This window comes from Jatrophihabitans sp. (genome assembly GCF_036388195.1).
GTDB lineage: Bacteria > Actinomycetota > Actinomycetes > Mycobacteriales > Jatrophihabitantaceae > Jatrophihabitans_A.
In genome coordinates this window covers 1-53,599 of record NZ_DASVSG010000051.1, presented here as the reverse complement: position 1 = coordinate 53,599, position 53,599 = coordinate 1, and the positions used below count along the sequence as shown (strand labels likewise).

At 70.2% G+C, this 53,599-nt stretch carries 47 protein-coding genes and 1 pseudogene; 33 read left to right on the top strand and 15 right to left on the bottom strand.

What is annotated here, in order from left to right; translation table 11 throughout:
- Positions 1-274: 274 nt before the first annotated feature.
- From VF612_RS04960 to VF612_RS04950, 3 genes are all read right to left on the bottom strand, one after another.
- Positions 275-1,564 carry an HNH endonuclease signature motif containing protein gene (locus tag VF612_RS04960; RefSeq protein WP_408658741.1) on the bottom strand — a complete coding sequence of 430 codons (1,290 nt, stop codon included), beginning with the start codon at positions 1,562-1,564 and terminating at the stop codon, positions 275-277.
- Positions 1,565-1,709: 145 nt separating this feature from the next.
- Entirely contained in the window at positions 1,710-2,042 is a 333-nt protein-coding gene (locus tag VF612_RS04955; RefSeq protein WP_408658740.1) for a type II toxin-antitoxin system PemK/MazF family toxin, read from the bottom strand.
- The gene (locus tag VF612_RS04950; RefSeq protein ID WP_408658739.1) at positions 2,039-2,251 is read right to left on the bottom strand and encodes an antitoxin MazE family protein; all 213 of its coding nucleotides are present in this window, start codon (positions 2,249-2,251) and stop codon (positions 2,039-2,041) included. Before VF612_RS04950 ends, VF612_RS04955 begins: the two co-directional genes overlap by 4 nt.
- Positions 2,252-2,385: 134 nt before the next feature.
- Between VF612_RS04950 and VF612_RS04945 the strand changes: the two genes are divergently transcribed.
- Both VF612_RS04945 and VF612_RS04940 read left to right on the top strand, forming a co-directional pair.
- Positions 2,386-2,937 carry a matrixin family metalloprotease gene (locus VF612_RS04945; protein ID WP_408658738.1) on the top strand — a complete coding sequence of 184 codons (552 nt, stop codon included), beginning with the start codon at positions 2,386-2,388 and terminating at the stop codon, positions 2,935-2,937.
- Complete coding sequence (locus VF612_RS04940; protein ID WP_408658737.1) at positions 2,924-3,508, top strand: hypothetical protein; 585 nt, start codon at positions 2,924-2,926, stop codon at positions 3,506-3,508. Before VF612_RS04945 ends, VF612_RS04940 begins: the two co-directional genes overlap by 14 nt.
- A 64-nt stretch (positions 3,509-3,572) precedes the next feature.
- Here the strand turns inward: VF612_RS04940 and VF612_RS04935 are convergent, their stop codons facing one another.
- On the bottom strand, positions 3,573-4,895 hold the full coding sequence (locus VF612_RS04935) for a UDP-glucose dehydrogenase family protein (protein ID WP_408658736.1): 1,323 nt from the start codon (positions 4,893-4,895) through the stop codon (positions 3,573-3,575).
- A gap of 212 nt (positions 4,896-5,107) precedes the next feature.
- On the opposite strand from VF612_RS04935, the gene VF612_RS04930 reads away from it, so the two are divergent.
- The 3 genes from VF612_RS04930 to VF612_RS04920 all read left to right on the top strand — a co-directional run bounded on the left by VF612_RS04930 (position 5,108) and on the right by VF612_RS04920 (position 7,991).
- Positions 5,108-6,268, top strand: a complete 1,161-nt coding sequence (locus VF612_RS04930) for an acyl-CoA dehydrogenase (protein ID WP_408658735.1) — start codon at positions 5,108-5,110, stop codon at positions 6,266-6,268.
- A gap of 143 nt (positions 6,269-6,411) precedes the next feature.
- The gene (locus VF612_RS04925; protein WP_408658734.1) at positions 6,412-6,753 is read left to right on the top strand and encodes a hypothetical protein; all 342 of its coding nucleotides are present in this window, start codon (positions 6,412-6,414) and stop codon (positions 6,751-6,753) included.
- Between the two features lie 29 nt (positions 6,754-6,782).
- Complete coding sequence (locus VF612_RS04920) at positions 6,783-7,991, top strand: hypothetical protein (protein WP_408658733.1); 1,209 nt, start codon at positions 6,783-6,785, stop codon at positions 7,989-7,991.
- A 33-nt stretch (positions 7,992-8,024) separates the two neighbouring features.
- Here VF612_RS04920 and VF612_RS04915 read toward each other — a convergent pair whose 3' ends face one another.
- Entirely contained in the window at positions 8,025-9,287 is a 1,263-nt protein-coding gene (locus VF612_RS04915) for a PspC domain-containing protein (RefSeq protein ID WP_408658732.1), read from the bottom strand.
- 136 nt (positions 9,288-9,423) lie between these two features.
- On the opposite strand from VF612_RS04915, the gene VF612_RS04910 reads away from it, so the two are divergent.
- Both VF612_RS04910 and VF612_RS04905 read left to right on the top strand, forming a co-directional pair.
- Positions 9,424-10,632: a PspC domain-containing protein gene (locus tag VF612_RS04910; RefSeq protein ID WP_408658731.1), complete on the top strand. Its 1,209-nt coding sequence runs from the start codon at positions 9,424-9,426 to the stop codon at positions 10,630-10,632.
- The gene (locus VF612_RS04905; RefSeq protein WP_408658730.1) at positions 10,629-11,318 is read left to right on the top strand and encodes a LuxR C-terminal-related transcriptional regulator; all 690 of its coding nucleotides are present in this window, start codon (positions 10,629-10,631) and stop codon (positions 11,316-11,318) included. Before VF612_RS04910 ends, VF612_RS04905 begins: the two co-directional genes overlap by 4 nt.
- Before the next feature lies 1 nt (position 11,319).
- On the opposite strand, the gene VF612_RS04900 is transcribed toward VF612_RS04905, so the two are convergent.
- Positions 11,320-11,619: a chorismate mutase gene (locus VF612_RS04900; protein WP_408658729.1), complete on the bottom strand. Its 300-nt coding sequence runs from the start codon at positions 11,617-11,619 to the stop codon at positions 11,320-11,322.
- Positions 11,620-11,936: 317 nt separating this feature from the next.
- On the opposite strand from VF612_RS04900, the gene pcrA reads away from it, so the two are divergent.
- Positions 11,937-14,399, top strand: a complete 2,463-nt coding sequence (gene pcrA, locus VF612_RS04895; protein ID WP_408658728.1) for a DNA helicase PcrA — start codon at positions 11,937-11,939, stop codon at positions 14,397-14,399.
- A gap of 15 nt (positions 14,400-14,414) precedes the next feature.
- On the opposite strand, the gene VF612_RS04890 is transcribed toward pcrA, so the two are convergent.
- The 4 genes from VF612_RS04890 to VF612_RS04875 all read right to left on the bottom strand — a co-directional run bounded on the left by VF612_RS04890 (position 14,415) and on the right by VF612_RS04875 (position 19,583).
- Positions 14,415-15,887 carry a DUF2079 domain-containing protein gene (locus VF612_RS04890; RefSeq protein ID WP_408658727.1) on the bottom strand — a complete coding sequence of 491 codons (1,473 nt, stop codon included), beginning with the start codon at positions 15,885-15,887 and terminating at the stop codon, positions 14,415-14,417.
- On the bottom strand, positions 15,884-17,152 hold the full coding sequence (locus VF612_RS04885; RefSeq protein ID WP_408658726.1) for a glycosyltransferase 87 family protein: 1,269 nt from the start codon (positions 17,150-17,152) through the stop codon (positions 15,884-15,886). Before VF612_RS04885 ends, VF612_RS04890 begins: the two co-directional genes overlap by 4 nt.
- Positions 17,153-17,290: 138 nt before the next feature.
- Positions 17,291-18,256: a M23 family metallopeptidase gene (locus VF612_RS04880; protein WP_408658725.1), complete on the bottom strand. Its 966-nt coding sequence runs from the start codon at positions 18,254-18,256 to the stop codon at positions 17,291-17,293.
- Between the two features lie 448 nt (positions 18,257-18,704).
- A complete protein-coding gene (locus VF612_RS04875; RefSeq protein WP_408658724.1) occupies positions 18,705-19,583 on the bottom strand; it encodes an esterase/lipase family protein in 879 nt (292 codons plus the stop codon).
- Between the two features lie 191 nt (positions 19,584-19,774).
- On the opposite strand from VF612_RS04875, the gene VF612_RS04870 reads away from it, so the two are divergent.
- The 18 genes and pseudogenes from VF612_RS04870 to VF612_RS04785 all read left to right on the top strand — a co-directional run bounded on the left by VF612_RS04870 (position 19,775) and on the right by VF612_RS04785 (position 37,538).
- Entirely contained in the window at positions 19,775-20,179 is a 405-nt protein-coding gene (locus tag VF612_RS04870) for a cobalamin B12-binding domain-containing protein (RefSeq protein ID WP_408658723.1), read from the top strand.
- A 217-nt stretch (positions 20,180-20,396) separates the two neighbouring features.
- On the top strand, positions 20,397-21,566 hold the full coding sequence (sucC, locus tag VF612_RS04865) for an ADP-forming succinate--CoA ligase subunit beta (RefSeq protein ID WP_408658722.1): 1,170 nt from the start codon (positions 20,397-20,399) through the stop codon (positions 21,564-21,566).
- Positions 21,567-21,577: 11 nt separating this feature from the next.
- Positions 21,578-22,462 (top strand): succinate--CoA ligase subunit alpha, encoded by an 885-nt coding sequence (gene sucD / locus VF612_RS04860; protein WP_408658721.1) that lies wholly within the window; start codon positions 21,578-21,580, stop codon positions 22,460-22,462.
- A 332-nt stretch (positions 22,463-22,794) separates the two neighbouring features.
- The gene (locus VF612_RS04855; protein WP_408658720.1) at positions 22,795-23,406 is read left to right on the top strand and encodes a hypothetical protein; all 612 of its coding nucleotides are present in this window, start codon (positions 22,795-22,797) and stop codon (positions 23,404-23,406) included.
- Between the two features lie 103 nt (positions 23,407-23,509).
- Complete coding sequence (locus tag VF612_RS04850) at positions 23,510-24,580, top strand: hypothetical protein (protein ID WP_408658719.1); 1,071 nt, start codon at positions 23,510-23,512, stop codon at positions 24,578-24,580.
- Positions 24,581-24,683: 103 nt separating this feature from the next.
- Positions 24,684-25,934, top strand: coding sequence for a DUF6350 family protein (locus VF612_RS04845; RefSeq protein ID WP_408658718.1), 1,251 nt, complete (start codon positions 24,684-24,686; stop codon positions 25,932-25,934).
- A 53-nt stretch (positions 25,935-25,987) separates the two neighbouring features.
- The gene (purN, locus tag VF612_RS04840) at positions 25,988-26,563 is read left to right on the top strand and encodes a phosphoribosylglycinamide formyltransferase (protein WP_408658717.1); all 576 of its coding nucleotides are present in this window, start codon (positions 25,988-25,990) and stop codon (positions 26,561-26,563) included.
- A 74-nt stretch (positions 26,564-26,637) separates the two neighbouring features.
- Complete coding sequence (gene purH, locus VF612_RS04835) at positions 26,638-28,227, top strand: bifunctional phosphoribosylaminoimidazolecarboxamide formyltransferase/IMP cyclohydrolase (RefSeq protein ID WP_408658742.1); 1,590 nt, start codon at positions 26,638-26,640, stop codon at positions 28,225-28,227.
- Between the two features lie 82 nt (positions 28,228-28,309).
- Positions 28,310-28,981: a pentapeptide repeat-containing protein gene (locus VF612_RS04830; RefSeq protein ID WP_408658716.1), complete on the top strand. Its 672-nt coding sequence runs from the start codon at positions 28,310-28,312 to the stop codon at positions 28,979-28,981.
- A gap of 446 nt (positions 28,982-29,427) precedes the next feature.
- Positions 29,428-29,621: pseudogene (locus VF612_RS04825) on the top strand (IS3 family transposase); the annotation flags it as partial.
- A 122-nt stretch (positions 29,622-29,743) separates the two neighbouring features.
- On the top strand, positions 29,744-30,166 hold the full coding sequence (locus tag VF612_RS04820; RefSeq protein ID WP_408658715.1) for a hypothetical protein: 423 nt from the start codon (positions 29,744-29,746) through the stop codon (positions 30,164-30,166).
- Between the two features lie 53 nt (positions 30,167-30,219).
- A complete protein-coding gene (locus tag VF612_RS04815) occupies positions 30,220-31,155 on the top strand; it encodes a hypothetical protein (protein WP_408658714.1) in 936 nt (311 codons plus the stop codon).
- Positions 31,156-31,272: 117 nt separating this feature from the next.
- Positions 31,273-34,332 carry an AfsR/SARP family transcriptional regulator gene (locus VF612_RS04810; protein WP_408658713.1) on the top strand — a complete coding sequence of 1,020 codons (3,060 nt, stop codon included), beginning with the start codon at positions 31,273-31,275 and terminating at the stop codon, positions 34,330-34,332.
- Positions 34,333-34,514: 182 nt separating this feature from the next.
- Positions 34,515-35,363, top strand: coding sequence for a bifunctional methylenetetrahydrofolate dehydrogenase/methenyltetrahydrofolate cyclohydrolase (locus VF612_RS04805; RefSeq protein ID WP_408658712.1), 849 nt, complete (start codon positions 34,515-34,517; stop codon positions 35,361-35,363).
- Positions 35,364-35,373: 10 nt separating this feature from the next.
- Positions 35,374-35,655, top strand: coding sequence for a DUF3017 domain-containing protein (locus VF612_RS04800; RefSeq protein ID WP_408658711.1), 282 nt, complete (start codon positions 35,374-35,376; stop codon positions 35,653-35,655).
- A gap of 37 nt (positions 35,656-35,692) precedes the next feature.
- Positions 35,693-36,223, top strand: coding sequence for a hypothetical protein (locus tag VF612_RS04795; protein WP_408658710.1), 531 nt, complete (start codon positions 35,693-35,695; stop codon positions 36,221-36,223).
- A gap of 72 nt (positions 36,224-36,295) precedes the next feature.
- Positions 36,296-36,499, top strand: coding sequence for a hypothetical protein (locus VF612_RS04790; RefSeq protein WP_408658709.1), 204 nt, complete (start codon positions 36,296-36,298; stop codon positions 36,497-36,499).
- Positions 36,500-36,548: 49 nt separating this feature from the next.
- A complete protein-coding gene (locus VF612_RS04785) occupies positions 36,549-37,538 on the top strand; it encodes a malate dehydrogenase (protein WP_408658708.1) in 990 nt (329 codons plus the stop codon).
- A gap of 37 nt (positions 37,539-37,575) precedes the next feature.
- Here the strand turns inward: VF612_RS04785 and VF612_RS04780 are convergent, their stop codons facing one another.
- Positions 37,576-39,291, bottom strand: coding sequence for a DUF885 domain-containing protein (locus tag VF612_RS04780; protein WP_408658707.1), 1,716 nt, complete (start codon positions 39,289-39,291; stop codon positions 37,576-37,578).
- A gap of 261 nt (positions 39,292-39,552) precedes the next feature.
- Between VF612_RS04780 and VF612_RS04775 the strand changes: the two genes are divergently transcribed.
- Positions 39,553-40,767, top strand: a complete 1,215-nt coding sequence (locus VF612_RS04775) for an NADP-dependent isocitrate dehydrogenase (protein WP_408658706.1) — start codon at positions 39,553-39,555, stop codon at positions 40,765-40,767.
- Positions 40,768-40,784: 17 nt separating this feature from the next.
- Positions 40,785-41,579 (top strand): enoyl-CoA hydratase/isomerase family protein, encoded by a 795-nt coding sequence (locus tag VF612_RS04770; RefSeq protein ID WP_408658705.1) that lies wholly within the window; start codon positions 40,785-40,787, stop codon positions 41,577-41,579.
- Positions 41,580-41,685: 106 nt separating this feature from the next.
- On the opposite strand, the gene VF612_RS04765 is transcribed toward VF612_RS04770, so the two are convergent.
- The 4 genes from VF612_RS04765 to galE all read right to left on the bottom strand — a co-directional run bounded on the left by VF612_RS04765 (position 41,686) and on the right by galE (position 48,115).
- On the bottom strand, positions 41,686-44,685 hold the full coding sequence (locus VF612_RS04765) for an AAA family ATPase (protein WP_408658704.1): 3,000 nt from the start codon (positions 44,683-44,685) through the stop codon (positions 41,686-41,688).
- The gene (locus VF612_RS04760) at positions 44,685-45,863 is read right to left on the bottom strand and encodes an exonuclease SbcCD subunit D (RefSeq protein ID WP_408658703.1); all 1,179 of its coding nucleotides are present in this window, start codon (positions 45,861-45,863) and stop codon (positions 44,685-44,687) included. The genes VF612_RS04765 and VF612_RS04760 overlap by 1 nt, the downstream gene beginning before the upstream one ends.
- A gap of 94 nt (positions 45,864-45,957) precedes the next feature.
- Positions 45,958-47,094 carry a galactokinase gene (gene galK, locus VF612_RS04755; RefSeq protein WP_408658702.1) on the bottom strand — a complete coding sequence of 379 codons (1,137 nt, stop codon included), beginning with the start codon at positions 47,092-47,094 and terminating at the stop codon, positions 45,958-45,960.
- Positions 47,087-48,115 (bottom strand): UDP-glucose 4-epimerase GalE, encoded by a 1,029-nt coding sequence (gene galE / locus VF612_RS04750; RefSeq protein WP_408658701.1) that lies wholly within the window; start codon positions 48,113-48,115, stop codon positions 47,087-47,089. Before galE ends, galK begins: the two co-directional genes overlap by 8 nt.
- A 103-nt stretch (positions 48,116-48,218) precedes the next feature.
- Between galE and VF612_RS04745 the strand changes: the two genes are divergently transcribed.
- The 5 genes from VF612_RS04745 to VF612_RS04725 form a co-directional block, all read left to right on the top strand.
- Positions 48,219-49,538, top strand: a complete 1,320-nt coding sequence (locus VF612_RS04745; protein WP_408658700.1) for a hemolysin family protein — start codon at positions 48,219-48,221, stop codon at positions 49,536-49,538.
- Between the two features lie 299 nt (positions 49,539-49,837).
- The gene (locus tag VF612_RS04740; RefSeq protein ID WP_408658699.1) at positions 49,838-51,124 is read left to right on the top strand and encodes a lytic transglycosylase domain-containing protein; all 1,287 of its coding nucleotides are present in this window, start codon (positions 49,838-49,840) and stop codon (positions 51,122-51,124) included.
- 55 nt (positions 51,125-51,179) lie between these two features.
- Positions 51,180-52,193 carry a tryptophan--tRNA ligase gene (gene trpS, locus VF612_RS04735; RefSeq protein ID WP_408658698.1) on the top strand — a complete coding sequence of 338 codons (1,014 nt, stop codon included), beginning with the start codon at positions 51,180-51,182 and terminating at the stop codon, positions 52,191-52,193.
- 5 nt (positions 52,194-52,198) lie between these two features.
- On the top strand, positions 52,199-52,723 hold the full coding sequence (locus tag VF612_RS04730) for a 2'-5' RNA ligase family protein (RefSeq protein WP_408658697.1): 525 nt from the start codon (positions 52,199-52,201) through the stop codon (positions 52,721-52,723).
- Positions 52,724-52,727: 4 nt separating this feature from the next.
- Positions 52,728-53,599, top strand: an 872-nt coding sequence (locus VF612_RS04725) for a YhjD/YihY/BrkB family envelope integrity protein (RefSeq protein WP_408658696.1), incomplete at its 3' end; no start/stop codon positions are given.

Sequence of the window (53,599 nt, the reverse complement as noted above, 5' to 3'; positions counted from 1 at the left end):
CCGCGTGGTGCTGCCGACCCACTTCCAGTACTCGTGGCTGGATGCCCTCACCCCGGTGATCAGCTGGGACGACATGATCCGCGGCTGCGCGCTGTCGGTGATCTACAGCGCCGTGTTCTTCACCCTGGCCTGGACCAGGTTCGCCCGCAAGGACATCACCAGCTGACCCGAGCGTCACCCAACCGGCGTGTGAGCGTCGCTCCGGGCAGCTCAACGCCCGGTGGGTTGCGCTTCGGGCAGCTCAACGCCCGGTGGGTTGCGCTTCGGTCGCCTCTCATGCCCGGATGTTCCTGCGGGGCTCCTGCTCCGGGTCGACCCAGGCCGGTGGCACGAACCACGGCACGCCGTCGAGCATGGTGATGGTCCAGCCGCCGGTGTCGATGCGGTCGTGGTGGAAGTCGCACAGGAGGCAGAGATTGTCGAGATCGGTGGCGCCGCCGTGCCGCCAGGCTTTGATGTGGTGTTTCTCGGTCCACTCCGGCGGGTCGGCACAGCCTGGGAAGGCGCAACCCTGGTCGCGGGCGATCAGGGCCAGGGTTTGTTTATCGGTGGCGGTGCGTCGGGTGGTGCCGTAGTTGAGGATGCCGCCCGTGCTGTTGTGCACGATCCAGCCGATCGCTGCCTGGTCGGCCATCCGCAAGGCTTGGTCGACGCTGAGCTTCTGCCCGTAGCTCGTCTGCGCCAGGCCGGCGCCGGTCTCGAACTGGTCGGCGGTCATGGTGATCAGCACGGTCGCCGGAATTCCACTGCTGGTGGGCAGTTCCCCGGCACGCAGGGCCAGCTTCAGCACCGATCCGAAGGCGTCGTGCAGCCGCTGCCGGGCGCTGCGCTCATCCCGATCACCTGCGGTGGACGGTTTCGGGGCGGCCAGTGCGTGCAGCACGGTCATCGCCAGCGCGGCGGTCTCGGGATCGAGGTCGGCGGTCAGCCGGTGCATCCCGTCACCGGTCGGCACGCAGGTCAGGAACCGGCGGCGTTGCTGGCTTTGCTCGTCGGCGAGCCGGCCGTTCGGGTCCAGGGTGTCGATCAACTGCCGGGCAATGCCGGCCAGGATGGCGGCGTTGAAGTTCTGTGCCTGTTCGACGAGGAATGCCTCCGCGTCGGCTTGGTCCGGCACCGGCAGTTGCGCGGCCCGCAGCCGGTTCATCGTCCGGATGATGACCTCGGCGTGCTTGGCGGTGATGGCTCCCGCCACACGTGCGGCGGCGGTGACCGGCAGCAGGGGTGGCAGCCAGTCTCCGGTCAGGGTGCTGCGGGGTCCCAGTTCGTGGGCCTGTCTCACGCGGGCTGAGCTCTCGGCCGGGGACAGGTTCAACAGTCCGGACAGCAACTGGGCAGGCCCGCGCAACACCAACCGGCCGGGCAGATTCCGAGCTTCCAGTTCCGCGATCAGTGTTGCGTCCAGGGCTTCCAGTTGCCGCCGGGCCCGCTCGGTAACCCGGATCACCTCCAGCAGTTCGTCATCAGCCAACGTCGACAACGAGCACTCGGCAAGCTCGGCAACGGCGGCCGGCAACCCGGAAGCAGCAAGCACCGCCGCACCCGCATCCACCGCCGTCGTCATACATCAGACACTACGACAGAGGTCTGACAGAACTGGTTCCACATACAGGACAAGGTCATTACGCAATCGCTGTTGGCCGACTCAGAGCACCAGCAGGCCGACCAGGGTGAGGTAGTCGAAGCGGGTGTGCGAATAGTCGGCGGCCCTACGATGTGCCGGCGATTCCGAGGAACACCATGATGCCGCGGTTGACGCGCAGCAGGTCGGCATCGGAGAGAACGCCGAGCTTGCTGCCCAGCCTGCGGCGATGGACTGTCGTGATCTTGTCGAGCATCAGACGGCTCGTGGAATCCAGCCCGTTCGTGGGCGAAGGCGCTATCTCCAACCGGAACAGCGGGGCATCGGTGGGGTCGGAGGTGAACAGGCAGACCGTAATCGAGTCGGTGTCGAAGTGATCGTCCTGCAGGATGAGCGCCGGCCGCGGCTTGCTGGCGTAGTCACCCCCGCCGGCAACGGTCCAGATCTCGCCTCGCCTCAATCCTCAGACCATTCCGATACCGAGTCGACGAACGCCTGATCCGCTTCCGCGCCCTGACTCGCCGAGACAGCACGGGACTGCCTGTGCGCCTCCTCGGCGAACCCCGGGGCGGCCATGTCAGGAACCCAGATCTGTATCGGACGCAGACCTTGCGCTCGCAGTCGAGCGCGATAGGCCCGCACCCGGGAGCGAGTCGTTGTGCTTGCCACCAGCTCACCTCCGCTTGTTACATGTAACGGTAGCAGTCGTTCGCGTAACAGCACATGATGGTCGGTGACTGCAGAGCAATTACCCGACGTAAACACCTCTTGCCGATCTTTGTCACGATCGCTACTCTCCGTGCATGAAAAGACGATTTGTCCGGGTTATCTCCTCTGCGGTGGCGGCCTTGTCGGTCGTCGCGGTCGCTAATGCGCCACAGGCGGCGGCGTACAACACGCTGGGCTGCAAGTGGTCGCACAGCGGCATCAGCTTCTACGTGCCCTCGCCCTACATCTCCTATCCGTACTGGAGCAACGCCGCGGCGTCCTGGGGCGGTCTGGACGGGCGGATCCTCTGGAACACCCGGCCCGCCGACTTCACCGGCCTGAACGAGAGCCGCGGCAACACGGTGTCCTGGACCGGCGTCACCCGCGCCCTCGGCACCGTCCAGAGCTTCCCGCCGTGCTCCGGTGGGCACTGGGTGTCCGGCCAGATGGAGGTCGTGCTCAACTGGACGCTGGTCTCCGGCTACAGCTCCTCCAAGATCCAGGGGGTGGCGGCCCACGAGATCGGGCACGCCTTCGGCCTGGCCCACAACACCGCCTCGACCGGAATCCTGATGTACCCCTACGACAGCCGCACGGTCAGCGGACCGGCCAGCGACGACAAGGCAGGCGTCAATGCGCTCTATTAATGCTGCGATCCTCGCGCTGGCTTCGGCCGGGCTGCTGAGCGTGACCGGGTGCGGGAGCGACAGCTCGGACGCCAAGGTGCCCAGGATCGCTGAGGTCGGTTCGCGGGCCCACATCTTCCAGAACGTCTCTGAGCTGACCGAGCGCGCCAGCGCCGTGGTCGTCGCCACCTCGACCGGCCAGGTGGTGGCCAAGCCGTTCCCGGCCGGCGGGGCTCCGACGGTCTACGTGCGCATGCACGTCTCGAAGGTGATCTCCGGGTCCACCACCTCCAACGACATCGAGGTCGTGACCCCCGGCGATGACGTCGAGACCGGCAAGCCGGCGCTGCTCACCGGCGGGAAGTACCTGCTCTTCCTGACCCCCGCCATGTACGCGGCCAACGACCCGGCCGGCGGCTACGCGATCGTGGGCGGCCCGGCCGGCGCCTACGTCGCACGGGCCCAGTCCGATCAGTTCACCAAGATCGACGTCGAGAGCAAGGCGCTGCCCCAGACCATCACCCTGGGCACGACGCACCTGCCGGCCGTCACCAAGTCCGAACGGCAACTGCTCCAGGAAGGGCCTGCCTGACCTCCGACCGCCGGCTGGGCCGAGCCGGCGCCGGACGTACCCGAGCTAGGGACATACCCCCGAGCTACGGCCGGCCGAGCGCCCGGTAGGTCCAGCCGGCGGCCCGCCACTGCACCGGGTCGAGCACGTTGCGGCCGTCCACGACGTTGCGCTGGACGACCCGGGCGCCGATCGCGTGCGGATCCATCGCGCGGAAGATCGACCACTCGGTCAGCAGCATGATCAGGTCGGCCTGCTCGACCGCCTCCTCCAGCGAGGCCGCGTAGTCCAGCTCCGGGTGCAGCCGTTGCGCGCTGGCATTGGCCTCGGGGTCGAACACCAGCACGCTGGCGCCCCGCCGGCCGACCGCGGCAGCCACGTCCAGGGCGGGTGAGTCCCGGACGTCGTCGGAGTTCGGTTTGAACGCAGCACCCAGGATGGCGACCCGGGTGCCGCGGTACGAGCCGTCCAGCAGGTCCAGGCCGAGCTCGACGGTCCGGGCCCGGCGGCGCTGGTTGATCTCGTCGACGTCGCGCAGGAACGACACCGCCTGGTCGACCCCCAGCTCCTCGGCCCGGGCGATGAAGGCCCGGATGTCCTTGGGCAGGCAGCCACCGCCGAAGCCGAGGCCGGCATTGAGGAACCGCCGGCCGATCCGGACGTCATGGCCGATGGCGTCGGCGAGCTGGGTGACGTCGGCGCCGGTGGCCTCGCACACCTCGGCCATGGCGTTGATGAAGCTGATCTTGGTAGCCAGGAACGAGTTGGCGGCGACCTTGACCAGCTCCGCGGTGGCGAAGTCGGTGACGATCACCGGGGCGCCGGTGTCGATGACCGGCGCGTACGCCGAGCGCAGCGTCTGCTCGGCCCACTCGCTGCGCACCCCGAAGACCAGCCGGTCCGGACGCAGGGTGTCCTCGACCGCGAAGCCCTCGCGCAGGAACTCGGGATTCCAGGCCAGCTCCACCTCCGGGTGCGGCGCGTGCTCGGCCAGCAGCTCGGCCAGCTGCGCCGCGGTCCCGGCCGGCACCGTGGACTTGCCGACCACCAGCACCTTCCGGTCCAGGCGAGGCGCCAGCGACCGGAACGCCGTCCAGAGGTAGCTGAGGTCCGCGGCGTACTGCCCCTCCTTCTGCGGGGTGCCGACGCAGACGAAGTGGACGTCGGCGAACTCGGCTGCCTCGGCGTAGTCGGTGGTGAACCGCAGCCGTCCGGAGTCGATGTGCTTGGCCAGCAGCTCGGGCAGCCCCGGCTCGAAGAACGGGATCCGGCCGGCCCGCAACGTCTCGATCCGGTCGGCGTCGACGTCCAGGCCGATGACCTCGTACCCCAGCTCGACCATGCACACCGCATGCGTGGCCCCGAGATAGCCGGTGCCGATCACCGAGAGGCGAGGACGCTGAGTCATGACTGGCCTCCTGGACGGTGGACGGTGGACGCCCCGGCGAGGCGGCCGGGCCGGATCCGAGGCTATCGCTTCGGTGAGGTAGCACCGGTTTCGCTCGCCGGGCAGCCGGGGATTGCCCTGATCGAGGCGCCCGGGACGGCCGTGCGGCCAGCCGCAGTGATGATGCGCGCAGATCGTTGCGAAGCCGCTACCGATGGGTAACGCTTATCGCCATGGCGCTCAATCCGAACTTCGACAGCTACCGGCTCAGCGACGAGCACACCATGTTGCGCGAGGCGGTGCGCTCGCTGGCCGAGGACAAGATCGCGCCCAGGGCCGCCGAGGTGGACCGGACCGCGCAGTTCCCGCACGATGTGCTGGCCGCCCTGGTCCGCTCGGGTTTCCACGCCGTCCACATCCCCGAGGAGTACGGCGGCGCCGGCGCGGATTCGCTGGCCACCGCGATCGTGATCGAGGAGGTGGCCAGGGTCTGCGCGTCGTCCTCGCTGATCCCGGCGGTGAACAAGCTCGGCACCATGCCGCTGCTGCTGTCGGCCTCGGAGGACCTGAAGAAGCAGGTGCTGCCGCCGGTGGCCTCCGGTGAGGCGATGTTCTCCTACGCGCTGTCCGAGCGCGAGGCCGGCTCCGACGCCGCCGCGATGCGCACCCGGGCGGTGCTCGATGGCGACCACTGGGTGCTCAACGGCACCAAGTGCTGGATCAGCAATGCGGGCGTGTCCACCCACTACACGGTGATGGCGGTGACCGACCCGTCGCAGGGCGCCCGGGGCATCTCGGCGTTCGTGGTGCACAAGGACGACCCCGGCTTCTCGGTCGGCATGCACGAGCGCAAGCTGGGCATCAAGGGCTCGCCGACGTGCGAGATCCACTTCGAGAACTGCGCCATCCCCGTGGACCGCATCATCGGCGAGCCCGGCACCGGGTTCAAGACCGCGCTGGCCACCCTCGACCACACCCGGCTGACCATCGGCGCCCAAGCGCTCGGGATCGCCCAGGGCGCCATCGACGCCTCGATCGCGTACATGAAGGAGCGCAAGCAGTTCGGCAAGCCGATCGCGGACTTCCAGGGACTGCAGTTCATGCTCGCCGACATGGTCATGCAGACCGAGGCGGCCCGGCAGCTGATCTACGCGGCGGCCGCGAAGGCTGAGCGGGGGGAGCCGGGGCTGACCTGGTACTCGGCGTCGGCGAAGGCGTTCGCCTCGGACGTGGCGATGAAGGTCACCACCGACGCGGTGCAGATCTTCGGCGGCTACGGCTACACCGAGGACTTCCCGGTGGAGCGGATGATGCGCGACGCCAAGATCACCCAGATCTACGAGGGCACCAACCAGATCAACCGGATGGTCATCGCCCGCCAGATCCTGAAGTAGCCCCTTAGGCTCGCCATCGCCCGGAGCCGACGAGCGGCACGCATGGTTGTCGCCCGGGGGCGTGGCGTCGATGTCTTCGCCCCTTGATCATCGAGGCGTCTGTTGGCTGGTGGAGGTGTCCAGCACCCAAGCTGTTCGTGGCGGTGGCGCTCGGTTCCGTGGTGCTGGCGATCTTCTACGCCACCAGCCGGGACAGCATGCCCGAGATGAACTGGAAGGCCGGCGCGACCTGGGTGTTGCCCTGGCTGGGTGGCCTGTGCCTGATCAGCTACCTCGGCGACTACCCGGAGAAGAGCAAGCACGCGGGCAACACCTCGACGATCGGCTTCGAGATGGGCTTCGTCGTGCTGCTCGTCCTGTCAGCGGTCGTGTACTGGCTCGCCCTGAAGGTCCGGATGTCCGACGACCGGGTCGCAGCCAACCTGGAGCAGATGGCCGCCAGCGCTGCCGAGGAGGACAGGGAACTCGGCTCCACCGCCAGGTGAACGACGTTGACAGGTCGTAGTCTCTGCCAATGACCGAAGATCCATCGTCCCAGAAATTCGAACCGGAGAAGATCCGGGCTGCCTCGCGCAGCACGCATCGAATGGTTGGGATCATTAGTTGCTTCGGCTTTTTCCTCTACCTTGTCGTCACCGCTGGAAACGCCTATATGAACGTGCTCGGATTACCTGCGCTGCGCGGCCGGCCGGTGATGACTATCCCGACCGATACAACGCTGGGCTTGCTCGGTGTAACAGCCACCGTGCTGGTGGCTTTCATCGCCAGCTTGTGGACGTCCGCGCAGTTGCCGGTGGCGGTGCAGTCGGCCTACGGCCTCGGACGGCGAGTAGTTCTCATCGACGTCATCCTTGTCACTGGTGGAGGTAGCGTGTTTGTCGGCCTCGCTGGGGCGCTACACGGCTGGGGTGAGCACGTCAATGTAATAGTATCGTTGGCCATTCTCGGTCTGAGTGTGGCGCTTGCTTACGTTGCCGCCGAGATCGGCGAGTTCATCAAACGAGACCAGGAAACCCGTCAAAGCCTGGAGTCCATGGCGTATCAAACAAAGATGAATCGCCTGCGCAACGCCCGACGATGTTGGCTGCGACGATCCCGCCAGGCTGGTAGCCGCCGCATGCGGCGCGGCCTGCTGGCCAGGCTTCGGCAGAACCTTGGCTGGGTGATGGCTGCCGCCCTACTCCAGTGCGCTGCATTGCTTGCCTGGAACGGTGGGCGAGATCTGGCGCAGTACCTGGCCATCGCCGTTGGTTACGTTCTCTGGTCTCTTATCGTGGGTCAGCTGATGGCTCACTATGCTGCGCTGACATTTGTCCAGCGAAATTGGTGGGCCCTATTGTTGGTGAGCGTTATCAGCCTGCTGGTCCTGGCAGTCAACGCAGGTCTTGCCCTCGGCTTGGCGCTGGTGTTGGAACGAAACGCGAGCATGCCAGCGATCGCCACTCATGCATTCGCATGGTCGACACTCTTCGGCCCGTTGCTCTTGTGCCTAGTCGGGCTTACGGTGGCGCCGACCGCGTGGCGCCGGTTCCGGCCAATGCGAGAAGTACGATGGGGCGTTATCAGCGCCCTGTCACGGCACATCGACAAGCAATCCAGCAGGGAGTCTGACGAAGACTCCAGCGCTCGTCCCGGCTGGCACGCGATGATACGTCGCAGGCTGGCCACGGCGATCCGAACCGCTACTGGAGTGGAACCGATCGCAGGCAACCCTGCGCCCTGAGCCGGGCGACCTTGACGCCGCCGGCCCTCAGCGTCAGCTGACCTCGCGGTCCACCTGGACGTGCCCGGCCTCCAGGTCGACGTAGATGGTGATCGGCGGCCCGGTCACCCCGGCCGGCGGCCGGAGCTCGGAGTGGACGTTCATGCCGTCGACGTGCTGGCCGGTGTCGTAGTCGCGGCCGTTGGTGATCTCGCCCAGGTGGACGTCGGCGATCACCGTGGCGTTCAGGCCGGCCGGCAGGAACACCCGCACCTCGCCGGCGGCCTGCGACAGGCGCACCGTCCGGGCCGAGTCCAGCGTGCCCAGCGCGGTCAGGTCCAGTGTGGACCGGCCGGCGAACAGGCGATGATCGACCAGCTGGTCGGCCGACACGGGCTTCCAACCCTGCTCACCGGAACCGTCGGTCAGGCTGGTCCGGGTTGCGCCGAGGGCGAAGGTGGCCAGCGCCAGCACCGCGATCGGCGCCAGCAGCGACAGGGTCAGCCGCCGGGTGATCACGCTGACCAGCAGGCCGGTGCCCAGCACCGCCAGACCGACCCAGAGGTACGCCGGGAACGGCACCCGGCCGAACCCGTCCAGCAGCGCCACCACCGTCCAGGCGATCGCCAGGCTGCCCGCGACGCCGACCTTGATCGGCCGCCGCCGCCGAACCCGCTCGCGGTGCGCCGCCCCGGCTTCGGTGAGCCAGGCCTGCATCGATCGCCGGGTGTCGCTCAGCGGCGGGATCAGCGGGGTCTGACCTGCATCCGAGGCGGTCTGCGGCTCGCCGGCCGCCGGCGGCGACCACTCCAGGGCCGGACCGGGCAACGGCTGGCGCTCGAACCGCTCCAGCCGGTGGATCAGCAGCAGCAGCAGCAACGCCAGCAGCATGATCGCCGGGAACGTCGGGCCCGGGGACCACCAGGAGAACCAGCCGACCCAGAGCACGATGGCGCCGCCGATCAGTACCAGCCAGGGCGGGATCCGGCGTACCCGCAGCTGCGTGATGGCCTTGTCCAGCGCCGACGTGCCGACCTCCGGCTCGGGCACCAGCAGCCACGCCACGCCGTACATCACCAGCCCGACGCCGCCGAAGAAGGACAGCACCGCGAACAGCACCCGGAAGATCACCGGGTCCACGCCGAAGTACTCGCCCAGCCCGCCGGCGACTCCGGAGATCATCCGGTCGGTGCGGCTGCGGCGAAGCCACCGCTGCGGCGCCGGGCCGCCCGGGGAGGAGTGGGTCGGCGGCGCGGGATAGCCGGGCGGCGGCGGGGTGGGCGGCACCGGCCCCGAGCCGGGATCAGTCATCGTCATGCCGTTCAGCCTGGGCGATGGGGCGCTGTCACGGTATCGGGAACCACCCCCAACCGTCCCTGATCCGCGCTGAGCATCCAACTGGGTCCTTCACCTGATGCCGAGCGGCCCCGGTGCCAGCCAGAATGGGAACACGATGACTACGCCCCTGTCCGTCGAGCCCGCTGCCGCCGAGCCGCAGCAACCCGTCCGGCTCTACCGCAACCTGCACGGCCGGCTGCTCGGCGGGGTGGCCGGCGCGCTGGCCGACCACCTCGGCCTGCGGCGGAGCGTGGTCCGGCTCGCCTTCGTCCTGCTGTCCTTCAGCGGGGGCCTCGGGGTGCTGCTCTACGGCGCCTTCTGGATCGTGCTGCGGACCCGGTCCGAGGACGAGCCCGAAGGCTCGGCCCGCTCGGCGGCGCAGTACGTGGTGGCGGCCGTCGCCGCGGCCGTGGTGCTGCTGATCAACGCCCACACCCTGCCGCTGGGCTGGTGGTTCGTGCCGTCGTTGCTGGCCTGCTTCGGCGCCGCGCTGCTCTGGCGGCAGGCCTCGGAGACCGAGCGGGAACGCTGGCGGCGGCTGTCGAGCTCGTCGCTGGCCGCCGGCGCCACCGATCGGATCGGCTGGCTGCGGATCATCGCCGGGGTCACGCTGGTGCTCACCGGAGCGGTGTTCATCCTGGCCCGGGCCGGCATCTCGGCGGCCGGCGCGGGCCTGGCCGCGGTGCTGGTGACCGCCGGTGGCCTCGCCCTGATCACCGGGCCGTGGTGGCTGAAGCTGGTGCGTGAGCTGTCCACCGAGCGCCGGGAGCGGATCCGCAACGAGGAGCGGGCCGACATCGCCGCGCACCTGCATGACTCGGTGCTGCAGACCCTGGCGCTGATCCAGCGCAATGCCCACCAGCCGCGTGAGGTCGCCCGGCTCGCGCGCAGCCAGGAACGCGAGCTGCGCACCAAGCTCTACGGCGCCGGAGTGCCCAACGGCCGGTTCGGCGCCGCCCTGCACGCCGCCGCGGCCGAGGTGGAGGACACCTATGCCATCGCCGTCGACGTGGTGGTGGTCGGTGACCATCCGATGGACAGCCGGCTGGACGCGCTGGTGGCGGCCAGCCGCGAAGCCCTCGTCAACGCCGCCAAGCACGCCCAGGTCACCAGCGTGTCGGTGTACGCCGAGCTCTCCGCCGACAGCGCCTCGGTGTTCGTGCGCGATCGCGGCGCCGGGTTCGACCCGGACCGGATCGATCCGAGCAGGCAGGGCATCCGCGGCTCTATCGTGGGCCGGTTGCAGCGCCAGCACGGCGCCGCGACGATCAGGTCCAGTCCGGGCCAGGGAACCGAAGTGCAACTGCGGGTGGAACTGGAATGAGGGACATGAGCCAAGACAGCCAAGACGCCTCCGGCCGGCCCAGGGTGGTGCTGGTCGATGACCATGCGATGTTCCGGGCCGGCGTCCGCGCCGAGATCGGCGCCGGGCTCGACATCGTCGGCGAGGCCGGCAGCGTCGCCGAGGCCATCGCCACGATCCGGCACACCGCCCCGGACGTGGTGCTGCTCGACGTGCACCTGCCCGACGGCGGTGGCCCGGCGGTGGTGGCGGCGGTGCTGCCGGAGCTGCCCGCGACCAAGTTCCTGGCGCTGTCGGTCTCCGACGCCGCCGAGGACGTGATCACCGTCATCCGGGCCGGCGCCCGCGGCTATGTCACCAAGACCATCTCCGGCGCCGACCTGACCGATGCCATCCGGCGGGTGGCCGACGGGGACGTGGTGTTCTCGCCCCGGCTGGCCGGCTTCGTGCTGGATGCCTTCCGCGACGGCGGGCACCCAGGGGGCGGCTCGGCAGGCCCGGTCGACCCGGAGCTGGATCAGCTCACCCCGCGCGAGCAGGAGGTGATGCGGCTGCTGGCCCGCGGCTACTCCTACCGCGAGATCGGGACGGAGCTGTTCATCTCGGTCAAGACGGTGGAGACGCATGCCTCCAACGTGCTGCGCAAGCTGCAGCTGTCCTCCCGCCACCAGCTGACCCGGTGGGCGGCCGACCGCCGGATCGTCTGAGCTACCGGGAGCCCCGGCAGACCCGCAGCACCGCATCGGCCAGCGCGGCGCCCTCGCTGCCGAGCCTGCTGCGGTAGTGGCCCAGGATCGCGCGTTCGCGGCCCAGCTCGACGCGGGTGCCGCCGGCATTCAGCCGGGCCGTCTGGATGCGCTGCGACAGCTGGGCGCGCTCGGCGACCAGCCGGGTGATGGCGGTGTCCAGGGCATCGATCTGACCCCGCATCACGCCGATCCCGGCAGGATCGGCCGCCACGCTCGGCCCCGGCTGGGGCGCTGCTGGCTCGGTGCTGGTGTTGTGCACGGGAGGTTCCTCTCGGTGGAGCGAGGTGTCGTCCAGCCTCGAAGCGCAGGCCCCCGGAAAAGAAGAACGCCCCGGGCTCCGTGCGGCCCAGGGCGGGATCGGTCGGTGTGTCAGGTCAACCGGTCGCTGTGGGCGCCGCGATGCGGTACCCATAAAAAAACGTGCGTCCGGTGCTGTCCACGGGCCAATCCTGTCACGGGATGTCTGCGCCGGGCAACCCGCCCGGCGCTGCTTCTCACGATGGCGTGCTGCGCCGCTGCCGACGCCCGGCGCAGTAGCACTGGTTCTGACAGTGGCCCGTCGTAGGCTTGGTCCCGATGACCGCCGACGCCGCCCACTCCACCGCCCCCAGCCTGCCCAGCCGCCGCCGGCCCGCTCCGGTCGCCGCGGACGCAGGGCTGTTCGACGCGCCCACGTTCGCCGTGGAGCAGGCGCCGGACGAGCAGGTGTCCAGCGCCCCGGCCCGCCGTCCGGGCCTGTCGGTCGAGGGGCTGCTGGCCGGGCTGAACCCCCAGCAGCGGCTGGCCGTCGAGCACGCCGGCTCGCCGCTGCTGATCGTGGCCGGCGCCGGATCGGGCAAGACCCGGGTGCTCACCCAGCGGATCGGGTACCTGCTGACCGCCCGCGGCGTCCGGCCCGGTGAGATCCTGGCGATCACCTTCACCAACAAGGCCGCCGGGGAGATGAAGTCCCGGGTCGCCGAGCTGATCGGCGGGCGCGCCAACCTGATGTGGGTCTCGACCTTCCACTCCATGTGCGTGCGCATCCTGCGCGCCCAGGCCAAGCACATCGGGCTGAAGTCCTCGTTCACCATCTATGACGCCGACGACTCGCGGCGGCTGCTGACCATGGTGCTGCGCGAGCTGAGCCTGGACCCCAAGAGGTACCCGGCGCGGTCGATGGCGGTGCAGATCTCCAACCTCAAGAACGAGCTGATCTCGGCCGCCGACTTCGCCGAGCGGGCCGGCACCGCGCCGGAGAAGGTGCTCGCCGAGGTCTACCAGCGGTACCAGAGCCGGCTCACCGAATCCCACGCCCTGGACTTCGACGACCTGATCATGCGCACCGTGACCCTGTTGCAGGGGCTGCCCGAGGTCGCCGAGCACTACCGGCGGCGGTTCCGCCACGTCCTGGTCGACGAGTACCAGGACACCAACCACGCCCAGTACGTCCTCGTCGCGGAGCTGTGCAAGCCGGTCCCGCCCGGCCCGGACGGCGCCGGCGGCCTGCCCGCCGCGGAGCTGTGCGTGGTCGGGGATGCCGACCAGTCGATCTACGCCTTCCGCGGCGCGACGATCCGCAACATCGACGAGTTCGAACGGGACTATCCCGAGGCCACCACCATCCTGCTGGAGCAGAACTACCGCTCGACCCAGACCATCCTGGGCGCGGCCAACGCGGTGATCGCCCGCAACCCGGGCCGGCGGCCCAAGAATCTGTGGTCCGATGCCGGCGCCGGCGAGCAGATCGAGGGCTTCGTCGCCGAGAACGAGCACGAGGAGGCTCGCTGGGTCGCGCAGAAGATCGACGAGCTCAGCGATGCGGGGCTGGCCCAGCCGTCGGACGTGGCGGTGTTCTACCGCACCAACGCCCAGTCCCGGGTGTTCGAGGACATCTTCATCCGGCTGGGCCTGCCCTACAAGGTCGTCGGCGGTGTCCGGTTCTACGAGCGCAAGGAGATCCGGGACGCGCTGGCCTACCTGCGGGTGATCGCCAACCCGACCGACCTGGTGAGCCTGCGCCGGATCCTGAACACCCCGCGCCGCGGCATCGGCGACCGCGCCGAGCTGTTCGTCGAGACCTTCGCCAGCCAGGAGCGGATCCCGTTCGCCGAGGCGCTGATCCGGGCGGACCACATACCGGGGCTGGCCACCCGGTCGGCCAACGCGATCGCCGAGTTCGTCCGGCTGCTCGGCGAGCTGCGCGAGATCGCGGCCAGCGAGGAGCACGGCACGCCCAGCAACATCATCGAGGAGATGCTGACCCGGACCGGCTACCTGAAGGAGCTCGAAGCCAGCCACGACCCGCAGGACGAGAGCCGAGTCGACAACCTGCGCGAGCTGGTCAGCGTGGCCGCCGAGTTCGAGGAGCAGCGCGCCCAGCTGGACGAGCCGGCGGACCTCGATGCCTTCCTCGAGCACGTCTCCCTGGTCGCCGACGCCGACTCGATACCCGATGCCAGCGGCGGCGTGGTGACCCTGATGACCCTGCACACCGCCAAGGGCCTGGAGTTTCCGGTGGTGTTCCTGGCCGGCATGGAGGACGGGATCTTCCCGCACCTGCGCACCCTCGGTGAGCCCGACGAGCTGGCCGAGGAGCGGCGGCTGGCCTATGTCGGCATCACCCGGGCCCGGCAGCGGCTGTACCTGAGCCGGGCGGTGGCCCGCACCGCGTGGGGCCAGCCCGCCTTCAACCCGCCGTCCCGATTCCTCGACGAGGTGCCGATCGAGCACGTCCAGTGGAGCGGCGCCGTGGACCGGCAGCCGTTCGCCGGCTACCCCGACGAGGGCGGCGCCGGCTACTCCGATCACGGCTACCGGGCGCGGCCGGCCCAGGGCCGCCGGTTCACCCCGTCCGCGCCCTCGACGTTCGGGGCGGCGAAGCTGACCAAGCCGATGCTCAACCTGCAGGTCGGGGACCGGGTCAGCCACGACGGCTTCGGGCTGGGGACGGTGGTGGCGCTGCGCGGCGCCGCGGAGAAGGCGCAGGCCGAGGTGGACTTCGGCTCGCTCGGCCAGAAGTGGCTGGTGCTCCGGTTCGCCCCGCTGGTCAAGCTGTAAGCCGGGAGGGCGCCGTCACGGCCGGCACAGCTCGCTCGGGCCGGTGTAGTCGGGGGAGCGGAGCACGATCAGGTTCCCTCGGGTGAACACCGTGACGAAACCGGCCGCCCGCGAGTCGGCCAGCACCCGCTGCGGGGAGTCCAACGGGAAGCCGACCTGCTCCTGGCCCAGGTCCAGCACCACGAAGTCGGTTCGCGGGGTGGGGATGCCCGGCAACGTCACCCGATTGGTGGTGATCAGGTGGGTGGCCAGCCGGTCGTCCACCGAGACGCAGACGTTGGCCGGCACCTGGCGCACGGCGGCCTGCTGGTCCCGCAGGTGCGCGTCCATCTGCCAGGCCGAGCCGATCAGCATCCGGCGGATCACCGGCGCGGTGATGTTGGCGACGGTGTTCAGGTAGACCGGCACGATCACCAGCCAAGCCAGCATCACCCGGTTCAGCTTGGGCCTGTTCCAGATGCCGAGCCGGGCGCCGCCGTCCACCATGGCCAGCACCAGCACCAGCCAGGGCAGCGCGTTGTAGTGGAAGTGCGTCGTCCACACGTGCTCGCGGGAGTTGAAGAACCGCTCGGCCAGCAGCGGCGCCGCGATCAGGCAATAGCGCGAGCGAAGCGGCAGCAACGCCAGCGGCAGGAAGAAGTAGGCCAGCGTCTGGGCCTTGATGGCCGGGGTGAACAACAGCTGAACGGTGTGGACCGGGTGCGTGAGGATGGTGAGCAGCGCGTGCGGCAGGTCGGGCCCGAGCGCGTCGAACGTCCAGTACGCGAACTGCCCGGTCGGCGCGAACGCCGGGATGATCACCGCGGTCACCAGCAGGTAACCGGCGATGCCGGCGCCGATCAGCAGATAGCCGGTGCGCCGTGGCCGGTAGGCCAGCCGCACCAGCCCGATCATCACCAGCACCGCGCCCATGTCCTCGCGCACCAGCAGCAGCAGGCCGGCCGAGACGAGCAGGACCCGGTCGTCGCGGCGGTCCAGGGCGTCGACTGCCACCGCCAGGATCGGCAGCCCCCAGGCCACCTCGTGGAAGTCGAAGTCCACCATCGCCTGGATCGCCCAGCTCACCCCGTAGGCGACGGTCACCACCAGGGCGCCGCCGCGCGACATCCGCCGCAGCGCGAACGAGTAGACCACCGGCGCCGAGGCCGCGATCAGCGCCATCTGCACCAGCAGCAGCACGCAGGGGCTGTCCCAGATCCAGTACAGCGGCGCCGCCAGCGCGATGATCGGGTGGAAGTGGTCGGCCAGGATGTTGTAGTCGGCGCCCTTGAGCGGGACGTGTGGCGCCCGGAACCGGGCATAGTTGCGCACCGCCTGGTCGAAGATCCCCAGGTCATAGCCGGCGGTCAGGTAGGTGGCGTGCCGGAGCAGCCCGTACCCGCTGTAGACGACGAACAGCAGCCCGGTCAGCAGCGACACCTGCCAGTGCTCGGTGATCCGGGCGCGCGCCGATCGGGTGACCGTGGCCAGCGCGGCCAGGGCCGTCACTCCGTCCGCCGGGTCTGGATCCAGACCTGGCGCACCGCGTACCAGGTCAGCCACAGCAGCAGCAGGTTGCGCGCCGCCAGGTCCAGGGTCGTCAACGGCATCAGCGAATGGGTCTTGAGCAGCGCGTTGTAGCCGACCGGGAAGACCAACTGGGTCGCCAGCGCCGTGACCAGCAGCACCCGGGCGAAGGTGCGCACCGCGGGATTGGCCGGCGCCCGGACCGCCAGCGCCGCTGCCGGGCCGCCGAGCCACAGCAGGTACTGCGGGCTGAGGGTCTTGTTGGTCACCGTCACGATCAGCGCGGTCGCCAGGAAGATCCAGCCCAGCGTCTCGGCCGACGGCGCGGGTGCGGTATGGGCCCGCCACCACAGCGTCATCAGCAGCAGCCCGCCCAGCACCGTCAGCACGCTGGTCAGCTGGCTGGCCAGGTGCACCCCCGGGCCGAAGATCTCGAAGGCCTTGTACTGCGACAGCCGGACCTCCCAGGTGCCGACCGGGTGAACCATCCTGGCCAGCATCAGCGGGGTGGCGGCGATCGACTCGATCTGCAGGCCGCGGGCGGACTGCCAGTGCAGCGGCGACACCGTCCGGCTCACGCCGCCGACCGCCAGGGCCACCCCTCCGATCAGCGCCCCGACGCCGAAGAAGCCGGCCAGCACCCGGCGGCGATCACCCTGCCGGATCAGGAAGGCCGGCAGCATCACGACCGGCCAGAGCTTGAGCGCCGCTCCGCACGCGGTCAGCGCGCCGGCCAGCGCCGGCCGGCGGATCGCGGCCAGGATGGCGCCGCCGGCCAGGATCGCCGGCACCAGGTCGAACCGGAAATACGCCAGCGGCCCGATCGCCGGGACGAACCACAGCCACAGGTTGGTGGCATCCCCTCGGCGCCGGCGGTCACCGCGCCAGAGGAACCCGGTGAACACCGCATCGACGATCAGCATGGACAGCGCGAACAGGATGCTGAAGGCGACCTCGTTGAGGAAGCCCAGCAGGAACTGGGGCAGGATCACCACGAACACCGGCAGCGGGTATTCCTGCAGGGTGTTGCGCAGGCCGCCGCCCTCGAAGAGCTGGTGCAGGCTGCGCGCGTAGTACTTCACATCGCCGGTGACGTCGCTCTCGTGCCCGAACACCAGGATCGACAGGGTCAGCGCCCGGGACAGCAGCCATCGCATCGCGATCGAGTACCGGCCCTGCGCGACGATGGCCTCGGGCAGCTCGAGCTGGCGTAGCGGACGGCGCCTGACCTCGCTGGAACTGGTCATCGGCTGGACGCCCCCTGTATCGCGCTCCGGCCGGGCCGGCCGCTGCTGCCTTCGCAGTATCTCCGATGGAGCTGAGCGCGCGTGAGTGAGGATCGCAGCGACGAAGGAGCGAGGACCGGAGCGATTGGGGGCAGGGTGTCAGGCGTCCGGGTTGTAGGGGCCGATGTCGACGCCGCGCGCCTTGAGCCACGGCGCCGGGTCGATGAAGGGGCCGGTCGGGCTGCCGTGCGCGACCGAGAAGTGCAGGTGCGGCCCGGTGGACCGGCCGTTGGCTCCGATGTCGGCGATGTGCTGGCCGGCCCGGACGTGCTGCCCGACCCGCACGTAGTACCGGTACATGTGGCCGTAGATGCTGTAGTCGCCGTTGGCATGCCGAATCGCCACCCACAGCCCGTAGCCGCCTGCGGGGCCTGCCTCTACCACCACGCCGTCACCGACCGCCACGATCGGTGAGCCGAGCGGGCCGGCGAGGTCGATGCCGTCGTGCATCACGCCCCATCGCATGCAGAAGCAGGACGACTGGCCTCCGGCGCTCGGCCGTACCCAGCGGCTGCTGGCCACCTTGGCGGCCGGCTTGACCACCGTCGCCGAGCGGGCCGGCACCTTCGACGCCGGGCCGGCCACGGCGCCGGTCAGCGGCGCGGTGCGGCTCTGGCGGGACACCCGGCCGTCGGCAGCAGCCAGCCGGGCCGAGGCGCTGGCCGTCGTGGCGTCGGCGGCGGCGCGCTCGACAGGGTCGACGACCGAGGCCGGCGGCCTGGTGGCGCGGAGGGCGTGGTGGGCGTGGTGGGCGGCCAGGCCATCGACGCCGACCTTGACGCTGGCGGCCTGGGCGGCCTGGGCGGCCTGGGTGGCCGGAGCGGCCTGCGGGTCGGTCAGCAGATGCGGGAGGGTGGCGCTGCTCCACACGGCCAGCACGGCCACCGCGGCCGGCACTGCTGGGGATCGGCGCCACAGCGGCGCCCGGTCCGGCTGCGGAGTAGCCGCTGGCGCCGCGGCCCGGTGCTGCGCGCCGCGACGGTACGTGCTCCGCAGTTGCGGCGCGGCATCGCGCAGCGTGCTCCGGGAGTGCGGCGCGGCATGCCTGGGCTCGATGTGGTGCACCGGCGCGGTCTGGTGCTGCGGCCTCGGGTGCTGGGGCGTCTGGTGCTGCGGCGTCGGACGGTGCAGCGCGGGACGGGCCAGCGGGCCGCCGAGAACGACCCGGGGACCGGTTGGCTGCCGTCCGCCGGACAGCTGGCGCGAACCCGACGGCCGGGCATGGCGAGGACCGGTACGAACAGCAGGAGCCGGTCCAAGGTTCGCCGGTCCAAGGTTTGCCGGTCCAAGGTTCGCCGGTCCAAGGTTCGCCGGTCCAAGGTTTGCCGGTTCAGGGGTTGCCAGCGGGGCCACGGTGGGCGCGCTATGACGTCCCACGCAGTTCCTCCGTACGGTTCGATCAGTGTTTTCCGGGAATCTCGCGCAAGACGTCCCGGCACGATCGAAGTGGCGAGCAGTTCGATCTTGATGTTAAGGGGGCGCGAGATCCGACCGTAACGTACTGGTTCTCTACTCAGCAACTTCCGGTCGGGACGGGCGTGCCGTCGGCTGGCTGATCCGCCAGCCGGTCCCTCTCGGTGGTCAGCGCGGCGACGATCGCGTGCGCCACCGTGCTGTTCACCAGCAGTGACAGGTGCCCTACACCGTGTACCCGCAGCGACGTGACGGACAGGTCCGGGTGCTCCAGCCGGGCGCTGCTGTAGGGCACCACCACCTCGTCCCGGTCGGAGTAGATGGCCACGAACCGGGTGTCGCAGCGGGCCGGGCCGGCCAGCTCGCGCATCAGCTCGGAGTTCGGCCGCAGCTGCCGCCCGACCAGCAGCGGCGCCACCCGCGCCAGCTGGCTGCCCGCGTGCGGCGAGCCGAGGGTCACCAGGGTGCTCACCCTGGCGTCGCCGGCCAGGCGCTGCACGTAGTACCGGGCGATGATGCCGCCGAGCGAGTGGCCCACCAGGAAGACCTGCTCGTAGCCGGACAGCTGGCAGACCCGCTCCACGTGCCCGGCCAGCGCGGCGGCCGCCTTGCGCACGTCCGAGGTCAGCGGCGAGTAGTTGACGGTGACGATCCTGCTGAACCCGCGCCGGCGCAGGGTGCGTCGCAGGACGGTGAAGGCCGAGCGGTTGTCGCCGATGCCGTGCACCAGCACCACCGGCCGTCCGGCGGCGGCGATGTCGGCCAGGATCAGCCCACGGGTCAGCGGCGACAGCGTGTCGGTCCGGTAGCGGGAGTCCTCCAGAACCCCCTGCTCGGCCAGCAGCCCGACCGGGTAGGTCAGGGCGTGCGCGGCCAGCCAGGCCAGCTCCTGGCCAGCGGCCAGCGCTCCGGTGACCAGCGCCGCCGGGGTCCGCCGGAGCACGCCGGGACCCAGCGACACCCAACCTCGGACGGACATCGGCACAATCCTCTGCAAGGCACCCTGCGCTCTTCGCTGTTAACCACTCTTACACACCGATCCGGCTGTTGCGATCTTCATACGGCAAGCGTGGCGCAGGTGGCCGGTGGTGGGCATACCCTGCCGTAAGGGTTGGTCCCGCGGTGCACGATGGCGTGAGCGAATGGGCGCGGACGAGAGCGGAGCAGAAGATGGGTGAGCGGATCCGGGTGGTCGTGGCCAAGCCCGGCCTGGACGGGCACGACCGTGGCGCCAAGGTGGTGGCCCGGGCGCTGCGTGACGCCGGCATGGAGGTCATCTACACCGGCCTGCACCAGACGCCGGAGCAGATCGTGGAGACCGTGATCCAGGAGGATGCCGACTGCGTCGGGCTGTCGATCCTCTCCGGCGCCCATATGACGCTGTTCCGGCGGCTGACCGAGCTGCTGGCCCAGCGGGAGGTCACCGACGTCGTGGTGTTCGGCGGCGGCATCATCCCCGACGCCGACCTCCCCGAGCTGCACCGGCTGGGGGTGGCGAAGGTGTTCACCCCGGGCGCGACCATGGAGGAGATCGTCGACTGGGTCCGCACCAACGTCGGCGCCGCCGTCCAGTAGCCGTCGAGCAGTAGTCGGCGGGCCGGGTAGTCAGCGGGGCCGGGGTAGTCGGCGGGCCGGGTAGTCGGCGGGCCGGGGTAGTCGGCGGGCCGGGTAGTCGGGCAGGCCGGGTAGTCGGCGAGATCACGTCGGCATGGTTGGAGAGCGTCCTCGGCGACCGACTAGCCTGGCTGGGGCGCCGCCAGTGGCCTGCACGTCGATGAGGACGGGAGATCTCGTGGATCTGTTCGAGTACCAGGCGAAGCAGCTGTTCGCCGCGCACGGTGTTCCGGTCGGCCTGGGTGAGACCGCCGACACTCCCGAGCAGGCCCGCGCGGCCGCCGAGCGGATCGGCGGCGTGGTGGTCGTCAAGGCCCAGGTCAAGACCGGTGGCCGGGGCAAGGCCGGCGGCGTGAAGCTGGCCAAGACGCCCGCCGAGGCCGAGGCAGCGGCCGAAGCCATCCTGGGCATGGACATCAAGGGCCACACGGTGCGCCGGGTGCTGGTCGATCCGGGCGCCCAGATCGAGGCCGAGTACTACTTCTCCTTCCTGCTCGACCGGTCCAACCGCACCTTCCTGGCGATGGCCTCGGCCGAGGGTGGCATGGAGATCGAGGAGCTGGCCGTGGAGCGCCCCGAGGCGCTGGCCAAGGTGCCGATCGACGCGATGACCGGGGTGGACCAGGCGTTGGCCACCGAGATCCTGACCCAGGCGAACTTCCCGGCCGAGGTGATCGACAGCACCGCCGAGACGGTGGTGAAGCTCTGGCAGACCTTCGTGGAGCAGGACGCCACCCTGGTGGAGATCAACCCGCTGGCCCGGTTGGCCAGTGGTGAGGTGGTCGCGCTCGACGGCAAGGTGTCCCTGGACGACAACGCCGACTTCCGGCAGGCCGGCAACGCCGACCTCGAGGACGTCGCAGCCGCCGATCCGCTGGAGGCCAAGGCCAAGGCCAAGCACCTCAACTACGTCAAGCTCGACGGCGAGGTCGGCATCATCGGCAACGGCGCGGGCCTGGTCATGTCGACCCTGGACGTCGTCGCCTACGCCGGCAGGAAGCACGGCGGGGTGAAGCCCGCGAACTTCCTCGACATCGGTGGCGGCGCGTCGGCCGAGGTGATGGCCAACGGCCTGGAGATCATCCTCGGCGACGAGGCGGTCCGGTCGGTATTCGTCAACGTCTTCGGCGGCATCACCTCCTGCGACGCGGTGGCCAACGGCATCGTGGCCGCGCTGGGCATGCTGGGCAGCTCGGCGAGCAAGCCGCTGGTGGTCCGGCTGGACGGCAACAACGTCGAGGAGGGACGCCGGATCCTGACCGAGGCCGGGCACCCGCTGGTCACACTGGCCGACACCATGGACGACGGCGCGGACAAGGCCGCCGAGCTCGCGCACAGCGCGAAGTAGGGACTCACACGATGGCAATCTTTCTGAACGAGAAGTCCAAGGTCATCGTCCAGGGCATGACCGGCTCGGAGGGCATGAAGCACACCCGCCGGATGCTGGCCTCGGGCACCGACATCGTCGGCGGGGTCAATCCGCGCAAGGCCGGTTCCACCGTGGACGTGGACGGCGCCGATGTGCCGGTGTTCGGCTCGGTCGCCGACGCGATGGCCAAGACGGGCGCCGACGTCTCGGTTCTGTTCGTGCCGCCGGCCTTTACCAAGAGCGCCATCGTCGAGGCCATCGACGCCGGCATCGGGCTGTGCGTGGTGATCACCGAGGGCGTGCCGGTGCACGACTCCACGGCGGCGTGGGCCTACAACGTCAGCAAGGGCCAGCAGACCCGGATCATCGGCCCGAACTGCCCCGGGCTGATCAGCCCCGGCAAGTCCAACGCCGGCATCATCCCGGCCAACATCACCGGTCCCGGCCGGATCGGGCTGGTCTCCAAGTCCGGCACCCTGACCTATCAGATGATGTTCGAGCTGCGGGACATCGGCTTCTCCTCGGCGGTCGGCATCGGCGGCGACCCGGTGATCGGCACCACCCACATCGACTGCCTGCAGGCATTCCAGGACGACCCGGACACCGAGGCCATCGTGATGATCGGCGAGATCGGTGGGGACGCCGAGGAGCGGGCGGCCGCCTACATCTCCGACCACATCACCAAGCCGGTGGTGGGCTACGTCGCCGGCTTCACCGCGCCCGAGGGCAAGACCATGGGGCACGCGGGCGCCATCGTGTCGGGCTCGTCGGGCACCGCCCAGGCCAAGAAGGAGGCCCTGGAGGCAGCCGGCGTCCGGGTCGGGAAGACCCCCAGCGAGACCGCGCGGCTGATGCGGGAACTGCTCGGCTCCTAGCCGCTGCTGTGCCTGCCCGGATGTCGTGTCCGGGTCTGCTGGGTGTGGGGTGCGGCGCTGCGCACGCGGTGAAGCGCTGTGTCGGCTCGGCGTCGGTCTGTGGGCGGCTCGGCGTTTTGCCTGTGCGCCGATGGCGCTGGGTATAGCTTGAGCCCGGTCGTGGACCAGCTATGAGCCCACATAGATCGGGGAGACCGACGATGACAGAAGAGCCTCGGCAACCTGGCAGCGGTAGCGAGCCGGCTGGTTTCGGACAGCAGCCTGGTTACGGACAGCAGCCGGGTTACGGACAGCAGCCGGGTGGTGAGCAGCCCGGTTACGGCCAGCCGCCGATGAGCGACTCGACCTACACGCCGCCAAGCTACGGCCAGATGCCCGGCGAACCGGGTGTGGGCCAATCGGGTTTCGCACAGCCGGGGGTCGGGGTGCCTGCCGTGGGCCCGTCCGGTGGCGGCGGCCTCGGGGCGCTGCAGGGTTTCGACCCCAAGAGCGTCAACCCGCTGGACTGGGGGATCATCGCTGCCGGCCTGGTGGCCTTCATCTTCTCGACGTTCAACTTCTTCACCTACAAGATGCAGATCGGGACGTTCTCGAGCACGGCCTCGCTCAGCGCCTGGAATGGCGCGCTGGCACCGATCGCCATCCTGCTGGCGATCATCGCCGCGGTGCTGCTGGCAGCGCACGTGATCGCCAGGGTGCAGCTGCCGGTCCCGATCCGGCTGCTGGTGCTGGCCGCCTTCGCCCTGGCGTCGCTGCTGTTGCTGCTCGCGCTCTTCGTGGTGCCGGGCAACACCGCCGGCGTTGGCGCCGGCGTGTTCGGGTTCAAGATCGAGAAGGGCCACGGCATCGGCTACTGGGTCAGTTTGCTGGCCGTGCTGGCCGGCACCGCCATGGCCTTCAAGCGGTTCACCGACACCGGCGGGACGCTGCCGGCTCGCAGCTGATTCGGCTCGGCCGGTCGTCTGAAGACGGCCGCCCGTACCCCGGCGGCCCGTGGCGCTGACCCGCCACGGGCCGCCGCGCCATGTCATCGCCTAGATTCAGGCCATGAACTCCCTCGATCAGCTCGCTGCCGGAGCCCTGGTCCGCGCCAGGCCGTGGGACGTGGCGGGCGCCGCGCTCGGCGCTCCGATGGTGCTCTGGGGTTTTCTGGGATGGTTCGGCACCGTCGGCGACTCGGGCGGCGGCACGTCGGGGTTCTATTCCGGCGCTGGCGCGGCGGGGATCGCCCTGGTGCTGGCCGCCAGCGCGCTGGCCACCAACCAGGTTCTGGCCGGCCGGGCGCACCAGGCCGAGAGCCCGCCGGTGGCCGCCATGCTGGCCGGCGCCGCCGCCGTCATCGTGCTGGGCGGGATGATCGCCAAACCGGACAGCGCCACCGTCCAGGCGGGCTCGGTGGCGGGCCTGCTGACTGCGGCGATCCAGGCCATCGCGCTGGTGTTCGGCTGGCTGCGCGGCAGCAACAAGTCGGTGCGCGCCGAACGGGTGCGGGCGTTGCAGGCCCAGCAGGCAGCCGCGGACTACGTGGCCGCGGGGCAGACCTATCCCGGCTACGGCCAGCCGCCCTACCGGCAGCCCGGCTTCGGCCAGCCGGGTTTCGGGCAGCCCAGTTACGGTCAGCCGCCGTACGGGCAGCCTGGTTACGCACAGCCGGGTTTCGGGCAGCCCGGTTACGGACAGGCGCCGTACGGTCAGCCGCCGTACGGACAGCCCGGTTATGGACAGCTCGGTTACGGGCAGCCATCGTCTGGCCAGCCTGGCTTCGGCCGTCCCGGCTATGGCCCGCCCAGCTACGGCTCGGCCGGCTCCGGCCAGCGCCCCTACCCGCCACCCGGGTACGGCCAGCCGACGCAGTACGGCCAGCCGACGCAGTACGGCCAGCCCGCGTCCGGGCAGCCCGGCTGGCAACCGGCGGCCGGTCGATCCGAATGGGGGCAGCCGGTGGCGGGCCAACCGGCTCAGCCGGCGGGCCAACCGGCTCAGCCACCGTCCGGGCCGCCCAACCAACCCGGTCAGCCCAGTCAGCCGGCTCAGCCCAGCCAGCCCGGTCAGCCCTCCCCACCCCCTCCACCCGGGGAGCAAGACCAGTCCGGCCAATGGCCGCAGTCACCGCCCTAGCACATGGCAGACACATCGGCAGTCACGCGCTAGCCAGCGTGCGATAGTCGCCACCCCGGCGCGCCTGGTCCGACATCGGCGCCCGCTTTGCGAGCCTGGAAGCGTGAGTGCCACCGATCAGGAGTACCCACCCGGCTGGCTGACCCGGTTTCGCCAAGGGGTCATCGCCGGGGTGGGCCTGCTGCTGATCGCCCTGGGCTGCTGCGTCATCCCCACCTTCCTGGCCTGGCTGATGCCCGGCGCCGACACCACGCCGGCGCTTTCGGCGCTCAAGGCAGCGGCTCTGGTGCTGCTGGCCGGCGCGCACGGCGGGGTGGTGCTGGCCGGGACCGAGGTCACGCTGGCGCCGCTGCTGGTGACCGTCCTGCTCGGCTGGCTGGTGGCCGGGCACGCCCGGAAGCAGGACTCCTGGTCCGGTTTCGCCGGCCTGACGGTCGGCTACGGAGCGGCCTCGGCGGTCCTGGCCGGCTGGTCGCGGCTGGGCAGCACCCATGCGCCGGTGTTGCGCAGCACCCTGGCAGCGCTGCTGTTCGTGCTGGCCGTCGGCGCCAGCGCTCGCTCTGCCGAGCACCTCTGGGTCAGGCTGCCTGCCCGGTGGCAGCAGGTGTCCCGGGCGGCGGCCCTGGTGGTGGCCGGCTACCTGGCGGCGGGAGCGCTGCTGTCGGCCGGCATGCTGCTCGCGCACTTCTCCGACGCGGTGGCCCTGCAGCGGCAGCTGGCGCCGGGGGCGGCCGGGCTGCCGGTCGCGCTGCTGGGGATCGCGGCGACACCGAACGCGGCACTGGCCGGCGTCAGCTACCTGACCGGGCCCGGCTTCGACGTCGGCGCCCATACCTCGGTGTCGGCCTTCTCGGTCAGCTCCGGCCGGTTGCCGGTGTTCCCGTTGCTGGCCGGGCTGCCCGACCAGCGGCCGGCGGCGTGGATCGGATCCCTGGTGATCGTCGGCCTGGCCCTGCTGGCCGGCTGGGCGGTGCAGCGCACGCTGTCCGCAGCGCGGTCCTGGCAGCACCGGCTTGCCGACTGTGCCGCGGTCGCGGGGATCGCCGGCGCCACGCTGGCGGTGCTGACCGGGCTGGCTGCCGGCAGCCTCGGCCCGGGCGCGCTGCGCGGCATCGGAGCGGCGTGGTGGGCGGTGGGCCTTGCTGCCACGCTGCTGGTGCTGCCGGCAGCCGCGCTCTGGCTGGGGGTCGAGCTGGTGCGCGCCAGGTTCGCCGAGCAGCCCCGCCCCGGCCTGTACGCGCTGGCCTCCCAGCCGTCCCAGCCGTCCCAGCCGTTTGAGGAGGGCGAGGAACCCGACTCGGACGAGCCGGAACCGGTTGTCGAAGCCCCGGTCCGCTCGCGCACCGCCAGCTGACACCCCCGTCCGGCAGGACCGAGGCCGCCGGACGGCGCCAGTAGGGTAGGCGCGTGACCGTCCGGCTCGTCGTCCTCGCGTCCGGGTCGGGAAGCACCCTGCAGGCCGTCCTGGACGCCGCCGCCGACCCCGGTTTCGGAGGCCAGGTGGTGGCCGCCGGCACCGACCGGCCCGGTTGCCCCGCCATGGCCCGGGCGGCCGCGGCCGGGGTGCCGACCTTCGCGGCGCCGCTCACCGACTACGCCGACCGCGCGCAGTGGAACGCCGCGCTGGCCGAGCAGATCGCCGGGCACCGTCCGGACCTGGTGCTGCTGGCCGGGTTCATGAGAGTGCTGGACGCGGCCACCGTGAGCCGGTTCGAGATGATCAACACCCATCCGTCGCTGCTGCCGTCCTTCCCGGGTGGGCATGCCATCGCCGACGCGCTGGCGCACGGGGTCAAGGTCACCGGCGTCACCGTGCACCGGGTGGATGCCGGGGTCGACTCCGGGCCGATCCTGGCCCAGACGGCCGTCCCGGTGCTCGACGGCGACACCGTCGACACGCTGCGCGAGCGCATCCAGGCGGCGGAGAAGCCTTTGTTTCTCGACACGATCCGCCAGCTGTGCCTGCGATCCCGGCGGCCATGAGCACCGCGTCCATGAGCACCGCGTCCGTCAGCACCGCGTCCGTCAGCACCGCGTCCCCCGAGGAGATCTCGTCCATGACCCGAATTCCCGTCCGCCGCGCGCTGGTGAGCGTCTACGACAAGAGCGGGTTGGCCGAGCTGGCGAGGGGCCTGCACGAGTCCGGCGTCGAGATCGTCTCGACCGGATCGACCGCCGCCCTGATCGCCGAGCTGGACGTCCCGGTGACGCCGGTCGATTCGGTGACCGGCTTTCCCGAGATCCTCGGCGGCCGGGTGAAGACCCTGCACCCACACGTGCACGCCGGCCTGCTGGCCGACCAGGGCAATCCCGAGCACCTGTCGACGGTGCGAGAGCTGGGCATCGACACGTTCCAGCTGGTGGTGGTCAACCTCTACCCGTTCCGCGAGACGGTCGCCTCAGGCGCCTCGGAGTCCGAGATCATCGAGCAGATCGACATCGGCGGCCCGGCGATGGTGCGGGCCTCGGCGAAGAACCACGGCTCGGTGGCGGTGGTGGTCGATCCGGCCGGCTATCCCGACGTGCTGACCGCGGTCGCGGCCGGTGGGTTCGACCTGGCGGCCAGGCAACGGCTGGCCGGCCGGGCCTACGCGCACACCGCCGCCTACGACGCCGCGGTCGCCAACTGGTTCGGCGAGCGGAGCGTCCTGGCCGAGGCCGAGACCTCCAGCCCCGACGAGGCGCCGCAGGAGCCGTCCTGCTGGTCGCCCTATATAGGAGTCGCCCTCGAACGCGCCGAGGTGCTCCGCTACGGCGAGAACCCGCACCAGCGTGCGGCGCTCTACATCCAGCAGGGCGCCGAGCCGGGCATCGCGCAGGCCGAGCAGCTGCACGGCAAGGCGATGAGCTTCAACAACTACGTCGATGGCGACGCCGCGTACCGAGCGGCCTTCGACTTCTCCGAGCCGTGCGTGGCGATCATCAAGCATGCCAACCCGTGCGGCATCGCGCTCGGCTCCGACATCGCCGAGGCGCACGCGCGGGCGCACGCCTGTGACCCGGTGTCGGCATACGGAGGCGTGATCGCCAGCAACCGGCCGGTCACCCCCGCCCTGGCCGAGCAGGTCGCCGAGATCTTCACCGAGGTGATCCTGGCGCCGGCGTTCGAGCCGGCCGCGCTGGAGATCCTGATGGCGAAGAAGAACCTGCGAGTGCTGGTGATCCCGGGTCCGCGGTCCCGCGGACCGGAACCGCGGCCCATCTCCGGCGGGGTGCTGATGCAGGATGCCGACGCGCTGGACGCCCCCGGTGACGTGCCCGCGAACTGGACGCTGGCCTGCGGGACGGCGCTGGCGCCGGCCGAGCTGGCGGAGCTGGAGTTCGCCTGGCGCGCGGTGCGCACGGTCAAGTCCAACGCGATCCTGCTTGCCAGGAACCGGGCCACCGTGGGGGTCGGCATGGGCCAGGTCAACCGGGTGGACTCGGCGAGGTTGGCGGTGGCCCGGGCGGCCGAGCGCGCCGCGGGCAGCTACGCCGCCTCGGACGCCTTCTTCCCGTTCCCGGACGGCCTGCAGGTGCTCATCGACGCCGGGATCCGGGCGGTGGCGCAACCGGGCGGTTCGATCCGGGACGCCGAGGTGATCGCCGCGGCCGAGGCCGCCAGCCTCACCATGTACTTCACCGGCACCCGGCACTTCGCGCACTGATGGCGACCGAGCATCGCAGCGAGCGCCAGCGACCGAGCATCGCAGCGAGCGCCAGCGAGCCGGGAGCGGAAGGAGTGCGGCGATGAGCGCTCGCGCGAAGAGCCCCGAAGACCAGCCAGGCGCCGAGCTGCCAGGCTGGTTCGCCGAGGTGTTGGCCGGCGGGCCCGAGGTCGCGGACGAGGACTTCGTCGGCACCGACCTGCGGGAGCTGTCGCTGCGGCGGTTGCACTTCAGCCGCTGCCGATTCGACGAGGCGTCACTGGACGAGCTGAGCACCGAGGCGTGCAGCTTCACCGACTGCAGCTTCGACCGGGCCGAGCTCACCGGCTCGACGCACCTGCGCACCGCCTTCGTGGCGTGCTCGTTCAACCGGACCCGGTTCACCGGCGCGACCCTGACCGAGTGCAAGCTGACCGGCTCGGTCTTCGCCGACACCCCGCTGCGCTCGGTCACCGTCGCCGGCGGCGGGGACTGGAGCGCGGTGTCGCTGGGTGGCGCGGACCTGCGCGAGCTGGACTTCTCCGACGTGAAGCTGGTGGGGGCCAATGTCACCGGGGCGAAGCTGGATCGCTGCCTGTTCGCCGGGGCGAACCTGAGCGGGCTGCGCTGGGGGCAGGCCTCGCTGCGCGATGCCGACCTGCGCGGGGCGGTGATCGAGGGGCTCGATCCCAGGGTGGTCGACCTCACCGGCGCCCGGGTCGAGGTGGAGCAGGCGCTGGCCTTCGCCCAGTACCTGGGGCTCCGGATCGGCTGAGCACGGGCCGCCAGCCCGGCGGGCGCCTTCGTAGGCCGCGCCACCGCCGAGGAATTGGCTGCTGCAAGCCGTCCCTGTCGGATGCTGCAGACGCCTGCCCGGCCTGCGGGTCGAGGTATCCCTATTCGGCGAGTAACAGGCCACCGATAGTAGGAGAAACAACAGCGAATCAAATTGAGTGCGCCCCACACGGGGTGAATGCGCGTCCGGAAACCGAATCAAGATCAGTCCGGGAACCGGAAACAGGCCAGGCGTGATTCGACTTCAGTTCTTCTTCAGCGATCCTTCAAACCGCAGGTCAAGACTCCACCTATGGATCTCGCACCGGGCGGATCGCCAAATAAGGAGAAGGATGATGAGAACAGTTAAGCGAGTGGTCTCGGTATTCGCAGGCCCCACGAGCATCAGCGCAGGCACAGCGGTCACCGCACTCATGGACGGCTCGTATCCCTCACTCCGACCGCGGTAGCCAATTCCGGTCGCGGACCTTCGTTCCACCCTCGAAGCTCACTGCCTGGTCGGGTCAATGGGCAGGGTCGGCGCGTGCGGCGACAACGCTGCTATGAACTCCTTCTTCACCCTGCTCCAGAAGAACGTGCCGAACCGGAAACGATGGAAGACCCGCCACGAGCTACGGCTACGTAACAGCGAGACACCGCCCGCCGACTTGGCAGCGGTCGCCCACTAGGAACTCCTCACCGCCACCACTGTGGCGACCCCACCCTTCACCTCGACAGGGTCTAATCAAAAGGGAGAAAAGAAATGAACAAGATTTTTGCGGTGGCTGCAGCAAGCCTCGCCACTTTCCTCGCGATCGCCGCCAACGCGCCGGCTGCGTCGGCGGAGAACAACGAGTTCCTGTACTCAGGGAGCGGCAACGTTCTTCGTGCGACGCTCTACGAGCACGGGAACATGGGCGGTCACGCTATCTACTACTTCGGGTCAGGCAACTGCACCACTACGACAACGGACAACGACTTCAGCAAGTCCTCGATGCCCGGATCTCTCTGGAACAGCTGGAACAACCAGGTCAGCTCCTACCGTGACTACGCCAACTGTGACGTCAAGTTCTACGACGGCACAAACTTTACCGCCGCCAACACCGGCTGGCTGAACGGCGGAAGCGCCGGCCGAAACCTCAGCAGTGTCTGGAACGACCGTGCCTCCTCCTTCAGGGTGTCCTGACTGCCACAGCGCACCACCGTCCACGCACGGCCGCCCGCGAGCAGCGGGCGGCCGTGCCCAACATCGAAAGCAGCCATGACATGAAACGTTTCGCCACACTTCTGGTCCTGACCGCAGCCCTCACCGGCTGCACCAGCGGGATCACGAAACCAGCCGAGCCACCACTTGGCCCCCTCGCGCGGGTGACGTCGGCGCATGACATACGACTACCCCTGCAGGGGTACGAACTAACCCCACCTCAGGCAGAGACGCTGCATCAGGCCCGCCTTACCCTCAACCGGATCTGCGCCAGCCGATTCGGCGCGCCCTACACCGACACCACACCACCAACTCTGTCCGTCTCGATCGACATAGCATCCCGCAGGTACGGCATCATCGAGGCAAGCCATGCCAGTCGTTACGGGTACCACACCCCCACCAACAGCCGAAGCCACGCTGCCGATACTGAAGGAGCCGGTCACCTGGGGTGGCGACCCGGCCGTCTTGAACTGTCGGTGCTTACCGGCAGAGCGTCCAATGGAAAGCCACTGACACCGCACGAGCGGCCGACTGACGAGAAGGGAATTCCACTAGCGTCTGGAGGTTGCCTGGCCGAGACCGAAAGCCAGCTCAACGCTGGCCTTAGTCGGGTTGACCCGCAGTTTCTGCCGCATCTGCAAGGCGAGTCCTTCCGGCTGGCCGAGTCCGACTCACGGCTGCTGACCGCGTGGAGCACCTGGTCGAAGTGCATGCTGGCGCACAAGCACCACTACCAGTCCCCCTGGCAGCCCAACGACGAGGCGACCGGCGAGAACATCAGCGCAACAGAAAAGAAGACTGCGACCGACGACGTGGCGTGCCGAGTTCGCACCCGAATGACTGACACGTGGATGGCAGTCGAGAGCGCCTATCAAACGAGAATGCTCAGCGAGCACAAGAAGGGTCTGACCGCCCTGGCTGACTACCAAGCCGCCCTGCTCGACCGTGCTGAGGCGATCGTCGCTCACTGAGAACGCGGACGTGGTGCGCGTCGCTGAGATCATCAGCATGCGCAGGTCGAACACTCGGTCGAAGGAGATGCAGCCAGCCGCTTAGCGCGATACGGCTGGGCGCTGTTGAATGTGATAGTGACCGGGTTGAGCGTTCGTCTGCTGGGCCCGATGCAGGTGCGGCGCGACGGTCGGCTGCTCGTGTTTGACGGGGTGAAGCCGAAAGCGCTGTTGGCGATGCTCGCCCTGAATGCGGGCCGGGTGGTGTCAATCGGTCACCTGATCGACGCACTGTGGGGTGAGGCGCCGCCGGAGACGGCGGTCAATGCTGTGCAGGTGTACGTGTCGACGATCCGGCGGGCGCTGGAACCCGTGCCGCCCAATGCCGGGCAGCGCCGCTGCGGCGGGGAGTTGAGGAGGTCCGCTGGGGGGTATCTGCTGGATGTGCTGCCAGAGGCGGTGGATGTGCACCGTTTCCAGCAGCTGGCCAATCAGGGGCGGCAGGAGCTGGCGCAGGGTGACGCCGAGGCTGCGGCCACGACGCTCGAGCTGGCTTTGGGTTTGTGGGACGGTCCGGCGCTGGCCGACTTCTCCGGGTTGGATTTCGCGGAGTCGTACCGGACCGGGCTTGAGGCGCGGCGAATGGCGGCGGTCAGTGACCGGATCGAAGCGGACCTGGGCTTGGGACGCAGCATGGCGGTCATCGGTGAGTTGGAGGACCTGGTGCGGCGTCACCCGTCACAGGAGCGGCTGCTTGGCCAGCTGATGCTGGCTTTGTACCGAACCGGTCGACAAGCTGACGCGCTCCGGGCGTACGCCCGCGGCCGCGACGCGCTGGTGGCGGAGTTGGGACTCGACCCGGGCCCGGACCTGCGCCGCCTCTACGAAAGGATCCTCCGCCAGGACCCAGCACTGGCGCCGCTTGAGAGTGCAGCAGCGCCGAAGCCACCTGCCCAGCCGTCTGAGGTGGCCGAACGCCGGTTTACGCCGGTCGCGTCGCTGCCGATGCCATTGACCTCACTCGTCGGGCGCGTCCGGGAGGTTGAGGAGACCGCGCAGCTGCTGCGATCAGGAGAGGCTCGGCTGGTGACCCTGTTGGGCCCCGGGGGAACCGGCAAGACCAGGATCGCTGTGGCTGTCGCTCACCAGCTGACAGAAGACTTTCCCGACGGTGTCGTGTTCGTCGGATTGGCGCCGATAGGTAACGCAGCCGATGTCCTGCCGGAGATGCATCGGGCCCTGGGCGTGCCCGAAGAACCTGGTCAAACTCCCGTCCACAGCTTGCTCAGCCATTTACGCGAGCGGAAGACGTTGTTGGTGCTCGACAACTTCGAACAGGTCATGGACGCCGCCCAACAGTTGATGGTCCTGCTGCAGGGCGCTCCTAGCGTGACCCTCTTGGTCACCAGCCGTGCAGCTCTCAACGTCACCGGCGAGCGAGCGGTACGGGTGAGGCCCCTGCCACTGCCGGCTCCCACTGTCCCTTTGAAGGGAAACGAGTCGCGAATATATGAGTTGGTTGAGAGCTCGGACGCTGTGCAGATGTTTTTGGACCGGGCGGCAGCGGCGTCCGGTCTACGGCTCACCGTAGCCAACGCCACCGCTGTCGCAGCGATCTGTTCACGACTGGACGGGGTTCCACTGGCGTTGGAACTGGCTGCCGCTCGCACCACCATCCTGACCCCGGAGGCGATGCTAACCCGGCTTGAACACAGCCTTGCCCTGCTCGTCGCCGGGCCGCGCGACCTGCCACCACGCCAACGTAGCCTGCGCGCCACCTTGGACTGGAGCTGGGAACTCCTCGACCCCATCGAAGCAACCACTCTGGCGCAACTGTGCTTGTTTCCGGACGGTTGGACTGTTGAAACTGCCGAAGCAGTATGCGAGCCCGGCGGCTACGAAGTCCTGGAGACCCTCGCCCGCCTTCTCGACAAGAGCCTAATCCAGCCCGCCGGAGCTGGCCGCTTCACCATGCTGCACATCGTCCGCGAATACGCCGTCGAGATCCTTCACACCCGCAAAGACGCCGACCAAATCCACCACCGCTTCATAACCTGGGCCGTCAACTTCGCAAACGACCTTGACAAGGCCAGCCTGACTTATCAGACGAGCTTCCGTCCGCAGGCCACCGCAGACTTCGAGGCTGAACTGGCCAACCTCACCGCCGCGTTGGAAGCAACCGAGCGATTGCGGGACGCGGAGAGGTTATCCTCCTTGGTCGTTGCTCTTGGAGTGTTCTGGTACGAGTCTGGCCGCCTCCTTCAGGGGGAACGCTGGTTTCATGCTGCCCTGAAGCAAGACACGGCAGCGACTGACCGCGCCCGGTTCCTTCACACGTTAGGGGGCTACGCCTTGGTCGCGCACGGGAACCCGCTGAAGGCGGAGCAACACCTTATAAGCGCTCTGGACCTGTATCAGCAAGGCGGCAACACCAATCGCGCCCTAGGGGCGCGTCACACACTCGTGAACGCCCTCCGCTGGCAAGGGCGCACAGTCGAAGCTCTTCATGAATGTGAACAACTGGTCACGAAGGCACGTCAGGCCGGTTGGAGCGATTTGGCACTCCGGGCGCTGGATGCCGACCTTGGCGAATTGCATGATGAACTGGGTGTCCCGGCGAAAGCGCGACCACTCACGCTCGCTTACTGGAACGCGGCCGAGGCGGACGGCAGCTTTGACGATCGGGCGTTTGTGACGGCACAATTGGCGTTGTTGGCTCTCTCTGAAGCCAGTGAGGCGGCAGGCGTGTTGATTGAGCGCTGCCTCCAATTGGTTCGACATGCTGATGTCTCTGCCGTCGCCCGTGCCGATGTGCTCGAGATGCTGGGGATAGCGCAGATCGGCCGAGAGCGCCCACAAGCAGCCGCGACACTGCTGCGGGAAGCGGCGCGACTTATGTTGGAGACCGGCTATCGACTGCCCCTTGCCGACACGCTATCGGCTTTGGGTATAACAGCCGTACGAGTGGAGGAGCCGGACCTCCAACGCGCCGCACAGTTATTCGGGGCCGCCGCCGACATGCGGCACCGCAACGGGCTCGGAATGGTCTATCGACAGCTTCGCGAGGCCTACCTAGAAGCAGGGCAGGAGGTCAACCGCATCCTCTCGCCAGACGCCGTCCAACATCACTGGCAGCAAGGCGCCACCGCCAGCCGGTCAACCGCCGGCATCGCCGCACTAATTCAAGACCGCTCCTGACCTGAGACGGGCGCCGCCGTGCTCGACAGCGGTTGCACGATGACGGCCAAGAGAAATTCACGTCGACCAAGTGGCAATGCCGATTCAGATTCCGCAGTGCGGCATGTCCCCTACATGACGGAACACCCCGGCTGAGCGGTGGAGTCCCGGCCGGCTGAGCCGTGGATGGCAAGATGAGCCGGGTGACGGCGACGATTCTGGACGGCAAGGCCACCCTCGCGAAGATCAAGTCCGAGCTGAAGCAACGCCTCGCCGCGCTGGCCGAGCGTGGTGTGGTGCCGGGGCTTGGCACCGTGCTGGTGGGCGATGACCCGGGCAGCAGGTGGTACGTCTCGGCCAAGCACCGCGACTGTGCCGAGATCGGGATCGCCAGCATCCAGCGCGAGCTGCCCGCCACCGCGACCCTGGCCGAGGTGCTGGCCGTGGTGGACGAGCTCAACGCCGATCCGTCCTGCACCGCGTTCCTGGTCCAGCAGCCCACCGGCCTGGACGAGTTCGCGATCCTGAGCCGGGTCGACCCGGACAAGGACGTCGACGGCCTGCACCCGTACAACCTCGGCTCGCTGGTGCTCGGCCAGCCCGGGCCGTTGCCCTGTACCCCGATGGGCATCATCGAGCTGCTGCGCCGCTATGACGTGCCGATCGCCGGGGCGCACGCGGTGGTGATCGGCCGGGGCCTGACGGTCGGCCGGCCGCTGGGGCTGCTGCTGACCAGGCGGTCGGAGAATGCCACGGTCACCCTGTGCCACACCGGCACCCGGGACCTGGCCGAGCAGGTGCGCCGGGCCGACATCGTGGTCGCGGCGGCCGGGGTGCCGGGGCTGATCACCGCGGACATGGTCAAACCCGGAGCTGCCGTCCTGGACGTCGGCGTGAGCCGGGTCGAGGGCAAGATCGCCGGTGACGTGGCGGCCGGCGTGGCCGAGGTGGCCGGGTGCCTGGCTCCGAATCCCGGCGGCGTCGGTCCGATGACCAGGGCGATGCTGCTGGGCAACGTGGTCGCCGCCGCCGAGCGCCTGGCCGCGAGCTAGGCCCGCCGGTATGGCCAGCTCGTTCTCCAGCCGCGATCTCAAGGAGATCCCGTTCGGCGTGGTGCTGCTCATCGAGCTGATCGCCGTGCTGTCGATATCGGTGTTTCCGCAGCACTGGCTACGGGCGGTCGGGGGGATGGTCTTCGGAGTCCTGGTGGCCGGGTTCTTCCGGCTGACCCTCACCGATCAGCAGGCCGGCCTGCTGCGGGTGCGCCGGCGGAGCTTCGACGTCACCTGTTACTGGACGCTGGCCGTCCTGACGGCCGTGGTGGCCCTACTCCTGCCCCGATGACCCAGCGAGTCATGATACATTTTGTATCATGACTCGGATGGCCGAGGAGACTGAGCACGCTCAGCTCGAATTGGGACGGCTGAGCTTCGAGCTCTCCCAAGCCCGGCTGCGTCTCACCGAGGCGGTGGTACGCGCCTCGGAGGCGGGGTTGAGCCAGCGCGCCATCGCTGCGGCGCTGGGAACGAATCAAGTCGCCGTGCATCGCATGCTGACCCGTCACCGCGACGAGGACGTCCGGCTGCCCGCCCGGGTCCACTACGACCGGGCGGATGCGCGCTTTCACTATGAGCTGCACCGGGGGATCGCCCGTCACGTCCTCGATGGTGAGGTGCGGCTCGAGCGTGCCGAGGCTGAGTTGGAGCGCATGCGCAGCGCCGTGCAGGGGCCCTCGGCCGACCGCTGGCTGCAGAGATGGGCTGTCATCCTGAGGTTGCCGCCCGAGCGAATGGTCGCCGCCTTCCTGGTCGGCGGCGAGGCGGGTGAGGACCTTCGTCAGGTGAGCCCGCTGCTGGGCATTGTCAGCGAGGACGAACGCACCGCGGCCCTGAACCGGGCCTACTCCAGGTGAACCGGGTCGATCTGCTCCATCTGATCCGCGCGGCGTGCGACGTCCTCGACGTCGACGAGGTGGTCGTGCTCGGTGGGGGTCTGCCCGGAGGCTCACGATCTGTGCGTATCCAAGCTCTGCGCCTTCCGCGAGAAGGATCGGGAATTCGTCGGCGCTCTGGTCGGCGCAGGCATCGTGGAGGCGTCTACGCTGCGCGACCGGCTCGCCACCGTGCCCGGCGTCGATCCGACCGCTCTGATCCGTGCGGTGACCTGGTTGGACACCCTGTCCCGGTGAGGACGACTGGCTCGCAGTCACCATCCAGGCGCGCGGTAAGGTCCCCGGCATGACGAAAACTCCCGTGAATGTCACCGTCACCGGCGCCGCCGGCCAGATCGGCTACAGCCTGTTGTTCCGGATCGCGGCCGGCCAGCTGCTCGGCCCGGACGTGCCGGTCCGCCTTCGGCTGCTCGAGATCGCCCCGGCTCTCAAGGCCGCCGAGGGCACCGCGATGGAGCTGGACGACTGCGCCTTTCCGCTGCTGGCCGGCATCGACATCACCGATGACGCCCGGGCCGCCTTCGATGGCGTGAACGTGGCGCTGCTGGTCGGAGCCCGGCCCCGCACCGCAGGCATGGAACGCGGTGACCTGCTCTCGGCCAACGGCGGCATCTTCAAGCCCCAGGGTGAGGCCATCAACGCCGGCGCCGCCTCCGACGTCCGGGTGCTGGTGGTGGGCAACCCCGCCAACACCAACGCGCTGATCGCCGCCTCGCACGCGCCGGACGTGCCCAAGGACCGGTTCACCGCGATGATGCGACTCGATCACAACCGGGCGTTGAGCCAGCTCGCGAAGAAGACCGGCAGCACGGTGGACCAGATCCGCAAGCTGACGGTCTGGGGCAACCACTCGGCCACCCAGTACCCCGACATCCGGCAGGCCGAGGTGGCCGGCAAGAACGCCGCCGAGCTGGTCGCCGACCAGGCGTGGATCGAGAACGAGTTCATCCCCACGGTCGCCAAGCGCGGCGCGGCGATCATCGAGGCCCGTGGCGCCAGCTCGGCGGCCTCGGCTGCCAACGCCGCCATCGACCACGTCTATGACTGGGTCAACGGCACCGCCGAGGGGAACTGGACGTCGGTCGGCATGGTCTCCGACGGTTCCTACGGCATTCCCGAGGGCCTGATCGCCGGCTTCCCGGCGGTGTCGGTGAACGGCAGCTGGCAGATCGTGCAGGGCATCGAGATCGACGACTTCTCCCGGTCGCGGATCGACGCCTCGGTCGCCGAGCTGGTCAGCGAGCGCGATGCCGTCACGGAGCTCGGCCTGATCTGAGTTCCTCGCCAAGCCTGCGCAAAGGCCCGCCGCAGGCTCAGAGCTCGTGGAGCACGGCCTGCCGCAGGATGTCCAGGCCGAGCCCGCCCAGATCCAGGGCCCGGCGGTGGAACGCCTTGAGGTCGAAGTCCGCTCCCTCGCGGGCCCGGGTCTCGTCGCGCAGCTGCAGCCAGAGCCGTTCGCCGATCTTGTACGACGGCGCCTGGCCCGGCCAGCCGAGGTAGCGCTCCAGCTCGTAGCGAAGGAACTCCGGGGCCATGTTGGCGTGGCGGGTCAGGAACTGCCACGCCTTGTCGTAGGTCCACGCCCCGCCACCCACCTCGGCCGGCGCCGGCAGCCCGCAGTGCACGCCGATGTCGATCACCACCCGGGCCGCCCGCAGCGACTGGCCGTCCAGCAGCCCCAGCCGGTTGCCGGGGTCGTCCATGTAGCCGAGGTCGGCCATCAGCCATTCGGCGTACAGCGCCCAGCCCTCGCCGTGCCCGGACACCCACGACGCCAGCCGCCGCCAGCGGTTGAGCAGGTGCTTGCACTCCACCGACTGGGCGACCTGCAGGTGATGGCCCGGCACTCCCTCGTGATAGACGGTGGTCAACTCCCGCCAGGTGGAGAACTCGGTCACCCCGGCCGGCACCGACCACCACATCCGGCCCGGACGGGAGAAGTCGTCGGACGGGCCGGTGTAGTAGATGACGCCGGTATGGGTCGGCGCGATCCGGCACTCCAGCCGGCGGACCTGCTCGGAGATCTCGAAGTGGCTCTTGCCCAGCGCCTCGATGGCGGCGTCGGCCCGCTCCTGCATCCAGGCCTGCAGCTGATCGGGGCCGTACAGCTTGCGGACCGGGTCGGCGTCCAGGACCTTGATCGCTTCGGCCACCGTGGCGCCGGACTTGATCTCATCGGCGGCCTCGGCCATCAGCCGGTCGATCCGGTCCACCTCGGTCAACCCCCAGGCGTAGGTCTCCTCCAGATCCACCGCCGCGCCGAGGAACTGGCGGGAGAGCACCGGGTACCGCTCCGCGCCGACGGCATCGGCAGTCGGCGCCTGGCTGAGCAGCTCCTGGGCCAGGAAGTCGCGCAGCCGCTGGTAACCGGCCCGGGCGGCGTCCGCGCCCCGGTCCAGGTCGGCCTGCAGCGCGTCCGAGACCTGCCCCGAGCCGCCCGCGCCCGCGACGAAGGTGGCGAAGAACCCGTCGGCGCCGAGGTTGTCCTCGCACTGGGTGATGCAGGCCTCGACCTGCCGGCGCGGCGCGACATCGCCGCGGCTGGCGGCCAGCCTGAGCGACTCCAGGTAGCCGTCGATCGCCGTGGGGAGCGCGCTGAGCCGGCTGGCGATCCGGGACCATTCCTCGGCCGTGTCGGTCGGCATCAGGTCGAAGACGTCGCGCAGGTTCTGCACCGGGCTGGCGATGTTGTTCAGCTCCGACAGTGACATGCCCTGCTCGTGCAGGTCGTCCAGGACGGTCAACCGTTCGGTCATCGCCGCGATGGTGACCTTGTCGGTCTCGTCCACGGATGTGGCCTGGCGCAGCTCGCGCAGCGTCTGCCGGTTCAGGTCGGCCTGCGCCTGCAACCCGTCCGGGGACAGGTCAGACATCCGGTCGTCGTACCCGGGGACGCCGAAGAAGGTGGCCGCGAGCGGATCGAGCTCGAGTTGGGCGTCCAGATGGCGTTCGGCGAGGGCGTCCACGGGGGTGCGGTCGCGAGCCACAGCGCCGGCGGCCCTGGCGTCGCCGGCAGATGAGGGGGTCATGCCTGTGAAACTAATACCCAGGGCGAATCGCAGCCAAGACGGCCCGGATGCGTGGCGAGGCCCGCCCGGGCTGCGGGCCAGGCCCGCCCGGGCTGCGGGCCAACTCTGCTCCGGCTCGCGCAACTCTGCTCCGGCCGCGGGCCAGGTCGTGCAGGGCCCACGCCAGCCGGATCGGCGGCAGGTCGATCACCTAAACTCACAACTCTCAGCGCTGCCGGAGTCTCCCGGCGCCGCGTGGCGAGCACTGGCGAGAGGCGATCGATGTCGAAGATCAAGGTGGTAGGTACCGTCGTCGAGCTGGACGGCGATGAGATGACCAGGATCATCTGGCAGTTCATCAAGGACCGGCTGATCCATCCGTACCTGGATGTGAACCTCGACTACTACGACCTGGGCATCGAACATCGCGACGCCACCGACGACCAGGTCACCATCGACGCCGCCGAGGCCATCAAGCGGCACGGGGTCGGCGTCAAGTGCGCCACCATCACCCCGGACGAGGCCAGGGTCGAAGAGTTCGGCCTGAAGCAGATGTGGCGCTCGCCCAACGGGACCATCCGCAACATCCTGGGCGGGGTGATCTTCCGCGAGCCGATCATCATGTCCAACGTGCCGCGGCTGGTGCCTGGCTGGACCAAGCCCATCGTGGTCGGCAGGCACGCCTTCGGCGACCAGTACCGCGCCACCGACCTGGTGGTGCCCGGTGAGGGCACCCTGACGCTGACCTTCACCCCCAAGGACGGTGGCGAGCCCACCGAGCTCAACGTCTTCGAGTTCCCGGGCGCCGGGGTGGCGCTGGCGATGTACAACCTGGACGCCTCGATCCGGGACTTCGCGCGGGCGTCGCTGAACTACGGCCTGCAGCGCAACTACCCGGTGTACCTGTCCACCAAGAACACCATCCTCAAGCGCTACGACGGCCGCTTCAAGGACATCTTCGCCGAGGTCTTTGAGTCGGAGTTCAAGGCTGACTTCGAGGCGGCGGGCCTGACCTACGAGCACCGGCTGATCGACGACATGGTGGCCGCCGCGCTGAAGTGGGAGGGCGGCTACGTCTGGGCCTGCAAGAACTACGACGGCGACGTGCAGTCCGACATCGTGGCGCAGGGGTTCGGCTCGCTGGGCCTGATGACCTCGGTGCTGGCCACCCCGGACGGCAAGACCGTCGAGGCGGAGGCCGCGCACGGCACCGTGACCCGGCACTACCGGCAGCACCAGAAGGGCCAGCCCACCTCCACCAACCCGATCGCCTCGATCTTCGCGTGGACCCGGGGCCTGGCACACCGCGGCAAGCTGGACAACACCCCCGAGGTGACCGGCTTCGCCGAGACCCTGGAGCGGGTCTGCATCGAGACCGTCGAGTCCGGCCAGATGACCAAGGACCTGGCGCTGCTGATCTCCAAGGACACCCCGTGGCTGACCACCGAGGACTTCCTGGCGGCCATCGACGAGAACCTCAAGAAGGCGATGGCCTAGGTCTTGTTCCGCGGCAGATGAGCCAGCCGGATCAGGACCTGCTGCTGTCGATCGACGGTCCGGTCGCGACGCTGACCATCAACCGCCCGGCCAAGCGCAACGCCCTGACGGTGGCGATGTGGCGGCGGCTCGCCGAGATCTGCGCCGAGCTGGACGCCGACCCGGGCCTGCGGGTGCTGGTGGTGACCGGCGCCGGGCCGTCCTTCTGCGCCGGCGCTGACATCAGCTCGCTGTCGGAGGACGAGGCGGTGCTGAAATCGGTGGTGGAGGCCGCCGAGCGGGCGTTGCGCGATCTGGCGGTGCCGAGCATCGCCAAGATCCGCGGGCACTGCCTCGGCGGCGGCAACCAGATCGCGGTTGCCTGTGACCTGCGGGTCGCCGACAGCACCACCAGCTTCGGGGTGCCGCCGGCCAGGCTCGGCGTGATCTACCCGGTCGGCTCGACCCGGGCGCTGGTCGAGCTCGTCGGCCCGGCGGCGGCCAAGCGGCTGATCTTCACCGCGCAGCCGATCGACGCGGCGCAGGCGTTGCGGATCGGGTTGGTGGAGCAGGTGGTCGAACCCGCTGAGCTGGACGCGGCGGTTGCCGAGCTGGTGGCGACGATGCTGCCGCTGGCGCCGATGACCCAGTTCGCGGGCAAGGAGCTCATCAACCTGATCGCCGGCGGCGGGGACGCCGACACGGCGTTCGAACGGTGGGCAGCCCAGTGGCGGTTGTCTGCCGACGGGACGGAGGGACCGCAGGCGTTCCTGGCCCGCCGGGCGCCGGTGTTCAGCTGGCGCCGGGAGCCGACCGATCCCGGGCCGCGGTGACTGAGCTGCTGGACCGGGCCGCTCACACCGCGCTACTCGGCCGCCCGCTCACACCGCGCTGCTCGACCGCCCGCTCAACCGTGCCGCATGGACGCGAAGCTGCCGGTTAGCTGAGGGTGCTCACCAGCCGGGATGACCCGTCGGGGTTGGGCCGGACCTGGATCTGGTCGGCGATCCGGCGCTTGATCTCCTCGACGTGGCTGACCACCCCCACGGCCCGGCCCCCTTCGCGCAGGCTGTCAAGCACGGCGAGCACCTGATCGAGGACATCCGGGTCGAGGCTGCCGAACCCCTCGTCGATCAGCAGGGTGCCGAGGTCGACACCACCGGACTCGGCGCGCACGATGTCGGCAAGCCCCAGGGCCAGCGACAGCGAGACGTAGAAGGTCTCGCCGCCGGACAGCGTGCCGGGGTCCCGGGTCCGGCCGGTGTGCAGGTCCAGGATCCGCAGCCCCAGACCGGAGCGGGAGTTGCCGGTGCGCTCGGAGGTGTGCTCTAGCTCGTACCGGCCGCCGGAGATCCGGCGCAGCTGGGAATTCGCGGCGCTGACGATCTCGGTGAACCGGCGCACCAGCACGTAGGTGGTGAGTTCCATCTTGAGCTGGTTGTCGCCGAGGCCGGCCACCAGATTGCCGATCCGGATCGGGACGGCGGTCTCGGCCAGCACCCGGGCGCCACGGCGGACCGCCGCTTCGAGCCGTTCGGCGTGGCTGACGGCATCGGCGAGCCTGCTGGCGGCGGCGCCGTGCTCGGCGGATGCCGCCGCTTCAGCGGCCTCGGCCGACCGCAGCTGCTCGGTGAGCTGGGCGAGATCGGCCGGTGGCGCATCGAGCTGCGGGTCGGTCAGCTCGGCGGCGGACAGCCGGCCACCGACCTCGTCCAGCCGCTGCTGGTAGGCCCGGATCCGGGCTCGCAGCTCGGCCACTTCGGAGCTGCTGCGCCGGGCGCGGTCCCAGGCAGCCAGCTCGTCGAACTCGGCGTCGGTCAGCGCGGCCTGGAATCGCTGGCGCGCCTCGGCCTCGGCGACCGCCGCCGTGGCCACGGCCGAGCTGGCGGCGGCGGCCTCGTCGAGCAAGGCCAGCTGGTTGGTCAGCGCCGTCACTCGATCGGCCACGCTGGGGTAGTCCTCGCGGGCTTCGGTGACCACCTTCAGGTTCTCGGCGATGGTGTCTGTCAGCGCGGCGCAGCGCTCGGTCAGCCGGGTCTCGGCCACCGCCGCCTGGTGGGCCTGCTCAGCCTGGGCGGCTAGCTGCTCGGCGATCTCGGCGAGCTCCTCGTCCAGGTCGCGCTGTCGGTCGGCGGCCGCCTGGGCTGCTGCGAGACCGGCGTCGGCCTGGTCGAGCTTGGCCTGCGCGCGCTCGGGGGTCAGTTGGTCGGCCCTGATCTGGAGCTCGAGAAGCTCGCCCCGTTGCTCGGCCAGTTCCACCCGGCGGGTCTCCACCTGGGCGGTCAACCGGCGCAGCTCGTCCTCGGCGGAGTTGACCAGCTCCTGGCTGACGTGGCCATCGGTGGGCCGGGCCGGTTTCGGGTGCTCCAGCGAGCCGCACACCACGCATTCCTGGCCGCTCTGCAGAGCCATGCCCAGCTCGCTGGCGATGCTGGCTCGCCAGCTGAGCCGCAGCGCGTCCAGCCGGGCGCGCTGGCCCTCGGCGGCATCGAAGAGCTCTTGGGCCAGCTGTTGGTTCTCCGCCGCCACCTTGGCCGCGGCCACCGCCTGGCGCGCGGCGGCCAACCGGGTCTGGGCGCGGTCCCGTTCGGCGGTCAGATCGGCCAGCCGCCCGGCTGCCAGCGCCGCCTGGTTGCGGGTCTCGGTCAGCTCGGCCTGGCGGAGCGGCAGCTCGGCCAGCCGCTGCGCCGCCCGCTCGCGCAGCCGGCGTTGCGCCGCCAGGTCGTGCTGGAGCTGCTGGTGGTCGGCCTGCTGGCTGCTCAACCGCCGCTCCCGGCTTACCGCATCAGCGAGCGCGCCCAGCGTGGTCTGGCCGCGGGCAGCCTCGGCGCGCAAGCCGGCCCCCGGCAGCTCCCGCAGCGGTTCGGCCAGGCGCGCCCGGGCAGCGGCGGCCTCGTGCTCAGCCTGCTCGCACCGGGCGCCGGCCAGTGCCAGCGCCTCGGCGGCCGGCAGCACCCGCAACGCGCGTTCGGCCGCGGCGAGCTCCGCGCAGGCTGCCTGGTGCGCGTCTCCCTCGGCCAGCAACCGCTCCCGCTCGGCCCGCAGCTGCCCGCGCACCGCCCGGCGAGCAGCCAGGTCCTGGGCCCGCTGTACCTCCGCTGCCGACTGCGTCCGGGCCTGCGCCGCGCCCGCTCGCCGTTCGTCGGCAGCGGACACGACCGCCGCCAGCTGCTCTCGCACCCCGGCCAGCAGCGCAGTCACCCCCGCGCAGTCCCCGGACTCGCAGTGCCCGGCCAACTCCCCGACCACGTCCTCGGCCAGGCCGGTGGCGCCGGCGAGCGCATGCACCGCCTTTGCCACCGTGGCGTTGGTCGCCGCCCGTCGCTGCTCGGCGGCCCGGCGGCCCTCGACCAGCGCATCCTGGGTGCGCGCCAGCAGCTCGGTGCCGAACAGCCTCTGCAGCAGGGCCCGCCGGTCGTTCGTGCTGGCCTGCAGGAAGTTGGCGAACTCGCCCTGGGGCAGCAGCACGGTCTGCACGAACTGCCCGTGGGTGAGCCCGACCGCCCGGGTGATCTCGTCCTCGGTGTCGCCGAGGTTGGCCGACAGCAGGACGCCGCCGTCCGGCTGGTCCAGGGAACCGAGCCGCCACAGCTTGACGGTCATGTGCGCCGGGGTCGTCCCGGCGCCCTTCTTCTTCGGTCGCTGATGGCTCGGGGTGCGCCGGATCCGGAACAGCCCGCTCTGGGTCTCGAAGATCAGCTCCACCACCGGCTCGCAGGACGGCGGCGCGTGCTGGGACTTCAGCCGCTCCACGGTGGCCGACCGCTGCGCCAGCTTGCCGTACAGGGCGAAGCTGATCGCGTCGAGGACGGTGGACTTGCCGGACCCGTTGGGGCCTTCGAGCAGGAACAGCCCGCCCGCGCCGAACTGGCTGAAGTCGATCTCGACGTGGTCGGCGTACGGCCCGATCGCGGTCATGCTGAGCCGGTGCAGCCGCATCAGCCACCGCCTGGCCGGGCCTCGGCGAGGGAAGCGGCCTGATAGGCCTGCTCGAACAGGTCCAGCTCGACCCCTACCGCCGCGAGCCCGGTGACGTGCTCGATGAAGTCGGCGCCGAGCTGGCGCGGGCTCGGCGCCAGCGTGGTGATCGGCATGCTTGCGCCGGCGGGCCGCGCGCCGGCCGGCTGGTGCAGCACCTGCAGGACGTGCGGGTAGTGCGACTTCACCCGCTCGAACAGCTGGTCCGGACGGGACCGGTCGGTGACGACCAACCGGACCCAGTCCTCGACGTGCCGGTCATCGGCCAGCAGCTCGGTCAACGTGCCGGTCAGCTCGGCCATCGCGCGTGGCTGGCGCAGCGGCGCCGCGGTGACCCGGGCCGGGACGCCGGGGGAGAGGTCGACCAGGGAGACCGATTTGGTGTGCGCCTGCTCGGAGAAGGAGTACCGCAGCGGCGAGCCGGAGTACCGCAGCACGACATCGGCCGAGCCACGTGGCTGCTGGGCGCCGTGCAGGTGCCCGAGCGCCACATAGTCCACGCCGTCGAAGGTGCTGGCCGCGACGCTGTCCACGCCGCCGACGACGATGGACCGCTCGCTCTCACTGGGCGAGCCGCCGACCACGAAGGCGTGCGCCACCACCACCGACCGGGTGCCCGGTGGCCGGCTGGCCAGGTCGTGGCGGACCCGCTCCATCGCCGCGGCCATCACCGCCTGGTGCGAGCGCTCCAGCGGCTGGTCGCCCGGCGCCAGCGCCACCCGCGCGGCATCGGGGTCGAGGTAGGGCAGCGGGTAGACCGCGACCTGCCCGGCGCCGTCCTCCAGCAGCACCGGCCGGCCCACGGACGCCAGGTCGGTCCGCAGCCGGAGCCGCTCGGTGAACAGCTCGGCGCCGAAGCCCAGCCGGATCGCAGAATCGTGGTTGCCGGCGGTGACGATCACGGTGGTGTGCTTGATCAGCTCGGCCAGCGTGCTGGCGAACAGCGCGACCGCCTCGACCGGGGGAACCGCCCGGTCATAGACGTCACCGGCGATCAGCACGGCCTCGATCGGAACGCCGTCGGGCGGTTGCGCGACCAGCCGGCAGATCTGGTTCAGCACGTCCCGCTGGGCATCGAGCAGGTCCACGCCGTGCAGCGTGCGGCCCAGATGCCAGTCGGAGGTGTGCAGGAACCGCATGCGAAGAAAGCTACAAGCGCCCCCCGACAGAATCGCGCAGCGACTCAGCCGGGCGACCCGGACACCGCCGGCGGCTCAGCCCTGGGGCGCGGCGTCAGGTCAGCCGGTGCGCGCCAGCCTCGGCCGTCACCGAGAAGCTGACCGGCTCGACATAGTCCCGGCCGGCGTAGGCCGCTGCCACCGCGAGCGCGCCGGCCCGGGCCTGGGCCGGTTCCATGAGCCCGATCACGCAGCCGCCGAAGCCGCCGCCGGTCATCCGGGCGCCGAAGGCGCCGAAGGCCAGCAGCACCTCCACGGCCAGGTCCACCTCGGGCACGGTGATCTCGAAGTCGTCGCGCATGCTGGCGTGCGAGGCGGTCAGCAGCGGCCCGATCTGGCGCAGCTGGCCGGTGCGCAGCAGGTCCGCGCAGGCCAGCGTCCGGTCGTTCTCGGTGATCACATGCCGGGCCCGCTTGCGCAGCGTCTCATCCGGCAGCCGGTCCATCGCCTCGCCCAGCTCCTCCAGGCTCAGGTCGCGCAACGCCGGCACGCCCAGCAGCCGGGCGGCCTCCTCGCAGGCAGCGCGGCGCTCGCCGTACAGGCCGTCGGTGAGCTGGTGCGGCGCCTTGGTGTCGATCACCAGCAGGGTCAGCCCGGCCGCCTCCAGATCGAAAGGGACCGGTTCCACCGCCAGCGTGCGCATGTCGCACAGCAGCACCCGGCCGCGCTCGCCGAAGATCGAGGCCAGCTGGTCCATGCCGCCGGTGGGGGCTCCGACGAAGTCGTTCTCGGCCTGCCTGGCCAGCGCCACCAGCTCCGGCCGGTCCAGGCCGAGGCCCAGCTGGTCGTTGAGCGCGGCGGCTACCGAGCATTCCAGCGCCGCCGAGGACGACAGCCCGGCCCCGGGCGGCACGTCCCCGTCGACGCTGATCGACAGGCCGGGCAACTGATGGCCGCGTTCGGCGATCGCCCACGCCACCCCGGCGGCGTAGCCGGCCCACTCGTCCGCCCCGGTCAGCACGCCGGGCCGCAGGTCGGCCAGCGCGATCTCCACCGGAGCGTCCCGCTGGGCCGACACCACTTCGAGCACCGGCTCGGCCAGTGGCGAGACGGTGGCGGTGCAACCCTGGGGGATCGCCATCGGCAGGCAGAAGCCGTCGTTGTAGTCGGTGTGCTCGCCGATCAGGTTGACCCGGCCCGGAGCCCGCCAGGTGGACTCGACCTGCTCGGCCGGTTCGGACGTGCTAGCCATTGCCGCTCCCTGTCGCGCCGGCGACCTCCGGGCGCAGTCGCTGGAAGAACTCCCAGGCGTCGGCGACCATCCGGTCCAGGTCCCGGGTGGGCCGCCAGCCCAGCTCGTCCGCCGCCTTGTCGTTGGAGGCGATCAACACCGCCGGGTCGCCCGGCCGGTTGGGCGCGTCCACCGCCGGGGTGGGCCGTCCGGTGATCCGGCGTACCGACTCGATGACCTCGCGCACCGAGGAGCCCGACCCCGAGCCGAGGTTGCAGATCAGGTGGCTGCCCTGGCCGTCGCCGGCCCGGGCGCTGGCCCGGTCCAGCGCGCGCAGGTGGGCATCGGCCAGGTCCAGCACGTGGATGTAGTCGCGGACGCAGGAGCCGTCCGGCGTCGGGTAGTGCACCCCGTTCACCTGCAGCTCCGGACGCAGGCCGGCCGCGACCTGCAGCGCGATCGGGATCAGGTGGGTCTCGGTGGCGTGCCGCTCGCCGTAGGAGCCGGCCGAGTCGTCAGAGGCGATCCGGGCGCCGGCGACGTTGAAGTAGCGCAGGCTGACAGCGGAGAACCCGTGCGCAGCGGCATAGCTGGTCAGCATGTGATCGACCGCCAGCTTGCTCGCCCCGTACGGGTTGGTCGGCCGGGTGGGCGAGGACTCCAGGATCGGCACCGTATCCGGCTCGCCGTAGGTCGCCGCGGTGGAGGAGAACACGATGGCGCCGACGTCGTGGCGGCGCATCGACTCCAGCAGCGCCAGGCTCCCGGCGGTGTTGTTCTGCCAGTACAGCTCGGGCGCGGTGACCGACTCCGGCACCAGCGACTTGGCCGCGAAGTGCACCACCGCGTCGAACTGCCCGCCGGCCAGCACCGGGTCGGCCTCGGTGATGCTCGCCTGGACGAACTCCGCGCCGGCCGGAACCGCGTCGGCGTGCCCGGTGGACAGGTTGTCCAGCACGGTGACCTGATGGCCGGCGTCGAGCAACTCGGCCGACACCACGCTACCGATATATCCGGCGCCGCCGGTGACGAGTACACGCATGGTGGTGCCGGCTTTCCATTCGGGTTATCGGTGACATTCGACCCTACACTCGCAGAAGTTGCCCGGCGAAGACACCGATGAGAGCCAAGGAGCGCCCCCAGCGATGAACAGCATCGTGCTCAATATCTGCATCGTGCTGGGGCTGATCATGATCGAGGGGCTGTTCGTCAGCGCCGAGATCGCGCTGGTGTCGCTGCGCGAAGGCCAGGCCAAGGCGATGGCCGAAGCCGGCCGGCGCGGCCAGGCGGTCACCCGGTTGCTGGCCGACCCGAACCGGTTCCTGGCCGCCGTGCAGATCGGGGTCACTACGACCGCGCTGCTGTCCTCGGCCTTCGGCGCGGTGACGCTGTCGGAGTCGGCCAAGGACGCGCTGGTTCGCGTCGGTGTCGGCCAGACGCTGGCCAGGGTGATCGGCATCGTCGGGGTCACCATGGTGATCTCCTTCGTCACCCTGATCGTCGGCGAGCTGGCCCCCAAGCGGATCGGCCTGCAGCGGCCGGAGGGCACCGCGTTGCTGTTCGGGCCGACCCTGGACCGGGTGGCGATGCTGTTCCGGCCGCTGATCTGGCTGCTGTCGAAGTCCACCGACCTGGTGGTCCGGGTGCTGGGCGGTGACCCGCACGTCGGCCGCGACAGCATCAGCGAGGAGGAGCTGCGCGGTCTGGTGGCCGCGCACGAGTCGCTGACCACCGACGAGCGGCGGCTGATCGACGACGTCTTCGCCGCCGGCGAGCGATCGGTCAGCGAGGTGATGATCTCGCGTACCGAGGTGGTCTTCCTGGAGGCCGGCATGACGGTCAGCCGCGCGGTGAAGCTGATCGGGGACTCGCCGCACTCCCGCTATCCGGTGATCGGCGAGAGCAATGACGACGTGCTGGGCTTCGTCCACATCCGGGACCTGATCACCGGCGGTCCGGGGGTGGATCCCTCGGCGGACCGGTCCCGGGTGGTCGGCGAGCTGGTGCGCGAGGTCAAGGTGCTGCCCGGCTCGAAGAAGGTGCTGGTGGCGTTGAGCGAGATGCGCCGCGAGGGACACCACCTGGCCATCGTGGTCGACGAGTACGGCGGCACCGACGGCATCGTCACGCTGGAGGACCTGATCGAGGAGGTCATCGGCGATATCCGCGACGAGTACGACTCCGAGGACTCCTCGGCCCGCCGGCTGACCGGCGGGATCGTCGAGGTGGACGGCCGCTGCAACCTGGACGAGTTCGCCGAGTACGCCGGCTTCGAGCTGCCCGATGGCCCGTACGAGACGGCCGGCGGCTTCCTGATGGCCCGGCTCGGCAAGCTGCCCGCGGTCGGTGACCGGGTGGAGATCAACGACCACCTGGTCCAGGTGCTCGAGGTCGAGGGGCGGCGGGCGTCCCGGCTGCGGGTCGAGCCGCTGCCCGATCCCGAGGCTGCCACGGCGGCCAGCTGACGGGGCTGACCCTGAGGCTGACCCTGAGGCTGACCTTGAGAACCGCCCGTACGCGGTGGCGGTTCGGGCGACTGAGGTGCTTAGGTGGCATGTGCCGCCCGCGTAGAAATTGGCTCTCGCAATCGCTGGTGAACTGGCGCCCCCCGGCCGATGATAAGAACTGGATAGCCTGAAAAAGCAGCAACGCCAGCGTTCTTGATGAGGAATTTTCTGTGTCACAACCGCGATACGCCCCTCGCCGGGCGCGTCTGAAGTTGTCGCTGACCCGAACCGTCACCAGTGCGGCCACGCTCGCGGCGTTGGCTCTGGTCTGCGGCCCGGCGTTGGAAGCCTCCGGCGACGGCTCCGTCACCCAGGCGGCAGCCATCAGCACACCGGAGGCCACCGGCAGCGTCACCGGCAGCGTCACCGACGTCCCGGCCCAGGAGCCGGCGCGCTGGAGCGGCCTGCTGCCGATCCGGCCGTCCCGGATCGCGAAGGTGACCCCCGGCAGCACCACCGACGCCCCGGTTCTCAAGGCCGCCGTGCTCGGCCCGCCCGGTGTCTCCGGAGCGCTCGGCATCCCGCTGATGGTGCTGCGGGCCTACCACCAGTCCGCCGACCGGCTCGCGGTCGAGCAGCCGTCCTGCAAGCTGCCGTGGTGGCTGCTGGCCGGCATCGGGCACACCGAGTCCGGGCACGCCGAGTCCGGCCGGCTGACCGCTGACGGCGCCACCCGTGGCCGCATCCTCGGCCCGCGGCTCAACGGCGGCATCCCCGGCGATGCGATCATCACCGACACCGACAAGGGCCACTACGACGGCGACAAGGTCTATGACCGCGCCGTCGGCCCGATGCAGTTCATCCCCTCGACCTGGGTGCACTGGGGCGCGGACGGCAACGCCGACGGCAAGATCGACCCGAGCAACATCTTCGACGCCACCCTGGCCGCCGGACGCTATCTCTGCGCCCACGACCGCGACCTGGCCACCCCGGCCGGCCTGCGCGCCGCCGTGCTGAGCTACAACCACTCCGCCCCGTACCTGGCCACCGTGCTGGCCTGGGGCACGGCCTACCGGGACGGCGCCTCGGCGGTGCCGAACAGCCCGCTGCCGGTCGTCAGCGACGTCACGCAGGTCCGGCCGCCGAGGTCCAGCCGGCCGCCGAAGCCGACCACCAACCCCAGCAAGCTGCCGAGGCCCGGCCACACCTCGACGCCGACGAGCTCGCCGCCTGCCGGATCGTCCTCGGCCGGCACCAGCCCGTCCGGCTCGACGTCCGGTTCGGCCACCGCCAGCCCGTCGGGGACGGCCAGCTGCCCGTCGGCCAGCCCGTCGCCGACCGGGTCGGAGTCCAGCACCAGCGCCGGGGCGGAGTCGACGGCCACCCAGCCGCTGACCGGCTCGACGTCCGGTTCGGCCACCGGCAAGACGGCCACCGCGACCTCGAGCTCCAGCCCTGCCGGCAAGGCGAGCGCCGCGACGTCCAGCAGCCGGGTCCAGTCGGCCACCGCCCAGTCGAACACCGGCCAGTCATCGGCCCAGTCGTCCGCCTCGGCCACCGGCAGCGCGACCGCCTCGCCCAGTGCGAGCAACTGCGCGCCATGACCTTTCCGCTGGCCGGGCGCTCAGCGCGCCCGTCCGGATGGAATGATGTGGTTTCGTGAGCAACCAACCGCGCGTCCTGTCGGGCATCCAGCCCACCGGCGAATCCATGCAGCTGGGCAACTACCTCGGCGCGGTGCGGAACTGGGTCCAGATGCAGGACGGCTTCGACGCCTACTACTGCGTGGTGGACCTGCACGCGATCACCCTGGACCCACCGGAGCCCGCGGCGCTGCGGCAGCGGACCCGGATCGTGGCCGCCCAGTTGCTCGCCGCCGGCCTGGACCCGGATCGGTGCGCGCTGTTCGTCCAGTCCCACGTCCCGGAGCATCCGCAGCTGTCCTGGGTGCTGGAGTGCCTGACCGGCTTCGGCGAGGCCAGCCGGATGACCCAGTTCAAGGACAAGTCGGCCAAGGCCGGCGTTGACCGGCAGGGGGTCGGGCTGTTCACCTACCCGATCCTGCAGGCCGCCGACATCCTGCTCTACCAGGCCGATCAGGTGCCGATCGGCGAGGACCAGCGCCAGCACCTGGAGCTCACCCGCAACCTCGCCCAGCGGTTCAATGCCCGCTACGGCCAGACCTTCGTGGTGCCCGAGGCCTACATCCCCAAGGGGGCGGCCAAGATCCTGGACCTGCAGGACCCGACCGCGAAGATGTCGAAGTCCCGGCCCGAGGCCGGCACCGTCTACCTCTCCGACGAGCCGGCGGTGATCACCAAGAAGGTGCGCCGGGCGGTCACCGACACCGATGGCGAGATCCGGTACGACCCCGAGCGCAAGCCGGGCCTGTCCAACCTGCTCGCCATCCATGCCGCGTTCACCGACGCCGGGATCGACTCGGTGGAGAAGGAGTTCAGCGGGCAGGGCTACGGCGCGTTGAAGAACGCCGTCGCCGAGTCGGTGATCGCGTTCGCCCAGCCGTTCGCCGCCCGCAGCCGCGAGCTGCTGGACGACCCGGCCGAGCTCGACCGGATCCTGGCCAAGGGCGCCGAGCGGGCCCGGGCGCTGGCCTCGGTCACCATGGCCGACGCGTACGCCAAGGTCGGGTTCCTGCCGGCAGTCGTAGGCTGACTCGGATGGGTAACCGGATGACGGTGGGCGTCGCCCTCGCGATACCCGAGCCGCACGCCGCTGTGCTGGCCGGCTGGCGCCGCCGGATCGGGGACCCCGAGGCCGACAAGGTTCCCCCGCATGTGACCTTGCTGCCGCCCACCGAGATCGAGGCCGATCAGCTCGAACTCGTCGAGAAGCACCTGGCCGAGGCCGCCACCGCGGTGTTGCCGTTCACGATGAGGCTGTCGGGCACCGGCTCGTTCCGGCCGGTCTCGCAGGTGGTGTTCGTGCAGGTCTCCTCCGGCATCGCCCAGTGCGAGCTGCTCGAGCGCGCGGTGCGCCGCGATCCGATCGTCCGCGAGGTGGAGTTTCCCTACCACCCGCACGTCACGGTCGGCCACGATCTCGCCGACGAGCGCCTCGACGAGGCGTATGAGGGGCTGCAGGACTTCGTCGCCCAGTTCCGGGTGGAGGCGTTCACGCTGTACACCCAGAACGGCGACGGCGCCTGGCGTCCGCATCGCGAGTACCCCCTGACAGGTTTGTAGAGCCGTGCCGCTTCCGGCGGCGCTGACCCGGCTTCGCTCCGGCGGCGCCCGGCGTTGGGAGGCGCTGCGGGCCAGGCCCGGCATCGCCCACCTGGTCGCCGCCTATCAGCACTACCAGCGCAACCATGGCAACGACCTGGCGGCCGCCATCACCTACTTCAGCTTCCTGGCGCTCTTTCCGCTCGTCCTGCTCGGTGTCTCGGTCACCGGGTTCGTGCTGGCGTCCCGGCCGGACCTGCAGAGCGAGCTGTTCAGCCACCTCAGCTCCGACCTGCCCGGCGCGTTCGGCGACACGGTGCGCCAGACGATCCAGGGCGCCATCGACAAGCGGGCCGGCGTGGGGGTGATCGGCCTGGCCGGCGTGCTGGTGGCGGGCCTGGGCTGGATCGGGAACCTGCGCATAGCGATCGACGCCGTCTGGGGCCTGCCGTTCACCAAGCGTCCCTTCCTCCGGTCCAAGGCAGCCGACGCCCTGGTGCTGGCCGGCCTGGGCATCGGGGCTGCGATGTCGGTGGCCGTCACCGCTGGCGGCACGGCGGCCAGCAGCCTGGTGCTGCGCAGCCTGGGGCTGGACGGCGTCCCGGGCGCCGGGACCGCCACCTGGTTCCTGGGGATCCTGCTGGGCATCGCCGGCAGCATGGTGATCTACGGCTGGCTGATGATCGAGCTGCCCGAGATCCGGGTGCCCCGGCGGATCGCGTTGCGGGCGACCCTGCTCGCCGCGGTCGGTTTCGAGGTGCTGAAACTGGTCGGGACGTTCTACATCGCCAGGATCACCGGCTCGCCGGCCGGCGCGGTGATCGGGCCGGTGGTCGGGGTGCTGGTCTGGATCTACCTGGTCGCGCGCTACCAGCTGTTCTGCGTGGCCTGGGCCGC

Bases quoted from the DNA above. Each gene is read 5' to 3' on its own strand.
- VF612_RS04960 (WP_408658741.1), bottom strand. From the start codon at position 1,564: ATGACGACGGCGGTGGATGCGGGTGCGGCGGTGCTTGCTGCTTCCGGG.
- VF612_RS04945 (WP_408658738.1), top strand. From the start codon at position 2,386: ATGAAAAGACGATTTGTCCGGGTTATCTCCTCTGCGGTGGCGGCCTTG.
- VF612_RS04940 (WP_408658737.1), top strand. From the start codon at position 2,924: ATGCGCTCTATTAATGCTGCGATCCTCGCGCTGGCTTCGGCCGGGCTG.
- VF612_RS04935 (WP_408658736.1), bottom strand. From the start codon at position 4,895: ATGACTCAGCGTCCTCGCCTCTCGGTGATCGGCACCGGCTATCTCGGG.
- VF612_RS04930 (WP_408658735.1), top strand. From the start codon at position 5,108: ATGGCGCTCAATCCGAACTTCGACAGCTACCGGCTCAGCGACGAGCAC.
- VF612_RS04920 (WP_408658733.1), top strand. From the start codon at position 6,783: ATGACCGAAGATCCATCGTCCCAGAAATTCGAACCGGAGAAGATCCGG.
- VF612_RS04915 (WP_408658732.1), bottom strand. From the start codon at position 9,287: ATGACGATGACTGATCCCGGCTCGGGGCCGGTGCCGCCCACCCCGCCG.
- VF612_RS04910 (WP_408658731.1), top strand. From the start codon at position 9,424: ATGACTACGCCCCTGTCCGTCGAGCCCGCTGCCGCCGAGCCGCAGCAA.
- VF612_RS04905 (WP_408658730.1), top strand. From the start codon at position 10,629: ATGAGGGACATGAGCCAAGACAGCCAAGACGCCTCCGGCCGGCCCAGG.
- pcrA (WP_408658728.1), top strand. From the start codon at position 11,937: ATGACCGCCGACGCCGCCCACTCCACCGCCCCCAGCCTGCCCAGCCGC.
- VF612_RS04885 (WP_408658726.1), bottom strand. From the start codon at position 17,152: ATGACCAGTTCCAGCGAGGTCAGGCGCCGTCCGCTACGCCAGCTCGAG.
- VF612_RS04875 (WP_408658724.1), bottom strand. From the start codon at position 19,583: ATGTCCGTCCGAGGTTGGGTGTCGCTGGGTCCCGGCGTGCTCCGGCGG.
- VF612_RS04870 (WP_408658723.1), top strand. From the start codon at position 19,775: ATGGGTGAGCGGATCCGGGTGGTCGTGGCCAAGCCCGGCCTGGACGGG.
- sucD (WP_408658721.1), top strand. From the start codon at position 21,578: ATGGCAATCTTTCTGAACGAGAAGTCCAAGGTCATCGTCCAGGGCATG.
- VF612_RS04855 (WP_408658720.1), top strand. From the start codon at position 22,795: ATGAGCGACTCGACCTACACGCCGCCAAGCTACGGCCAGATGCCCGGC.
- VF612_RS04850 (WP_408658719.1), top strand. From the start codon at position 23,510: ATGAACTCCCTCGATCAGCTCGCTGCCGGAGCCCTGGTCCGCGCCAGG.
- purH (WP_408658742.1), top strand. From the start codon at position 26,638: ATGACCCGAATTCCCGTCCGCCGCGCGCTGGTGAGCGTCTACGACAAG.
- VF612_RS04830 (WP_408658716.1), top strand. From the start codon at position 28,310: ATGAGCGCTCGCGCGAAGAGCCCCGAAGACCAGCCAGGCGCCGAGCTG.
- VF612_RS04820 (WP_408658715.1), top strand. From the start codon at position 29,744: ATGAACAAGATTTTTGCGGTGGCTGCAGCAAGCCTCGCCACTTTCCTC.
- VF612_RS04800 (WP_408658711.1), top strand. From the start codon at position 35,374: ATGGCCAGCTCGTTCTCCAGCCGCGATCTCAAGGAGATCCCGTTCGGC.
- VF612_RS04795 (WP_408658710.1), top strand. From the start codon at position 35,693: ATGGCCGAGGAGACTGAGCACGCTCAGCTCGAATTGGGACGGCTGAGC.
- VF612_RS04785 (WP_408658708.1), top strand. From the start codon at position 36,549: ATGACGAAAACTCCCGTGAATGTCACCGTCACCGGCGCCGCCGGCCAG.
- VF612_RS04780 (WP_408658707.1), bottom strand. From the start codon at position 39,291: ATGACCCCCTCATCTGCCGGCGACGCCAGGGCCGCCGGCGCTGTGGCT.
- VF612_RS04775 (WP_408658706.1), top strand. From the start codon at position 39,553: ATGTCGAAGATCAAGGTGGTAGGTACCGTCGTCGAGCTGGACGGCGAT.
- VF612_RS04770 (WP_408658705.1), top strand. From the start codon at position 40,785: ATGAGCCAGCCGGATCAGGACCTGCTGCTGTCGATCGACGGTCCGGTC.
- VF612_RS04765 (WP_408658704.1), bottom strand. From the start codon at position 44,685: ATGCGGCTGCACCGGCTCAGCATGACCGCGATCGGGCCGTACGCCGAC.
- VF612_RS04760 (WP_408658703.1), bottom strand. From the start codon at position 45,863: ATGCGGTTCCTGCACACCTCCGACTGGCATCTGGGCCGCACGCTGCAC.
- galK (WP_408658702.1), bottom strand. From the start codon at position 47,094: ATGGCTAGCACGTCCGAACCGGCCGAGCAGGTCGAGTCCACCTGGCGG.
- galE (WP_408658701.1), bottom strand. From the start codon at position 48,115: ATGCGTGTACTCGTCACCGGCGGCGCCGGATATATCGGTAGCGTGGTG.
- VF612_RS04745 (WP_408658700.1), top strand. From the start codon at position 48,219: ATGAACAGCATCGTGCTCAATATCTGCATCGTGCTGGGGCTGATCATG.
- VF612_RS04730 (WP_408658697.1), top strand. From the start codon at position 52,199: ATGGGTAACCGGATGACGGTGGGCGTCGCCCTCGCGATACCCGAGCCG.